The sequence below is a fragment of the Bacillus sp. 17RED48 genome, from assembly GCF_019837545.1.
GTDB lineage: Bacteria > Bacillota > Bacilli > Bacillales > Bacillaceae_G > Bacillus_A > Bacillus_A wiedmannii.
Genome location: NZ_JADAXG010000007.1, coordinates 173,014 through 230,684, shown reverse-complemented (window position 1 = coordinate 230,684; position 57,671 = coordinate 173,014). Strand labels below are relative to the sequence as shown.

Below are 57,671 nucleotides of genomic sequence, written 5' to 3'. Positions count from 1 at the left end.
CTAAAGATTTATTAAAAATCGGAATATTATGTTTGCAGAATGGATATTGGCAGGGTAATGAAATTGTATCCTCGAAATGGTTAGAAGAATCAAGTACACCTCTATTTGAAACGTATGAACATGTCGGGGCATATGGATATCACTGGTGGGTATTGAATAACGAAAGATTTCACATACCGTATTGTATGTATTTTGCTATGGGATACGGCGGACAATACATCGTTATCATTCCACAGTTAGAACTGGTAGCAGTTATTAGTAGCCATATGCCAAAACGCGGACTCGTTCCATTGAAATTATTTATTGAGCATGTACAAGAGAATGATAAGTTGATATAAGAAGAGGAGAGAATGTATGAGAGGTGTAAAAACATTAGCTTTATTTAGACTATGTTTAAGTCTTCTAGCATGTAGCGCCATTATTACGCAATTTATAATAAGGGCACAAGTGAAACCGTTCAATCCAGTTAACTTTTTTAGTTTCTTTACGATTGAAAGTAACATCTTAGTTGCATGTATTCTCCTTTTAAGTAGCATTGGAACAGCTACATTCGGTCGATCAGAGCAGTTTAGTATACTTCGTGGTGCCGCAACTGTATATATACTTACGACAGGACTCATTTATTTTTTGCTATTAAGAGGATTAGAAGAATCACTTCAAACCGCAATACCATGGGTGAATACGGTGCTACATTATATCATGCCAATTGCCATGCTTTTAGATTGGATTTTAAATCCACCTAGTAAGAAAATCACTTGGAAACAAGCTGCAAGTTGGCTCTTATTCCCGTTTTTTTACGTTGTGTACAGCTTAATTCGTGGTCCAATCGTAAATTGGTATCCATATCCGTTTTTAGATCCGAGAATAGGTGGATATGGTAGAGTACTTATATACAGTATAGGGATAGCAGTTGTAATTGGTGCTATTTGTATATTGGTAAGATTTTTAGGGAACCGAGATTTTAGGAAAGAATTTTAGAAATGAAAACCCCACTGTTAACATTTTAACAGTGGGGTTTTCATTTTATCTACTCGTCTTCTGAAACGACATTTTTATAAATTTATCTGTCTTCGTTTCAAATTCTACATCAACAAAAACACCATATTCTTTTCCATTTTCACGTAGCCACAATTTAAATTTTTCAACTGTTATTTGAACGGTTTTCGGTTTTCTACCTATATGAAGGTAATCAATAATTTCCGCTTTTGGGTATTGTTCTTTCGTCTTTTCTACAGCAAGTTTCCCCCATTTGGCATACGGTGGCTGCGCATGAACAATTGATGGGCCAGTATATACATTTGAACATGTTGTTATGAACAGAATGACGAGTACGATACGCTTTAACAATTTCTTCATGATGAACTCCTTTTATCTTTTTTCATATTGTTTACATATTTTTTCAACGATATGAGTTTGGATTTTTTTGTCTTCTTTACATAAAAGCGAGGCTTTTACAAAACATAACCAAGAAATCATTTCCGTAATTAAGGAGGGAAAATTATGCGTCAAAAAGCTATTTTTAAAATAGCAGTTTTACTTGTGTTCATAGGACTATCTTTGATGGTCAGTAGTATACAACTAAAGAATGTAGAAGCTTTTTCTAATCAAGTCATTCAAAGAGGAGCATCTGGTGAAGATGTCATTGAACTACAATCTCGTTTGAAATATAACGGATTTTATACGGGAAAAGTGGATGGTGTTTTCGGATGGGGTACATACTGGGCACTTCGAAATTTTCAAGAGAAATTCGGACTACCTGTTGATGGTTTAGCGGGAGCTAAAACGAAGCAAATGCTCGTAAAGGCAACGAAGTATGACAAGTCAACTGCTAATAAAGGAAATAGTGGTGGTACTGCACAAGGAAATAAACCATCTCAAAATAAAGGGACAAATGTTCCAAACGGTTATTCTCAAAATGACATTCAGCTTATGGCAAACGCAGTATATGGAGAATCTCGTGGTGAACCGTACTTAGGGCAAGTTGCAGTAGCTGCAGTTATTTTAAATCGGGTTACAAGTGCATCGTTCCCAAATACCGTTTCGGGTGTCATCTTTGAGCCAAGAGCATTTACAGCGGTAGCAGACGGACAAATATATTTAACGCCAAATGAAACAGCGAAAAAAGCTGTATTAGATGCAATTAATGGATGGGATCCAACAGGAAATGCATTGTATTATTTCAATCCAGATACTGCAACGAGTAAATGGATTTGGACTCGTCCACAAATTAAAAAGATTGGGAAACATATTTTCTGTAAATAGAGCGGAGGTGGAACTATGTTACGAGGTATTATAATCGTATTATTAACAGTCGGTGTAGTTGGAACTGGATACTGGGGCTATAAAGAGCACCAAGAGAAGAATGCTGTATTAATTCGAGCGGAAAATAGTTATCAACGTGCGTTTCATGATTTAGCATACGAAGTTGATTTATTGCACGATAAAATTGGAACAACGCTGGCGATGAATTCACGTGCATCTTTATCACCAGCATTAGCAGATGTATGGCGATTAACATCAGAAGCGCGATCGGATGTAGGGCAATTACCATTAACGTTGATGCCATTTAATAAAACGGAAGAATTCTTAGCAAATATCGGTGATTTTAGTTACCGTGCGGCCATTCGTGATTTAGAAAAAGAGCCGCTAAATGATCAAGAATATAAAACATTGCAAACGTTATATTCAAACGCAGGTAACATTCAAGATGAACTACGAAAAGTACAACATCTTGTTTTGAAAAATAATTTACGCTGGATGGATGTTGAGATGGCACTTGCATCAAATCGTGATCCTGCAGACAATACAATTATTGACGGATTAAAAACAGTGGAGAAAAACGTAACATCGTATTCGTCTACAAACTTCGGACCGACCTTTACAAGTGCGCAAAAAAATAAAAAAGGCGGATTTGAAGCAGAAGGAAAAGCAATTTCTAAAGATGAAGCGGCAAAAATTGCAAAATCATTTTTAAATTTAAAAGGAAATGAAAAAGTAGATGTTGAGAAAAGCGGAAAAGGTGCAAAAGAATCTTTCTATAGTGTGAAAATTAAAGATTCCGCAACGAATAATGAGTTTTATATGGATATTACCGGAAAAGGCGGATATCCAATTTGGGTTATGAATAATCGAGAAATCAAGGAACAGAAAATTAGTTTAAACGATGCAGGAAATAAAGGTTTGACATTCTTAAAGGACCATAAGTTTAATAATATGGAGCTTTATGATAGCTCACAATATGATAACGTTGGAATATTTACGTATGTAGTAAATGAGAACGGCGTACGAATTTACCCAGAGGCAATCCAAATGAAAATCGCTTTAGATGACGGTTCCATCGTTGGATTTTCCGCAAAAGAATATTTAGCATCACACCAAAAACGAACAGTTCCATCAGCAAAGCTAACTGCAGCAGAAGCAAGAAAGAAAATCAATCCAGATGTTAAAGTTATGGAAGAGCGCAAAGCTGTCGTAGTAAATGATTTGCATAATGAAGTACTTTGCTATGAATTTGTAGGTACTTTAGGGAAAGATACGTACCAAATTTTCATTAATGCAAATAGTGGAGCAGAGGAAAAAGTGAAGAAAATGCAAGCTGTTGAAAAAATTTATGATTAAACTTTAATAGTAAAGTGGTGAGAATAATGAAAATCCTAATATATATGTTAATGCTTTGCTTGTTTATAACTGGATGCAGTATTGGAAAAAAGGACAATCCAAACGAAAAACCAGAGCAAAAAAATGTTTCGACGAAAAATGTTAATTATACGAACAAATCAAATAAGCCAAATGAAAAAGCGGCGGACCATTTAGCATCTTTAGCCGCAAGTGTGCCAGGTGTGAATGATGCAACAGCCGTAGTAGTCGGCAAATATGCTATTGTAGGTATTGATGTAAAAGCGAAACTCGATCGAACTCGCGTGGAGTCCATTAAATACTCTGTAGCAGAAAGTTTAAAAAACGATCCGGATGGTGCAAATGCAGTCGTTGTAGCGGATGTTGATACGTATGAACGACTCAAACAAATTGGAAAGCAAATTAAAAAAGGAAAAACAGGTGAAGGTATACTTGATGAGTTAGCAGCAATTGTTGGCCGAGTAATGCCACAAGTTCCAAATGACATGATTGAAAATCGAGAAACGAATCCAATTAAAGATAATGATAAACAATTACCAAACGATGAAGAACAAGAACTAAGAAAAGAACAGAATGACCAATCAAATAATCATTTGAATAAATAAAACGAACCCCGTACTAAAATGTACGGGGATTTTCAATATAATATTTAATATTCAGTTTATTTTTAAGGGAATATATGGTTTAATTATGATGGGAGGGACAACTGTTATGATGAAAAAAAGCGCATTAATAGTATGTAGTTTATGCTTAGGTTTCAGTATGACAGCGTGTGAACAGAAGAAGGAAATGAAAAAACAAACAGCGACTTCTTCTACTGTGTTGGAAAGTGAGAAGAAAGATTCTATCAATTTAAATCATTTCTCGAACATAAATGAAGGAATGACTTATACAGAAGTGAAAGATGTAATTGGTTTTGATGGTAATTTACTTATAGAAGAAGGTGTAGAAGATTCTACACAAATTAAACAAATTTTTTCTTGGAAGGGAAGCGATCCAACTTCATTAGTTGAAATTACCTTTTTAGATGGAAAAGTGCATTCAAAAGCGCAGCAAGGTTTAAGTTAATATGTTGAAAAATGGGAGAGTTTCGCATGAACATACATACAGGGGAAATTCAATTAGTTCCGTATAAAGAGAAATATAAAGAAATTATACAAACATTTACTTTACCAAGTGAACAAGTTCAATTCACATCAGACCCAGGTGAATTACTGGAGAAAGCAAAAAGTGATCGAACAAAAAATGTCATTGTTATTTTAGATTACAATGGGGTACCTGTTGGTCTTTTCGCATTGCAAACGGGAGATAGAGTACAGGAATTCACAAATAATGAAAACGCTTTACTTTTAACTTCGTTTTCTATAAATCAAGATAGACAAAAAAAAGGATATGCTAAAAAGTCATTGGCTTTATTACAAGAGTTTGTAAAACGTTATTTTCCGATAAAAAATGAAGTTGTACTTGCAGTGAATGAAAAAAATATTCCGGCACAAAATTTATATGAAAAAGTCGGCTTCCAAAATAAAGGCTTTAGAAAAATGGGACCAATTGGTCAACAAATTATTATGCATTTACCTATCATGAAATAACGAGAAAAAAACTTACTCTTGCATAACAAAGTAGTAAGTTTTTTTATGTAGACAATCAAAGAATACATATTAATAGGCTAAATTTAAGAGTAAAAAAATTATAGATAGTTACATAAAAAATATAGATACTTGAAGTACATTTATTCTTTATAGTTATACAATCATTAATTCATACTTTTGGGAGGCGTAGCTTTATGGAAATCATTCAATTGCTAAAGAAGGATGACTTATTTAATAAGGCCATAGATGTTTTTTGGAAAGAATGGGGTGAGGAAGGTGGGCGCGCATTCTATGAAGATTGTATGATTAATGCTTTAACTGATCCAAATGGCATACCGAGTTTTTACATTGCAAAAGTAGATGATGAGATCATCGGAACGTATGCATTAATTCGCAATGATTTAAATAGTCGTCAAGATTTGAGCCCTTGGCTAGCATGTTTGTTTGTAAACGAAAAATTTAGGGGTAATTCTGTAGGAGCAAAATTGTTGAATCATGGATTGCTAGAAGCTGCAAAGAGAGGGTACCAATTTCTTTATCTTACTTCAGATCTTAAAGACTATTATGAAAAATATGGATGGGAAAAAATTGGAGTTGCTTATGGGCCTAGTGGAGGGTACATACCTTTGTTTAAAAAGTCAACGGCTCTATAACAAAAGCACTTTTTATTTAAATATCTTTACATCAACTTTGAAACACATTTAAACGAGGAGAAATGATATGACAATTTATATTGCATTACTAAGAGGAATCAATGTAGGCGGGCATAAGGTAATGAAAATGGCAGATTTAAAAGAAATGTTTGAATCCATAGGGTTAAAACAAGTAAAAACATATATTCAAAGCGGTAATATTGTGTTCCAATCTGAGGAAGATATAATATTTCTAAAGGAACGAATACAATTTGAAATTAAAAACGTTTTTGATTTTGATGTTTCTGTCATGTTAAGTACACATGATGAATTTATAAATATGATAAAAAGATGCCCCTATAAAGCTGATTCATTGCTAGAAGGTGAGAGTATACATGTTGCTTTCTTAGCAAATGAACTTTCTGAAAAAGAAAAAGATCAGCTGCTTATGCAAAAAAATGAGACTGAAGATTGCTATATTCATGAAAAATTTGTGTATTTATTTTTCAAAAATAGCATTCGAAATTCTAAATTAATGAACCAGTTTCAAAAGTTACAGACACCAGCTACAGTAAGAAATTGGCGGACTGTGAATAAATTAAAAGCGATAGTTGAGGGGATGTAAAGAAATACGGTAAAGTATATTGGAATACGATTGACAATAGATTAACATCTACAGAAAAGAAAACTCTTAGAGACGTATTACTTAGGGTAGATAAATGTTTAAGAGACAATGGTTATAGTATAAAATAAAACGAATTAAGAGGTATGTAAGATGGGGAAATTTGTGAAAGACCAAAAGGTAGTTGCATTTACATTAGAGGGGGTAGCACCATGTACAGTTATAAGAGTTGGTTGGATTTTTATCATGGTACAAGTAGAAGAAACGAAGCACCTATACTCAGTTACAAAAGGTAAGATAACGTCTATAGAAGAGGATAAACACTATTTTTTAGAAGAGAGTTTTGATGAAGAAGGGGTTTTTGATATTGGTAGAGTTTTTGGTGCGATTGAAACAACAGACATGGAACTTGCAAAGAAATCATTTGAAGAAAATGAAGACTTCAAGAAATACGAAGATTTTCACAATCCATCAGAAGGGAAACTGTATGGTGGAGAGTACTATACTACAATCAAAACAGGTAAAGAATTACTAGAACAATACTTTAATCGAGAAGGAATAGAGTGTAATGGTACAAATTAAATTAGATGTGAAAACAGTTAAAAGTCAAATCTTATTTATGTTAGGTATATAGATTAATAAAAAATTTTTATATTTTATTATTGGGAGGACGAAGTAATGGATTTGGTAAACAAATTTTTAAACGGCTTGAGAGCAGCATTATCAACAGATGATCTCGAAACACTAAATAAAGCGTGCGGTGCTACAAAAGAGGATATTGATACATTAAGGCTAGAATATCCAAATTGTCCAGAATCACTAATCTTTTTTCTTGAAAATATTGATGGTACATATTGGCGGAAATATGGAGAAAACAAAGTTGCGGTATGTATTTTAGGCTCAGATGTTGAAGAGTATCCATATTATTTGCTTTCTACACAGCAGATGCTCGAAAGTTCAAAAGAAGAAGACGTATCCTATCTTTTAGAATACCAAGATGACGAGGATGCTGTTGATTCTAAGATAAATCCAAAAGGACTTCTCCCTGGCACTTATATTCATTTTTCAGACTGTATGAACAATGGTGGAACATCAAGACTCTATATTGATTTTAACCCTTCTGATGAAGGTGTATGTGGTCAAATCATTCGTTTTTTGCACGACCCTGATGAATATGAAGTGATTGCAAACAGCTTTGATGAGTATTTACAGAATCTTATTAATGGTGATTTTAATTTTCTAGAAGAAGAATCCCAATAATTTGTCTACAAACTCATTTAAAAGGTTAGAAATTAAACAACTTTAAAGAGCCTTACTACAATATGATTTGTAGCGAGGCTCTTATATTTTTTAATCAAAATTAAATAACATTATTATCACTTTACAAAATCTCATCTTTTTATTTATATTGTTTTGCGACTATAAGTTCGACGATAGGATAAATAAAGAACGAAGAACAAAGTGCGATAAAAAGAGGAAGATTCTTTATTTCATCGAGTAATAGGAATGAAAATCCTTCTGATAATATTACAATAAAAAACATAAGGCATATAAGTGCAAAATAAGCAATTTTAAAGCTTTTATATTTAATTTGTTGTCCCATTTCATCTTTGCTTTCTTCCGATACTCCGTTTGGATCTCCCCAAGTAATTTGATTAATTAAATTACCAAGTATTAACGAAAAAGCGAATATTGTCCCTCCAAAAATCGAACCTTCCGTTACATATTTATATACGCCATGTATGAGGACTCCAATTAATGATAAAACGATAATTATGAAAATAAATTTTTTATGATTCAATTTAGAAATGACACCTCCAGTGATGTAAAAAACTCTTTACATCCATAGTATAAAATTGGAAAAGTTTAATGTCAAATACTTTTTACATAAATGGTGCAATAATATGGTATTTTGTTTTTACGATTTATAAAAAATTACATTACATTTGAATGTAAAAGAATGGGCTCGCATATATTTGGAAGGGATGTCAGATTAATTTAGGGGGTAGTTATGTCTATTCTATTAAAAGCTGGTGCTGATGCAGGAAATAACGGTTTGAAGTTAATGGTGAAAGGGCAAGACCCTATTTTTATTCCGAGTATATATTCTTTATATATAGGAGAGCCTACAGGATTGTTAGATGAGAGTGATGTTTCATTATCTGAATTAGAAAATCACATTGATGTGACCATTAGTTCTCCATCGCTAATGTTAAATAACGTGCGGTATATCGTTGGGGAAAAAGTCATTCAAGATCAATTAAAAGGTACTGAGGTTGAGAAGAAATCAAATAAGTCAACTGATGAGTTAATGGTTATTACAATTCTATCTGGTTTAGCGGTAAGTGCTATGCGTCAAAGCCCAACTTCTAGTCATATTAATATTCGTTATGATTTATCTGTGGCTCTTCCTATGCAACTTATTACACAAGAAATAGCTGCGGAAAATGCGAAACGTTATATGGGCAATCATAAAGTTGTGTTCCATTATCCAAACGGACGTGATGTGACAATTAATATTTCAATCGAATATTGTAAATGCCTACCTGAGGGCGCTTCTGGGACGTGGGGCATTGTATATGATGAAGAAGGAAATGTTGTGAAACATAAAATAGAATGTGAACAAAATCAAGTTTCAGAAATTGATTTTGTTGATAAAACTTTATTGTCTTTTGATATTGGTGCAGGGACGACAGAAGAAGTAGTTTCACTAGGTGTGAACTTTAGACCACAACTAAGTAAGGGCTTATCATACGGTGTGAAAGAAACGTTACTACAAATTATTACAAGATGGAACCGGAAGTATCCAACAAAGACGATTGATAGTATTACAGAATTTAACCAAATTTATTTAAATGAAAAGCACCCAAGAAATGCGTTACTAGTTGAAGAATCACAGCCAGCATTATTAGGTTTAGCAGCGCGTGTCGCAACGGATATCATAAACAAAATTGATGATATGAAAGACGATCCATACGTATTTATTTATGGTGGGGGCGCAGTAATTATTAAAAACAGTTTAAAAATGATTTTAAAACAAAAAGGACGACTAACAAATGTAATCTTTGTAGATAATCCGTTATTTACAAATGCACGTGGATTATTAGTCTACACTTGTTCGCCAAAATATAGAGAGCATAAGCAAAAAGAGTTAGGATTTACAAACTTAACGATAAGTTAGTTGGTGGAAGTATGCGATCTAGGCGATATAAACATGGTGATCGAGTAAAAATCAATATTCATAAATCAGTATCACCTGAAATGATTGCATGGCTGAATAAACAATCAAACCCAACCAATTTCTTTTTCTTTGCAGCGCAGCAACTCTTTAAACAAGTAGGAGATATTGATGTGTCAAAAGCTATACCTAGTAGCCATGTTTTCTCATTATACGTGGAGCCATCATCTTTATTAAAGGTCGAAGTAAATCCCTTTAAAAACGTGCCACTAGAAGCTAATAAATCCACCGATAATATAAAAAAAAAATCATGGGAATCTGTTGATCAATTAGATTGTCCGTTTTTTTAAACATAGAAAAAATAAGTATTGCCCATCACTATACATACTGATACAGTGATGGGCTTTTTTACATGTAACGAATAGAAGGGGCACAAATTGTGGTGTGCCCCTTCTATTCGTTATTTATCTATATTTTAGATGTATGTTCAGTAACTGCATGAATGATGTCTGCCCAGTCATCAGGATGATTTTCATGTCCTGCGCCATCAAGGGTTAGTAGGACTGAGTTAGGAATTTCATCAATAAGTGCGAGACCATGTTCAAAAGGGAGCGCTGTATCGTCTGTTCCGTGAATAACTAATGTAGGTGCTTGTATGGAGTGAAGCACACCTTCATAAGCATCATCACCTTGAAGTAAAGCGTGATTAAACATACTTAATAGATTGTTTGCGCGTTCTATTTCTTGTTTTACTTGAGTATAGACTCTTTTTTTATCAAATGTTCGTTTGGATCCACATAATAGGCGAGATCCGGAAACTAAATATTCTGCTACAACTTTATCATTTGTCCAATCTAAATGCGTGCCATTTGCGTGATGTGTTAAAATCCTTTCATCCATCGGGGGTAAATCGCGCGTGTTATCGTCAGAGCCTATTACACTTGTAGCTAGTAATGTTAACGACGATATTCTTTCAGGATATTTTACAGCAGCAATTTGAGCTATCATACCACCTAAAGACATACCAAATAGATGTGCTTTATCAATTTGATAAGCATCTAGTACCCCAATTGCATCTTCAGCCATATTTGTAACTGTATAATTGGAAGTTCCAGGTTCATATGTAACAGAGCGTCCCACATCCCGGTTATCAAAACGAATAACAAATTTCCCTGTGTTAGCCAACTGTTCACAAAACTCTTCATCCCAATACACCATTGAACACGTAGCACCCATAATTAATAAAATAGCTGGGTTTTTAGGGTTCCCAAAGCTTTCTGTACATATATCAATCCCGTTTATTTTAAATATCTTTTCAGTCATAGAGTTCTCCCCATTTCTTTTGAATTTCATTAAAAATACAATGTTGAGTGATTCTAAGGTGTATGTAAGTTTCGTTTTGGAATTAATAGTGCAATAACCCCTAAAAATAAGTATATAGCCATTCAAGGCAAAAAATTTTGAGAAATATTTGTATGTTATTAAAATAAATAGCAAGGAGGAATGGAAATGAAAGCAATTGTTATAGATCAATATGGTAATGTTGAAGAATTAAAAGAAAGACAAGTTTTAAAACCGGTTGTTAAAGATAACGAGGTATTAATACGCATTCTCGCAACATCTATTAATCCTGTTGATTGGAAAATAAGAAAAGGAGACTTACAAGAACAGTTACGATTTTCATTTCCAATTATTTTAGGGTTAGATGTAGCTGGTGTTATTGAAGAAGTTGGGGAAGAGGTAGAGTGCTTCAAAGTAGGAGATAAAGTATTTACGAAACCTGAAAATATAGGGAAGGGCTCTTATGCTGAATTCATTACAGTAAAATCGGATTTAGTATCCTATATGCCTACTAATCTAAGTTATGAAGAGGCAGCTTCTATTCCTCTGGCAGGACTTACAGCGTGGCAAAGTCTTGTAGATTACGCAAAAATAAAAGAACATGACCGAGTACTCATTCATGCTGGAGCTGGTGGAGTTGGAAGTTTGGCAATCCAAATCGCAAAATCATTTGGAGCTTTTGTTGCGACAACTGCAAGTAGTAAGAATGAAGAGTTTTTAAAGTCTTTAGGAGCAGATCTCGTTATTGATTATAAAAAAGATAAATTTGAAGAATTACTATCAGATTTCGATATTGTATTAGATACAATAGGTGGCGAAGTACAAGAAAAAAGCTTTCAAATTATAAAATCTGGTGGTGTTTTAGTTTCGATTGTTCATGAGCCAATTCAAAAAGTAAAAGGGATAAAATCAGGATTTCTATGGCTAAAACCAAACGGAAAACAACTAGAACAATTATCAGGTTTAATTGTACACGGAAAAATAAAACCAATTATAAGTAAAGTTGTGCCATTTAATGAAGAGGGGGCTAGAGAAGCTCATATTTTGAGTGAAGGTCAACATGTTAGAGGTAAGATTGTAATGAAAGTCGGATGATAATGAAGATAGTGGCTTGTAGAGAAAGTGAATTTGAACCAGAAAAAAACTTAGAAATAAATACTATCCCAAAATTCACATTTTCATTTTGGGATAGTATTTATTATTGGACATGTAATGTTATCTCTATAATATACAGTTTCGTATTGTATCATGTAATTTCTCTAAACCAATCAACATATCTTTTTCATTTAACATTGAATAGCTAATCCGTAATTTGTTATTATTTATATCGGTATTTAATAGACAAGCTGTTCCTGGTAAAAAAGAGACATCTACTTCATTTGCTTTTTGTAATAAGGTAAAGGGATCTATCGAATCCGGAAGTGTAATCCATAAATTAAAGCCACCATTTGGTATTTCAAATCGTAATTCTTTAAGTGGTGATAACAAGTCAATCGTTATATCACGTCTAATTTGTAAAGCAGTACGTAATTTTTCTAAATGGTTTTTCATACGTTCTGCACGTAAAAAAGGAAGGAGTGCTTTTTGCGTTAATAAAGGACTACCGATATCCATTGAACCTTTTACAGCATATAACCATTCAAAAATAGGCCCATCGGCAATAAGAGATGCGATACGCAATCCTGGTGCTAACGTTTTACTAAATCCTTTTATATATATTACGTGGCCGTTTATATCAAAATTTTTGATAGGAGGGGGAACAGTCGCACCCTCAAAATATATTTCTCCGAAAGAATCATCTTCAATTATAAAAAACTCATATAACTCTGCTAGTTCTATAAGTTCCATTCTCCGTTCTTTACTCATTACTGTACCTGTTGGATTCTGGAAAGTTGGATTCGTATACAATAAAACAGGATTTTTACTTTGACAAATATCATCGATTAAGTCGGAGCGAACTCCATGATTATCAAGAGAAATAGGTATAATTTGAGCACCTTTATTGATGAAAATATCAAGCGCAGCACTATAACAAGGACTTTCCACTAATACAATATCACCAGGCTTTAATAATGTTTGAGCAATTAAATCAATTCCTTGTTGTGCGCCGCTTGTAATTAATAATTGAGATGGATCGGTCACTAAATTCTGGTGTTCACTTAAGTAATTTGCTATTTCAACTCGCAGTTCATAATCACCCTGTACTGGCCCATAAGTTGCTAGGATCATCTGGTCTTTATTGAGTATTTTATGCATTTCGTCTGCTAAGAATGGATTTGGCAATAAACGTGGATACAAAATCGCTTGTGAAAAATCGTAATATTTTCGGTGCTGATTCATTGCATATTGAGATCGCATAACATTAATCGTTTTCGTTTGTTGCCATTTGTACGGAATTGGTTTGAAATCTTTCTTTACATGTTTATGTATATAAGCACCTTTTCCTTGCTCAATGCGTATATATTCTTTCTTTTCTAATTGCTTATATGCCTTACGAACAGTTAATAGGCTAATCTGCAAATCTTCGGCCATAGAGCGTAAAGATGGAAGTGAGTCACCATGTGAAAGCATGCCACTTTGTACTCTTTCAACGATTTGCATATATATTTGCTGGTAATACGGTATGTTGGATTCTTTACGAAGGACAATTTTCATGGTTTCACCTTTTTCGTTTTTATTTTATTAAAGCGAAAAATATAAAGGGAATCAACTACAATTTTAAGTAACTGTTATATACATAGATACACTGTTATACACCATACCTTCTATACTCATGTTAAGAGTAAAAAGGAGGAAGAAAAATGGTCATTTTCAATTATATTTTAGTATGTATTATTTTCGGAACAACATTTTTAACGATAAAAATCGGAATTGAAGCAGGAGCGCCCCCATTATTTTCAGCAGGAATTCGTTTCTTGTTAGCAGGCGTAATTCTGATGATTATATTTAAGTTAAAGCGAAAAGAAATTATGCCACATGTATTTTCAAAACGTATTATATATGCTGGTTTTTGCTTAACGTTTATGACATTCGCAACTTTGTACTGGGCGGAACAATATATTTCTTCAGGGTTAGCTGCTGTACTTTCTGCTACGGGGCCGATGATGATTTTATTATTACAGGCAAAGAGAAATAAGGCAAAATTACAAAAAGAGCAACTCGTAGCATTAATTATTGCACTAATAGGTGTTGTTTTTGTTTCTTTACCAGGAATGCAACAAGAAGTAAGTTTCATATGGAGTATCGCTTGTTTTGTTTTAATAATAGGAGAGTTATTTTACGGAATAGGCTCTATCCGCTCAAAAGAAATACTTTCGGATTTACAAAGTGTATCACCATTTCTCATTAATGGTATTCAAATGTTTTACGGAGGAGTTTTATTACTAATCGTATCCGTCATAGTAGAACAACCGAATGTAACTGTATTAGCTTCATGGAGTGTACAGTGGCCTATTTTATATCTCATCTTTATCGGATCAATTGGTGGGCACGGATTATATTACTGGCTCTTATCAAAAACGAATCCTGTATTCCCGTCAACGTGGTTATATGTATCACCGTTAATTGCTATTATTGTAGGATATATCATATTAGGAGAACCTTTAAACCCTACAATGGGAATAGGTGCTTGTTTTATTTTGGTTGGTGTATTTTTAGCTAATCGATCCACACTCCGGAGCTATTTCAAACAAGGGAAATTATTTGAGAAGGAAATGTAGTTGTATAAAGAAGCAGCCCTGTATATAACAGGGATGCTTGAATTTTATTCATGATACGGATTGACTTTATTTATTGGAAAGTCGTAATATTATTAAGCTATATGAAAGAGAACCACAAAAAGAGGGGGAGTTATTATGAAAATAAACTGGACTGAAGTAAAGGAAAAAATTCGACCGCAAATTTCAAAACCATCCTAGTAATGGCGAACCATCTAAGTGGAAAGATGTTCAAAAAGAAAAACGTAATAGCTGGGATGAAGTAAAGAAAGCGTTAAGGCCAAAATTAGCAGAGAACACATTTATGACATGGATTAGAAATACAAATGCTACTATAGAAGATAATAAATTAATAATTTTTTGTGAAAATGCGTTTCATCGTGATTTACTTGAAGGGGAGTATAAAAATATAATTTCAAGTACCGTACAGAAAATTACTAATGAAGAATATCAAATTTGGTTCGAAATAGGATCAAACGCCGCTTCAATAGCACAAATTCATCATATGCAAAATAAGCAACTCACTTACGGACAAGAGGAATCAAAAATAATTTGGAATCAAATAAAAGATAAAGTACAAGTAACAATTTCAAGACCTTCATATGAAACATGGATCAAAGAAACTACAGCCAGTTTAAATGAAAATTCATTGACTATTTATTTTAAAAACGAATTCCAACAAGAGTGGGTTGAAAAGTCTTATAAAGATTTAATTTTGCATATAGCAAAAGAGTTAACTGAAAATACATATGAGCTTCAATTTGAATTAAAATCAAATACAATTGCAAGCAATAATGGTGAAAAATCAAAATCAACTATTGATAATATTATTTCCAAATTAGAGAAGCACCTCAAAGTCACTACTGATAATTTAAAAAGTAATGATATAGAAGATAGCGATAAACGTATTCAAGCTTTAGAAGGAAAAATAGTGAAGTTGGAAAATGTAATAGATACATTAGTGGGAAAATTAGAGGTAGTAGAATTAAAAACACAGTTGGAAAAATAACCAACTGTGTTTTTTACTTAATTCGCTTTATTGATAAACCCTTTATAATGACGTTTTACAAGCTGGCTTTCTAAAGTCTTCATTGTTTCAAGCGCTACACCGACGATGATAAGTAAGCTTGTACCACCGATTTGTGCAGAAGGTGGTAATGTAGCAATTTTCGTGAATAAGAGCGGTAAAATTGAAATCGCCCCTAAGAAAATTGCCCCGATAAATGTTAAACGGTATAAAATTTTAGTTACATATTGTTCTGTTGATTTACCAGGACGAATACCAGGCACATAGCCATTTTGCTTTTTCAAATTCTCAGCCATTTGTTCAGGGTTTACTTGAATAAATGCGTAGAAGTATGTGAAAGTAACGATCAGACCGACATAAAGCGTCATTCCAATTGGATGTGCGAAATCAAGATTTGCAACTAACCATTGCGATACGCTTGAATCAGGGAAGAGCTGCGCGATTGTACGCGGCGTCATTAAAAATGCGGAAGCAAAGATAACTGGAATTACACCAGCACTATTTACTTTAAGAGGTAAATGAGTGTTTTTTGCTCCTTGGTATTGATTGTTTCCTGAAACAGCTTTTGCATATTGAATCGGTATTTTACGTACAGCTTGTTGAATGTAAATAACGCCAACAACTATCGCTAAAATTACGAGACCAATTAAGATCATCTTTATGATGTGCATGAATAATTGATCGCCTGCATTTTGAAATTGTTGCAAATAAATTTGGTTCGCAACATTTGGAATTGCCGCAACAAGTCCTGCGAAGATAATCATCGAAATACCATTACCAACGCCATTAGCGGTAATTTGTTCACCTAACCAAAGTAAAAATGCAGTACCTGCAGTTAAAACTGTCGCAATAAATAAGTATGTAGTCCAGCTTTGATCTGTAATTAATTGTCCACCTGCTATATTATTAAAACCATAAGACATCCCAATGGCTTGTATGAATGCGAGAATGATTGTAAAGTATCGAGTGAATTGAGCTGATTTCTTACGGCCCATTTCTCCTTGCTTTGCCCATTCCGAAAATTTAGGTATAACGTCCATTTGTAGTAATTGTACTATGATGGAAGCTGTAATATATGGTGTAATACCTACAGCAAAGATTGAGAAGTGTTGCAATGCTCCTCCGCCAAATACGTTTAGCATACCTAAAACGTTAGCTTGATCTTGTACTTTTAATACCTCTGCGTTAGTATGAGGAACTGGAATAAACGTGCCAATTCGAAAAACAATTAGCATCGCTAGTGTAAAAAGAATTTTGTTTCTTATCTCAGCTACTCTCATGAAATTTGAAATCGTACGAAACATTATGTCGCCTCCTATATTTTTATCAGTTCAAAACTGATTATTATATCCCGATGAAGTAACCACAAACCTCCTTCCGCATTAAATTCATTTGACAAATGGAATTTTATACATTTTGTAGTTTTCTCGGATATAAAAATATAAGGTGTTTTTTAGCGACCAATAAGCTTTTCGTAATCATTCAATACACATAATATATCGAATAAATTAACAAATGTACATACATACGCATGAAAAATGAATGAATAGGGGCATTTTTTACATTTATGTAATGCTAGATTGATAATTAGGAACGTTTTATGTAGTTGTATTGAAAGGATTCCGTGGAAAGTATTATGGTGTAGCTGTAGCACATGATAACCTCAAGGAAATCTTCAAGGATATTGAGAAAACTCATATATTTAGTCGTGAATTAGAGAAACTATTAAAGCAAGAAAAGATTTGAATGAAATAGTAGTGAAGGAAAATCTTTCTTCTATAGAGAATATTTCTAACGCAGGAATCTAAGTATATAGGTTCTAATGAAAGGAGAATTCACATGAATACATTTGTAAAGGACAAGTTTTATGAAACGAGAAATCAATTATTTGAGGAAATTACTTTGTTAAGTGATGCTCAATTTAATAGAAAATCAGATAAGGATAAATGGAGTATAGCACAAATTTGTCATCACTTAGTTTTATTAGATGAGAGAGTTATAACGGTTATTTCGTCAGGATTAAAAAAGATGGATAGTTTCCAAAATGAGCGTAAAGAAATTCATACTATTGTATTAGATAGATCGATAAAATTTATAGCACCAGAAATGATTGAACCAAGTATAGAACCATTTGAAGTGCTGCAAATGGTTGATTTGTTAAACGACTCTAGAAAAGAATTGATGCGTTTTCTGAGTACAATAGAAGATGAATCTAAATTGGTAAAAAAATCAGTGATGCATCCAGCTCTTGGAGAATTATTTCTTGATCAGTGGATAGAATTAATCTATTTGCATGAACAGCGTCATATAGAACAAATCAAAGAGGTCAAATTGCTTTGTGAAGTTGAAAAGTAAAAATTATTATCTATTTATTGAGCGATTTAGGATAGCATCAAGGGTTTGAGTGATAAAATACAAGTCTTGATTAAAATTATGATGAATTTAGTTGAAAGCAACCAATAAGCAGAAGAAAATACGAAACTAGCAGATCTTTCTCTTGAATAGGAAACGAACATTCAAAAAAACTGAATCCGAATTGCTGTATAAGTGTAACCCCGTCTTAAATGAAGAACGGGGTTATTATTTTTGGAAGTGATCTCAGCATTTTTATTTAGAAGGAAATAAATTAGCAATGAAATCCGAAAATGTAACCAGCATTACACACTATATCTTTAAGTTATAATGATTTCCGGAAATGAGTTATATGTCCATAATTTTGACAGTACATATACATCTACCGTTGGTTTAGCGCTCTTCACACGTTAGAGGAAGAAGAAAATACGATTCTGCTAGGGGGGATATGTATTTTATTCTCTATATTTTCACAGCAGAACCACCTCCAAAATTATCTTTTGCAGTTGAATTTTTCCGAATAATAAGTTACATTTTTAAAGTTCAAGCAACTTTATAGCAGTACAAAAAGGGGAGAAATATTGTTATTATGCAAAAAATGAAATGGAAGACCTATTTATGTTATTTTGTTATTTTTATACTTCTTGGAACAGCAGTAATAGTCAAGCCATCTATCTCAAAAGCTGAGGAATCTGATGTTAATATTACATTGTTAGGTACTGCAGATATTCATGGTAGATTTATGCCTTGGGATTATGCACTTGATGGAGCAAATACGAGCGGAAGTTTAACACAGCTTTATACGGTTATAAAGAAGGTACGTCAAGAAAATCCAAATACCATATTAGTAGATGCTGGGGATACAATTCAAGGAAACTCAGTAGAATTATTCAATGATAAGCCACAATCGCCAATGATGGTAGCGATGAATACAATGGGATATGACGCCTGGGCATTTGGAAATCATGAATTCAACTTTGGATTAGATACATTGAAAAAAGTTAGTGAGCAATATAAGGGAAAGACGTTAGCAGGAAATATTTATAAGGAAAATGGAGAGCGTTTTCTTCCTGCATATACGATTGTTGAAAAAGGTGGAATTAAAGTCGGGATAATTGGTATGAATACACCAATGATTAGTGATTTCGAAAAAGGGACAGATCATTTGGATGGATTGGTAGTGAAAAATCCAGTAGAAGAGACAAAAAAGGCAATTAAAGAATTAGAAGGTAAAGTAGATGTAATGGTAGGGGTTATGCATATGGGACTAGAAAATGAGAATGGAATCCCAGGTACTGGTGTTCAAGATATTGCGAATGCTTGTCCGGAACTAAGTGCTATTTTTGCAGCTCATATGCATAAACTTGTTAAAAAAGAAGTTGTAAATGGCGTTATTATTACAGAACCAGATAAATATGGAACACATATTTCACGTATTGATCTTACTTTTACAAAGCAAGATGGAAAGATGGTTCTAAAAAATAAAAATGCTACCGCTATACCTGTAAAAAATACTGATGGAACAACAATAGTATCTGATCCCACACTTGAAGACACACTGACACCTTTTCACGAGTATGCGAGAGGAGATGCAAATGTTGTTGTCGCTCAATTAAAGGGTAGAAACCTTGTTCCTGAAAATGAAATAAAGGGTATTCCAAGTGTGCAGATTCAAGAGACACCTTTATCAGATTTCTTTCATGAAGTCATGCTCTACTACAGCAAAGCAGATGTAGTAGCCCATCAAATTGATAACGATAATGCTCGTTTGGATGTAGGTCCTATTAAGAAAAAAGATATTGCGTATAATTATCAATATGCTTTGGGAGAAATTACGGTCTATAAGGTAACTGGGAAAGACTTAAAAGACTATATGGAATGGGCGGCAGGGTACTTTAACTCATCTCGTGCCGGAGATGTAACAGTTAGTTTTGATAAAACCCGTCGTGCTTCTAAATACAGTACGAATGATTTCTTTGGAGGCGTAAAATATGAAATTGACTTAACAAAACCATATGGAAGTAGAATTACAAATTTACGTTCTATTCGTACAAATAAACCAATCAAAATGAGTGATGTTATGACGCTAGGAATGAATGCGTATAGAATGGAGGCTCTTCAGGCAAAAGGGGGAGCTTTAGAGGGACGGAAATTTGAACAAACTTGGTCATCTAAACAAGAGAATGCATTCGGAGAAACTGGTGGAACCATTCGTAACCTTGCTATTACATATTTAAAAGAGGTAAAGAATGGTGTATACACACCAAAAGTTAAGCATAATTGGAAAATTACTGGCGTGAATACACATTCTTCAGAGCATAGGGCTGTAGTGGATCTTGTAAATAAAGGGATTTTAGAAATTCCAAAAACTGAAGATGGAAAATATACAAATATAGCATCTATAAATACTAAAGATTCAATTACAAAAGAAGAGATTGTAGCACTCTCACAAAAAGCTAATATTAATCCAAATCAGTTTAATCATGTAAAAAGAAAAGGAGAATTTTACAAAAAACTTAGTAGGATAATTAAATAAATATAAAATAGATAGCTTTCGTGCAAAAAACTATTAAACTTGGACATACCATTATCCTAAAAAAAGTTTGTGATTGGTATGGAAATATAAAGAATCAACGATAAAAAATCCTCTGGATTATTAAACAAATCCGGGGGATTTTTTATTTGAATAATTTTGGTTTTATTTCTTACTATGCATATTTATAATATGCTTTAAAAGAACATACCTTGAGCTAATAACATGCAATAGATGTGTCTTTTACTATATTTTAATGGGAGACAAATTAAAGATATTTTTGACAAAATAAAAAAGCCTGAAACTCATATGAGACTTCAGCTATCTCATAATGTTACAATCCATGCAGCTATAGACATACATAACAACATTATATTAAAAAATCTAAATTGTAGATGCGCTGCCTCACTAAAGTATTTATATACTATATATATCATAAAACAAAACACGCACTTTCTTCTTCTTGTTTATCAAGGTCATTAGTATTCATTTGATCCATCTTTATCCTAAATCAACTTCATGTCCGAAATATAAGTTTAAATAAGTAATATAAATTATAAGATGTCCTATAATAATTGTTATTTTAATAGCATTAAACCTACTCTTAAAATAGTAAAGAGTGGGTTTTTATGTTGTTATTTAGATGTAAGGGTACTTTGATTAGAATGAATATAGATAATTGACAACTAACCAATTGGATGAGCGCCTAAAAGAGCTCTTTTTTATTGAAATTAATATACATATATGTGTCTTTCTTTATTTATATCATCGACCACATATATGTAATTTTGCATAATGTTACATGAATTTTGTATTTTCTCTTTTTTCCGACAGGAATAGACAGTATACTTTGTACAAGCTTTCTATTTCAAAAATTATACGAGGTGAAAAAAATGAAAAACAAAAAGACATTAACTAAGGTAGCATTAACAACAGGCTTAGCTTTAACAGCTGTAGCACCATACGGAGTAGGTTATGCAGAGGAAACAGACCAACTACAAGTTCAAATTCAGGAAGAATCGTTCCGTTCGGGTGAACTTACACAACCGTCACAAAAGGCACCCGAAAATGTAGTAAAAGATGCTCTTAAGGAGAAAACAGAACAAGCTCTTTCTCCAAAGCAAGTAAATGGAGAAACTGGAGTAGATTATAAAGTTCTTCAAAAACGTGGTTCATATGATGGGACTACACTTGTACGTATTCAGCAAACATACGAAGGAAAAGAAGTATATGGCCATCAATTAACTGCACACGTAGATAATAACGGTGTTATTAAAAGTATTTCAGGCGATAGTGCGCAAAATTTAAAACAAGAAGAATTGAAAAAACCTATTAATCTATCAAAAGATGAAGCAAAACAATATATTTATACGAAGTACGGGAACGATATCAATTTTATTTCTGAGCCAGAAGTTAAAGAAGTTATTTTTGTTGATGAAAATAATGGACAAGCTAGCAATGCATACCAGGTTACATTTGAAGCTGCAACACCAAAATATGTTTCTGGAACTTATTTAGTAAATGCACAAAATGGTGATATGTTAAAAAATATGGTACAAGAATCTAACTTAAAAGCAAGTGAAAAACTAGTTGGAGCATTAAAGAAGAGTAAAAAAAGCAATCTTGCATCATTAACTGGAACAGGAAAAGATGATTTAGGTATATCACGTACATTTGGAATCTCTCAACAAGGTAATGGAAAATATGCTCTTGCTGATTATACAAGAGGGCAAGGAATTGAAACATATGATGTGAATTATAGAGACATTACTAAAGAAGAAAGCTATTATCCTGGTACATTAGCAACTAGTACTTCAACAACATTTAACGATCCAAAAGCAGTAAGTGCTCATTACTTAGCAACAAAAGTATTTGATTTTTATAAAGATAAATACAAGCGTAATAGCTTTGATAATAAGGGACAAAAGGTAGTTTCAGTTGTACATGCTTGGGATTCTGGAGATACGAATGATCCGAAAAATTGGCAGAATGCATTAAGTGCGAATAATGGAAGTATGCTTGTATACGGAGATCCTATCGTCAAGGCATACGACGTAGCTGGCCATGAATTTACACATGCAGTTACTTCTAGCGAATCTAATCTTGAATATTACGGTGAATCTGGTGCGATTAATGAGGCACTTTCTGATATTATGGGAACATCTATTGAGAAATACGTAAATAATGGAAGCTTTAACTGGACGATGGGAGAACAAACTGGATCTGTTTTCCGTGATATGGAAAACCCGGCTTCTGTTCCATCTTCACTTGGAGTACCTTATCCAGATGATTACAGTGAATTTAACGATTTTAATGGATGGGATCAAGGTGGCGTTCATTTTAATTCAAGTATTATTAATAAAGTGGCGTATCTCATTGCAAAAGGTGGAACTCATAACGGTGTAACTGTTAAAGGAATTGGTGAAGATAAAATGTTTGATATCTTCTATTATGCAAATACAGATGAGTTAAACATGACTTCTAATTTCAAAGAATTGAGATCAGCATGTATTCGAGTGGCAACTAATAAATATGGAGCAAATACTGCTGAAGTTCAAGCAGTTCAAAAGGCATTTGATGCAGCGAAAATTAAGTAAGTTAGAAATATAGTTTTCATTCATATATTATTACATTATGAAAAAACAGCTACTGTCATTTTAAAGATAGTAGCTGTTTTTTATACAGCAATGTATGAGTGAAAATAAACTTATAAAGCAATAATTACACTGTATATCTTCAATAGTTACGACAAATATAAAAGGTTTAAAATATATAAAAACTGAAAATTAATAATATATTGACCTCTTGATAGGAAGTACTATAGAATGAAAGCGATAACAAACGATTGCTTTAAAATGATTTCTCTGATCTTTTAGTATTTATACATATATGCAGACATAAATAAATCTATTTTTTTGAACATTAATGCAAACGTTTTCGTATTAAAAAGATCATGGAAATCCATATGTGAAAATTGCCAATATGGGGGGTGAAATAAAAGAGATTTCTAGATTAATTTAAGTAGTGTAATTTAGTACGAACATATTAAATCGTGTGTACTATTTAAAGAAAGGGTGTATGTGGTGCAAATGTTAAAAAAATTAATTAACAAATCAGTTTTATTACTTACTATAATCGTTATGTTATCCTCTGTTTTCTCTTTTCAAAGTGTAAAGGCAGTTTCAAATTCGAAAACAACTGAAGTTATCATTCATTACAAAGAACAGTCTGGAAATACAAAGGATTGGAACCTTTGGTTATGGGGAGAAAATGCGAATGGTAAATCATATGAATTTACTGGTGAAGATGAATTTGGAAAGTACGCTAAGATTAATATGGATGATGACTATGAACGTGTAGGATTTATCATTCGTACGAATGAGTGGGAAAAAGATGGTGGCGATCGTTGGATTGAAAATATAAAGGACGGTCGTGCTGAAGTATGGATTCTTTCTGGTGATGAAAAAGTATATAACTCTAAGCCTTCTTCGGATCTATCCATTCAAAAAGCAACTATTGATAGTTTCAATGAAATTACTGTAACGACTAATGTGCCGTTTCATATTAAGGAACGGAATATTGAAATTGAAGGCATCAAAATTAAGGATATTAGTCCTTATGATATAAACAGTGGAAATGTTACTAATAAGGTTAAAATAATTACGGAGCAGAAAATTGATTTAAAACAATCATACAAAGTTAAAATCGAAAACGTAGCTGATACGAATACTGAAATCGGTAAAGTCATTCGTAGTGAGGAATTTGATCATTCATTTTATTATGCTGGTAACGATTTAGGTAATATATATACACCGCAACACACTAAGTTCCGTGTATGGGCTCCTACTGCGAGTGAAGCGAAGTTAGTTACATATAAAAAATGGAACGATAAAATAGGTACTGAAATAAACATGCAACAAGGTGAAAAAGGAACTTGGAAAGCAGAACTTAAAGGGAACCAAAAAGGGCTCTATTATACGTATAAGGTGAAAATTGGTAATAAGTGGACTGAAGCAGTTGATCCGTATGCACGTGCTGCTGCAGTAAATGGAGATAAAGGTGCAGTTGTTGATTTAGAAGAAACAAATCCGAAAAAATGGAAAGCAAACAAAAAACCAAAATTTAAAAATCCGGAAGATGCTATTATTTATGAATTGCATGTACGTGATCTTTCTATTCAGCCCGAAAGTGGTATTAAACAGAAAGGAAAATATTTAGGGGTAACAGAAAAAGGAACAAGAGGTCCTGAAGGTGTGAAAACAGGCCTTGATCATATGAAAGATCTTGGTGTTACGCACGTGCAGCTTTTACCGATATTTGATTATGCATCAGTAAATGAAGAGAGTTTAAATGAACCACAATATAACTGGGGATATGATCCGAAAAATTTCAATGTTCCAGAAGGATCCTATTCTACAAATCCATATGAGCCAACTGTTCGAATAACTGAATTAAAGCAAATGATTCAAACACTGCATGATAATAATCTTCGTGTTGTAATGGATGTAGTATATAACCACATGTATAATGCTGCTGAATCTAATTTTCATAAGTTAGTTCCAGGTTATTATTACCGTTACAATGAAGATGGAACATTTGCAAATGGAACCGGAGTAGGAAATGATACAGCTTCAGAACGAAAAATGATGAGAAAATTTATGGTGGATTCGGTGACATACTGGGCAAAAGAATACAATTTAGACGGATTCCGTTTTGATTTAATGGGTATTCATGATTATGAAACGATGAATGAAATACGTAAAGCTGTTAATCAAATTGATCCTTCTATTATACTGCATGGAGAAGGGTGGGATTTAAATACACCTCTTGCAGCTGAGTTGAAAGCAAATCAAAAAAATGCGGAGAAAATGAAAGGGATTGCTCATTTTAACGATAATATACGAGATGGATTGAAAGGTAGTGTATTTGAGGAGAAGGAAAATGGATTTGTAAATGGAAAGGACAACATGGAAGACCGCATTAAAAAAGGGATTACGGCAGGCATTGACTACGATATAAATTCGTCTACTTATCAAGATCCTGAGCAAGTGCTAACTTATGTGGAAGCACATGATAATCATACATTATGGGACAAACTTGAGTTGACTAATCCAGGTGACAGTGAAGAAGTGCGAAAACAAATGCACAAATTGTCTTCTTCGATTTTATTAACATCACAAGGTATTCCATTCTTACATGCAGGACAAGAGTTTATGCGCACGAAGTATGGTGATCATAACAGTTACAAATCTCCTGATCCAATTAACCAAATGGATTGGTTGCGCCGTGCAGCATTTAATAATGAGGTAGAATATATGAAGGGCTTAATAGATTTACGCCAAAAGTATTCAGCTTTTCGAATGACATCTCCTGAGCAAATTAAAAAGCATATATCATTTATAGATACTCCAAAAAATGTGGTAGCTTATTCAATAAATGGAAAGGGCAATGGGAATAAAAATGAATACTTTATAGTGGCTCACAATGCAAATAGAGAATCCGTTGACATAACTTTGCCATCGAAAGGGCCTTGGAAAGTACTAGTAGACGGTAAACAGGCAGGTAGTAAAACACTTTACGTTGTCCATGATAATAAAATTAAAGTTCCCGCATTAAGTTCATTAGTTTTAAAAACAGAGAAACCGATTAAATAAATGCAAAAAGCGAAGTGAAGGTTGTTTTTACTTCGCTTTTAAAGTTAAAGTAATATAATTTCACGTACTGTAATTTTATTACAATTTAATAAACAAAAAGAGAAGAACTCCACCAAAGTTCTTCTCTTTTTTATGTGTAATTAGGGTTTACATAATTGTAGATATAAGAGTTTTTGAAAATAGCTAAAGGCAAGACGATGAACCTATTTACAAAGTGACAAGAAAATGACAAAACTGTAAGAATGCATGAATGTTTGTAAGAAAGTTCGATGTTTTCTTTTTTCTTTTTTTATTAAAGTGAAAAATAAGAAAGCGGTGTCATAAGAGGTTGATATTTTTAGGTGCGTACAATAACCAAAACTATTCATGTAATGAAGGTATATGGCAATCAGTAAAACACCTTACTAAAAAGGAGGGTTTGAAAATGACATTTTCTCAATTCAATATTGATATTTTTCGAGCAATTAATGATTTAGGTAAACAATATTCATTTCTAAACTCAACCATGGTATTTTTGGCAGAATATATGGTATATATTTTAGCTCTAATTATTTTAGCTTATTGGTTTACTGGGCCCAGAAAAAGTAGGATGATGGTTATTCAAGCGATGTTTGCTTTTGTGCTTGCTGAGGTGATTGGAAAAATAACGGGGAAATTTCATCTAAATTATCAACCGTTTGCAGTATTGCCTGATGTGAATAAACTTGTCGACCATGCTGTAGATAATTCATTTCCTAGTGACCATACGATTCTCTTTTTTTCAATTTGTTTTTCGTTTTGGCTTATTCGTAAAAAAGTTGGTTGGTTATGGCTTATACTTGCATTTTGTGTAGCGATCTCTCGTATTTGGGTAGGGGTTCATTATCCTTTTGATGTTGCAATAGGGGCTTTAATAGGATGTGTTTCAGCATTGTTTTCTTATTGGTTAGTACCGAATTTTTCTTTTATCAATCAATTGCTTACTCTATATGAAAGAGTAGAAAAACATGTTTTACCATCCAAAAAGAAATCAAAGGGATTTTGAATATACAAGTATAAAAAGACGTTATCCTTTCCTATAATTCTACAGAAAGGATAACGTCTTTTTCGTTTTATCGAAAGTGCAAAATATTAGATTGATAATGATGTATCGGAACCCCGTAGTTAAATATAAGTCTCTTCAACTCTATCTAACCATTCAAAATAGCTTATTTTTGTATTAAAAGGTGTACCTTTTAAAATGACGTGATTTCTATGAGTAACATTTAACAATCCCCATTTAGATATTTAATAGGTTCTCTATATTTATTGTATATAAATTATACAATAAATATTTTTATGTTACATACATTAAATTTAAGCTTAACCTCGCTCTTTTTCTATAATTCTCTTAAATGGACAAAATTCTTACCAATATTCAGAACCGATTACGCTTTTGCATTGATTTTTCGGTTTTTCTTGACCAGATCATTGAATAACTACACATAAACTCCTTATATCTCTAGATAAACTACCGATTAGCTCCATATAGACTCTAGATAACCTATATAGAATACAAGTTATCAAGGAGGTAAGAAAAAATGAATTTTATGAAACGTGCAATTCTCAGTATGAAAAAAAGGATAGGAACATCATTAATTTTGATGGCAGTTTTTCTGATTGTTACAAATTTGGTTCTTTCAGGGTTCACAATCCAAAATGCATCAAAAAAAGCTGCGGATGCAGCAAGAAAAAAACTAGGTGCAGATGTTACTTTAAGTCTTGATTTTGACAAATTAGGTCAACAAGCTCGAGAAACTGGAGAGATGCCTAATCCACCGAAGCTTAAAACAAAAGAAACAGATCAATTAGCGAAATCCAAGTATGTAAAAGACTATAATTACATAGCTAACACTTTCGGTATTTCTGATGGACTTAAACTAGTAGGAGCTTCAGAAGGAGAAGAAGAAGGAAAAGGTAAAGTGGGAATGGCGGCTGTGCGAGGCGGTTCAAGCTCTGGTACAGAAATAGATATGAATGCTTCTTTTATGATTGAGGGGGTCCGCAAGACTGCATTACAAGAAAGCTTTAAAAACGGAAAAAGTAAAATCATTGATGGAAAACCAATTACAGAGCAAATGAAGGATCAGAATGTAGCTTTAATGGAAAAACGATTAGCGGAATTAAACAATTTGAAAGTAGGAGACAAAGTTAAAGTGCAATCAGGGGATAAGAAGGAAACCCTCGAGATTGAAATTATCGGTATTTACGAAACGAATGAGCAAGCAATGGGTCAACAGGCTCCTCCTATTATGGATCCAGCTAATAAACTATATATGCCGCATTCAACTATGAAAAAATTAGAAGTAGACCAAGGTATAAGTAGTGTTCAAGTCGTGTATTTCTTGAATGATCCAAAATATATTGATGCATTTAAAAAAGAAGCAAAAAAATCTAATATTGATTTTAATTATTATAAATTAGATGCACATGATTCATTGTACAAACAAATGATTGGTCCTATCGAAAATATTTCTTCTACTTCTCAAATGATTATTTATATTGTATCAATTGCAGGTGCGATTATATTAGGGTTAATCATTATGCTATCAATTAAAGGACGTCGTAAGGAAATGGGAATACTGTTATCTATTGGAGAGAAAAAATGGAAACTGATGGCGCAGTTCGTAGTAGAAGTAGTATGTGTCGCTATTTTAGCATTTGGATTATCCATAACAACAGGAGCTAAGGTTTCTCAATATATCGGGGATAATTTACTTTCGAGTGAAATCGCTACAACAAGCGAAGAAACGGACACCATGCGAAATAATAGTACTGTAATGATGTCTGGACCTGGTGGTACGCTACAAAATCAAAAAGAAGATCCAATTGATAAAATTGATGTAAGTGTAACAGGAGAAGATGTAGGGAAAATGGGGGGGGTTGGACTAGCTATTGCTATAATAGCAACGCTTCTTCCAGCATTATCAATTCTACGTTTAAATCCAAAACAAATTCTTTTAAAAGATGAATAAGGAGGCATAATATGGAAACGATTTTACAATTTAAAAATTTGGATTATTATTATGAAAGTAATGGAAAAAATGTAGCGATACTAGAGAATGTTAACTTTTCTTTTCAAAAAGGGCATTTCTACACGATTTTAGGACCATCTGGATCTGGTAAAACCACAACGCTAAGTTTAGGTTGTGGACTAGATGTCCCTAAAAATGGTTATGTACTGTATAATGGCAAAGATATTAGAAAAATTGGTTTGGATCGATACCGTAATCAAAATGTATCTGTAATTTTCCAATCTTATAACTTAATTACCTATATGACAGCTCTTCAAAACGTCTTAACAGCAATGGAAATTACAGGTGTTAAAGTGAAAAATAAGACGGTAAGGGCATTAGAGTTATTAGAGAAAGTAGGACTCACAGAAGCTGAAGCGAAACGAAATGTCCTGCAACTAAGTGGTGGGCAACAACAGCGTGTAGCAATTGCTCGAGCACTATCTTGTAATGTTGATTTACTGATTGCAGATGAGCCGACAGGAAACCTCGACGAGGAAACCACAATGGATATAATAGAACTGTTTCAAGAACTTGCACATAAAGAGAATAAATGCATTATTGTTGTGACGCACTCACAGGAAGTTGCTAAAAAATCAGATCGTGCAGTGTATTTAAGTAAGAAGAAGTTGGTCGTAAATGAAATCTAATATAAACATCGTAGTTGTTCAATTCACATAATTTTCAAAATTTAGCCCGTTCAAAAGCTTATATTTGATTTATAATAAAATCAAGCCATAATCAAAATGGTCTCCCTGTACTGAATGTTAAAATAGTTTGTTGTTCCCTTTTTCTTATAATTGGTTACCTATATCATGGGATAATCACACATAAAAAACGGGACATTACCTAGATATATAATCTAAATGCTGTCCCGTTTAACTGTGTATCTGTATAGTTATTGCAGAATTAAACCTACAATCATAATTAAACTAAATACTATTATCCAACCAAACGCACAATAGCCAAAAATTCTAATCCATTTAGGTAATTGATTCATGTTAATTTTATTTGAGGGAACTCCCTGCATAGAAAACATCATTTTTTGATCTCTATCTCTATTATTTTGTTGTTCATACATAACATCATAACCTTTCCAGAACTATTGTGTTTATAGTATATCAGCCTGAAGAAAATTATGTACAGAATACAAGGGGATAACTTAATATTATGTGGTGAATTTTATAAATACTGAAAAAGAGCCCTACATAAATAAGATTATGTTTCTTCAAGTATTAACTTGCTGGATATGCATTAGAACCAAGATAGCGTTCTTTTATAATTTGAAGATGATGAAGCTCATGACCAGCAATGATGTATGCTAATGCACGAACTGTAACTTCAGAATTATTCGCATTTCCTCTTTGTGACCAAGCTTCTTTATCTAAGCTTCTAAGTAAATACACGGTAGATTGGCGAACAACTATTAAATTCTCAAGAAGATCTTGCATAGATTGCTTATCAAAAGCAGCTCTAAGAACATACATATCATCGTTATAGCCTGGAAGTTCTGCTGTCTCGCCTCGAGCAATAGATAGCAATCGATACGCCATAATACGTTCTGTGTCCGCTATATGACCGATTACTTCTTTTATACTCCATTTAGTAGGAGCATACCGGAAAAGTCCCTCACTATTAGAAATTCTCTTTAATAAAAGATTCGTTTCCTTCATTTGTTGTTCTAGAATATGTATGATATTTCCGTCTGATACCAAGTTGGTATACGTTGCATAATAGGAGTTATATTCACTTACCTTTGGTCTTATTTGCATACGAATCATCCTTTATGTTTTATATTTAATCTTTACATATAGCTTATCATAAAAGAATTCCAAATTAATCTGAAAAATGGAGGCAAATATGCATTTTTCATCTTCCTTTTCAGTTGCATAGATGAAATGCATCTCAAATAAGAGAATCTAATTTGCTGCTAAGCGGAATTTTGTTTTTTTGCTGTTATAGTAGAAGGTGAATATTTAAGTTGGATACAGTTTGTCACTACTTATGACAATCGCAATTTAAGAAGTAGCATATATCATTAAATGAAAAGCCTGTTAATAAGTTTATACTTACTACAAAAACAAACAAACTCTCCTTTAAATAGGACGAGTTTGTTTGTTTTTGTGTTTAGATAATGGAATACGCATGCTAAATTGCACACTATGTTCCATATTTTTTATAGAATACTTTATATCTAGTCTTTCAAGAATTTGTTTAACAATATATAGACCTAAACCACTTCCTCCGGTATTTCGATTCCGAGATTTTTCAATTCGATAAAATGGTTTGAAAATTTGTTGTATATCTTCATCTTTAATATTGATACCTGTATTTATAATTTGCATTTTAATTTGACCTTGTTTAGAATCCTTACTTAACTTTATATAGACTTTTTCATTATGTGGTGAATACATAACTGCATTATGGATAATATTTTTACATGCTTTTTCAAAAAGAACACGATCTGTATAAACAGAAAGGTCAGAGTCAATTTCTTTTATTATTTGGATGCTTTTTTGAGAAGCGAAAAATTCGAGATCTTTTGTGATTGTACCTATTAACTTTGAAAGATTAATTTCTTCTATTTTTAGTTTAAAAGTGTGTTGTTCTAACTTTGACATACTTAAAATTTCACGAACTAGTTGTTCCATACTTTCAATAATTTGATGATTTTTCTTTAAATATTGATCACGATTTTGATAAGGGCCAATATTGTATATCATCCCTTCTAAGTATCCTTTCATTACAGTAAGAGGGGACTTTAATTCATGTGCTACAATTGCAAAAAACTCTCTGCGTTTTGTTTCTATTTCTCTTTCTTTTTCAATATCATTTTTTAATTGTTCATTTGCTTTTTTTAAATCAAACATAGCTTGTTGTAAGTTAATAGACATGTCATTCAAACTATTAGATAATTCTCCTAACTCATCTGTAGAACGAACCTCAATTTTTTCGGAGAAATCTAAATTTGCCATCTTTTGTGCACCCTCATTAATATAAATAAGTGGCTTTGTAATAAACCTGGAATAGAAATAAGCACTCCCTATACCAATTACGATCACAATGATACTAATATAGGGGAGAAAACGCACTAATACTTGCGAAGCTTCATCAATCGGTTGAAATGTTGCGAACACTACAAGCGTTAAACTACCATCTTGGAATTGAATTGGTTCCGTAACATTATATGAATTGCTAATGGTACCTGCATTCTCAAATCGTGCTGCTTTAGTAACTACTGTTGTTTGTGTACCACTTTGAATAAAAGAAAATGAAGGCGAGTAAATAATTATTCCTTCTTTATTTTGAAGCGAAAGCATCGCGTTATTTTTTTTTGCGTATTCATCAAAAAGTGGTATCGCATCTTGAAACGTAAGATCTTTGGACTTATCAATTATTTCTTTTATCCCTGTTTGAAGTTGATCTGTTTTGTATTGCTCATAAAACGTAGGGAGAAAGAAATATAAAGTTAAATAAATCAACACTGCAAAGGATAACAAAATGAGAGATGTAGTCATAAAGAGTTTATAAGTAATTTGCTTCATCTTCATGATTTTTACAATGCTATTCATCAATTTTATACCCAATACCCTTTATTGTTTTAATATAGGGGATGGCTAGTTTTTTACGTAGATTTTTAATATGCGTATCTATTATTCGTGTTTCTCCAAAATAATCGTATCCCCAAACTTTTTCTACAATATTTTCTCTTGTAAGTACTTTTCTTTCATTTTGAAATAGTAGTTGTAGAATTTCGAACTCTTTTGTCGTTAACAAAATTTCAACATCAGTTACATATACTCTATATGCATCAACATCAATGCGCACTTCTTTAAATACCAAATGATTATTTACATTTTTATCATAACTTCTTCTAAGTACAGCTTCGACTCGTCTAATCAAAACATGAAACGAAAAGGGTTTTGTTATATAATCATCAATCCCAAGATCGAACCCTTTCATTTGATCTTCCTCTTCTTCTAACGCAGTTAGCATAATAATTGGTATGTTTGACTGACTTCGAATCATTTTAGCAACTTCAAATCCATTAAGATTGGGCATCATTACATCTAGAAGAACTAAATCAAAGGATTGCTTATTAAATTGTGTCATACCCTCTAGTCCATCTGAAGCAACTACCACTGTATACTGTTGTGTCATTAAAAATTGTTTAATTAATTCCTGAATTTCTTGATCGTCCTCAACCACGAGGATATGATAGTTTTTCATAATATCACCTCTGGTAGTCATTATAGCCGTACTATCTGTAGTTTATGTGGAGATACAGTAGGAAACTTCATAGGACGTTTAACGTATTAACTCCATTTTCAAGATTCTGTATTCTCCATAAAAAAGTATTATTACCCATATTCCTTTTTTATGGAGAAATATTTGCGTGCTTGAAAAAACTTATCATATAAAAAGCTGAACGATAATATTTACAAAAAAACTAATGTATAATAATGTAAATTGTATGTAGTTTTTTAACTGTTTGAAAATATACTTTCGATACTTTACTAGAAGGAGAAAGGGAGATGAATTTAAATATAAAAGAAGCCAGCGAAATTCTAGAGCGTACGCCACAAACTTTGTAGTTTTTTTGCTAATTTAGTAAAGACCCAAGGTGCGAACAAGGGATTATTTAAATCATGTGAGAAAGGTTGTGAAATTATTTGAGGAGTTATAAAGCGATGCTGTTTGATTTAGATGATACGTTACTTGATAGGGATAAGGCAGTAGATAACTTGTTTTTATTAGTTTTAGAAAAGTGTTATGAGAATGTTAGCGATACAGTCAAAAACAATATGTTACAGAAATTCAAAGAATACGATAAAAGGGAATACGGCATTAGTAATAAAACGATAGTTTTAGAATCATTATTTGATGAATTCGCGCCGATATATAGATTGCCACACAATTATATCCAAGATTTTTGGAATGAAAATTTCCCTACATGTTTTTCAATAGACCAAAATACTATTCATTTCTTAAATCATATAAAGAGTCACTTTAAAATTGGAATTATAACAAACGGCTCAACGCATAGACAAAAAGCTAAAATAATTAACACGAATTTAAACAATTACTTTGATACGATTATTATTTCTGAAGAAGTAGGATTGAGTAAACCTGATAAACGTATATTTGAACTAGCATTAAATAAGCTAAATGTACAGCCGAAAAATACTTTATTTGTTGGGGATGACTTAGAAAAGGATATTGCTGGTTGTCAAAATGCAAATATAAATGGAATATGGTTTAATCCTCATAGAATCACAAATAGGACTGAAATAAAACCGTATTCTGAGATTGATACTTTTGATAGTTTATTAAGTTACATTACTCCACAATATTTTTATAATAAGTGAAAATGCTATGGAGTGATCATTAAAAGGATTTCATTCACCGTAATATAAAAAATAAAAATAAACAGACACAGACACTTAAATCTCTTTCCGCTACCAATATTAGTATTTTCAAATGAACTAACAAAGCATGATATGAAAATTATGGAGGAGTGATACTATGGAAATAAAGAAAGTAGTAATTGACGGAATAAACATTGCGGTCATAAGAAATGAAAAAGTACTAATATCCGATGTTCAAACGGCATTGGATTTTATGGCAACAGTTCAATATGAGGTCGATGCGAAACATATTATTATCGACAAATCATTAATAAGCGAAAGCTTCTTTGACTTAAAAACACGGCTTGCGGGTGATATTCTTCAAAAGTTTATAAACTACAAGGTAAAGATTGCTATCATTGGAGATTTCTCTATGTATACTAGTAAAAGCTTAAAGGATTTTATTTATGAATGTAATAAAGGTAAAGATATTTTTTACTTAGCAACTGAACAACAAGCAATTGAAAAACTAAGTACATTAAAGCAATAATACCTCAGTAAAATATCCCTCTTTTTCACGTCACATATTATCTACAGCATATAAGAACTGATGTTTGTGATAAACTAAGAGGTGAATAAAGGGGGAATTTTCTTGAACAATTTTAATGACACAATCCGAAATTTAAACAATTTAGTTTACAAACCTAACAATTTAATGATTACGGATCTAATAGAAGAAAAGCAAAACGCAGAATATGTAGGATGTTTATTTCACTTAAATAAGAAAACTATCCGTTTTAGAGTATCAAAAATTACGCCTAATAAAATTGGTCAATTTGTTTCTTTTTGGGAAAAAGATGCAAATATGCAAAATCAAGCGTTCTCTTATGACGCTGCTCCTGACTTATTAGTTATCACTTGTATTAATGATAATAAACTAGGGCAATTTATTTTCCCTAAAGAAATTCTACTTAAAGAAAAAATATTGAAAACGCAAAGTCAAAAAGGAAAGATGGCTATGAGGATTTATCCGCTTTGGGATACTCCTGTTAGCAATCAAGCGAAAAAGAGCCAAATGTGGCAACTTCAATATTTTGTTGATTTAAGCAATCCTAATAATTTACCTATAGACAAACTATTAACTTTGTATTCGTAGCTTTTAGTTTTGTATGTGAATTTGTTGCCGTATCCCAAAGTATGATGTCTTTTATTTGAATTCTCATATTCAGTTATCTTATGATTTTTTTTGTACCGGTACAGTTAAACGAAATGTACATTGTTTCAGTACCCCATCAAAATTACAATCAGCATATACTATTTTAACTTATAACTTATTTAGGGGTGCTGAATATGACAAGATTACAAGATCAGCTTTTTACAAGATTGAACCTTGAAAAACGTGCGGAAGTAAAGTTTGAAGAATTAAATAAAATTCTCTTTGCATTTGCACACACTATACCATTTGAGAATTTAGATGTTATAGCACGTAATGCGAATACAATTACTATGGAAAATTTACAGAATAAAATTTTAACTACATCCCGCGGCGGGCTTTGTTATGAATTAAATACTCTGTTTTACTACTTTTTAAAAGATTGTGGTTATGATGTACAACTTGCACTTGGAACCGTATATAAAAAATTAAATCAACGCATGGGCACTTGAGGATGGACATATAACGATTATTCTAAAGTATGCTAACGAACGATACTTAATTGATGTAGGTATTGCTTCTTTAGTACCTCTGGTCCCTGTACCTTTTACCGGTGAGTCTATTTCCTCTAAAAATGGTACGTATCGAGTGAGACAAAAAGATACGAGTAAAGGAAATTACATTCTAGAAAGAAAAGATACGAACAGAGAGTGGAAAGTTTGTCATGCTTTTTATAATTGTATCATTGATGAGGCAGTAGTAAATGAGGTTCAAAGAAGAGTAATAGAAGATGAGAAATCTATTTTCAATAAAGGACCAATTGCAGTTAAATTGACGGACTTTGGCCATGTTTCTTTAACGAATACTAGTTTAACTGAAATGATTCATGGGGAAAAAACGAAACGTGAAATTACAGAAGAACAATATAGAGGGCTATTAAATACTTTATTTGCTATTCAGTTGTCATGAAACGAATAGCTAGCCGGTTCTTACACAGAATCGGCTATTTTATTAACTTTATTTTAAAACTACTATTAAAGTTTGATTTTCTAATTAGATATAATACACTAGAACAGTATGGAAAATTATAAATAATGATTTTGAATGTAAAGGAAGATTTTTATGTCAATTATTGATAAATTGAAACTTAATAAGTATACAAACATGGTCGTGATTAATGAACCAAGTGATTATGACATTTTTGCAGGGAAAGAAACCGTATTTTCCAAAGATCATGATGCCATTTTTATTTTTGTAGAAACACTTGATGAAATGGTGAAACAAACGAATTTTATTATTAGTAATGAAGAATTATTAATTGAAAAAGGCTATATATTCTTCGCGTATCCGAAAAAAGGTAATTGTCGATATAGTACGTTTATTCACCGTGATGAAATGTTTCCAGCATTAAACGTTGGCGAAGATGGGTATGTAGAGCAAAGCGCTATTAAATTTGCTCGTATGGTAAGTATGGACGATGTCTTTACTGTTGTAGGTTTAAAGCGTGAAAAGAAAAAAGAGAAGAAAACGCCTGCTATGAGTCAATGTGTTGCCGATTATGCAGATCGTATTCAAGATGTTGAAGCATTATTGGCTAATCATCCGAATGAACTTAAGTTTTATCAAAGTTTAACACCTGGATATCAAAAAGACTGGGCACGTAATTTATTTTCTGTAAAACAAGAAAAAACACGCGATAAACGTCTTGAGAAAATGATTGAAATCCTATCACAAGGCTATAAAACAATTGAATTATTCCGTAAGAAGAAAAAATAATGGTTAGGAAAGTCACAATGATGCAACAATTAATTATGCTTAGCACATTGAAAAAAGGATTACTTTCAGTATACTAAAGTATGTTCTTATATTTAAATAATTAGCAAAAGAGAAAAGGTGTTTGAAATGAAATCGTATATTGTAGTTGGAGCTGGTATTTTAGGAGCGTCTACTGCTTATCATCTCGCTAAAGCAGGTGCGAATGTTACTATCGTGGATCGTCAACAACTAGGTCAAGCAACTGATGCAGCGGCTGGTATTGTATGTCCATGGCTTTCACAGCGTCGTAATAAAGCATGGTATAAAATTGCTAAAGGCGGTGCACGTTACTATTCTTCTTTAATTCAGCAATTAGAAGCAGACGGTGAAACGGATACAGGATACAAACGTGTAGGTGCAATTAGTTTACATACTGATGAGAAAAAGTTAGATAAAATGGAAGAGCGCGCTTATAAACGACGTGAAGATGCACCAGAGATTGGTGAAATCACTCGCTTATCAGCTGAAGAAACAAAAAAATTATTCCCAGCATTATCAGAAGAATATAGTTCTGTTCATATTAGTGGCGCTGCACGAGTAAATGGAAGATCATTACGTAACGCATTAATAAGTGCTGCAAAAAAACATGGTGCAACTTTTATAAAAGGAGATGCAGTATTAGTCCGTGAAGGTAATCATATTACTGGAGTTAAAGTACATGATGAAACAATGGTAGCAGAAAAGGTGATTGTAACCGCAGGCGCATGGGCGAATGAAATATTGAATCCATTAGGTATCAATTTCTTAGTTACATTCCAAAAAGGACAAATTGTTCACCTGCAAACGGAAAATACAGCAACAGAAAATATGCCAGTTGTTATGCCGCCAAACGATCAATACATTTTAACGTTTGACAATGGTCATGTCGTAATTGGTGCTACCCATGAAAACGAAACGGGCTTCGATCATCGTGTAACGGCAGGTGGTTTACATGAAGTATTCCATAAAGCATTAGCAGTTGCACCTAGTTTAGAAGATAGTACTATGCTTGAAACGAGAGTTGGGTTTAGACCATTTACACCAGGATTCTTACCTGTTATTGGGCCACTACCTAACTTCGAAGGTATTCTCGTTGCGAACGGATTAGGCGCTTCAGGTTTAACTGCCGGCCCATATTTAGGATCAGAATTAGCTAAACTAGCACTTGGCCAAACAATAGAATTAGATTTAAACGATTATGACGTTGCGGGCGCAATTGAATAATAAAAAAGATTAGGATTCGCTCCTAATCTTTTTTATTTGGGGTAGCACGACATACCCATCAAGCTAATATTTTTAATTACTCCCATAAAAATATGCATCGTTGACTACAGATAAGATGGTTATGTTAATTGAAAACAATTGATTTAAATGGCGAAATTTATATAAAAAAGATAAAAAGGAAGAGTGTTTGAAATATTTAGTTGACAAAGTGGGCGAGATATGATGAGTATAATTGGGGTACAGCCGAGATACGTGTGAAAATAGGTCATAGACTTTTATTTATTTCCATGTATAAAATCAGCTTTTTCTTAATTATTAGGGGTCACCATACATCGCAATCAAGTTAAGGAGACGAATTTCCATCAAAATGAAAAAACGTTTGCAATAAGACTTATGATGAAATTAAGTTCTTGATATATCCCGTCAAGGATATATTATGAAACAGTGCTTAAATAAAGGAGTTGTATAAAATGAATGAAAAAAAAGATACAGAAATAAAACGCTCTTCAAAAGCAGAAAACATTCTATCTCAGATCAATAGTAAAACTAAGCTAGGCGACTTACGAAAAATCGCGAAGGACATTAAAAAAGATCACGTAATAGCTATGGAACTTTGGTCAACCGAAGAGTTTTTGCCCAGGCTATTAGCAATCTTAATTATGGACAAAAAACTTCTTTCACAAGATGTGCTAAATAAGCTTGATAAGGATATGCAGACTCACACTTTTGATGAGCGAAATAACTTAATGGATTGGTTAATGGCTAATCAGCTCACCAAAGACAAGAAGAAAATTGCATTGATGGAGTCATGGGAAAGTAGTCCTTCTGCTCTTCAAAGGCGAGCTTTTTGGTATTATCAAGGGCGATTGAGATGGACTGGACAAACACCGCCTGATAACACCGCAGACTTGCTATCTGCATTAGAAGCTAATATTACGCAGGAAGAACCGGAAGTTCAATGGGCTATGAACTTCACCGCAGGCTGGATAGGCGTTTATGATGAAAAGAATCGTGCACGTTGTATTAAACTTGGTGAGAAAACAGGTCTTTACAAAGATGTAATAGTAGCAAAAGGATGTACTCCCAGCTATTTGCCGGAGTTCATTACGATTGAAGTTAACAAACGACGAAATGATTATAATCATTAAGAAAGGGACGATCACAATGACGAAAGTATCTTATAGTGGTTTAAAATATGGAAAAAGTGATGTGGAAATAAAATTATTGGTGGATATACAAAATGATTGGTTTGAGGTAACACATACCAAGGAAGTGTCTCAAGTAATGAATAAATCAACAGGTAAATATATTATAGTAAATCGAAATACCTTGAAATGTGAGTTTGTTTCATAATACAAAGAAACTGTGAAACAACTAAATTTTATACAACTGACTATATCAGTCTCTATATATCTGATCAGATAACAATAATCTATATGAAAATAGATAAATTAAAAGAATATAAATGAAACCCTTGATTTATCTACGTTGAGTAGAAAATCAAGGGTTTTTGGTTTGAAAAATGTCTTAGAATATAGTTTTCACAAAATAGTGGTAAGGTGATTTTTATGCATAAACAATGTCCGCTAATGCTTATTGCGTGATTTGGTTCCATTGCTACACAAACCCCTACATTTTTATTGCTTTTATCTTTCGTTGCGATAAATTAACTACTTTCAGAAATTCTAATTGGGGTTCCGCCACATGCCTATTAACCTAAGAATTCGGAAATACCCCCAATGCAGCAAGGTTTTTGAAGTTGTTTAATTCTTGTTGCACTAACGGCTTTGTTAGCTAATACTTTAATTCTTTTAATAACCTTTTGTTTAATTCCCATAATGCTGTTTTGTTACTATCCCATTTCAACAGCATTACTGCTTCCTCAAAGCATAACCATTTATAATTGAAGTGTTCTTTGGATAATGCAATGTTTTTTGTAGGAACTTTAACTCCAAAAGTAAATTCTTTTATTACATAAACATCTTCTCCCCAAAGAAATCCTCCAACTACATCCTCTACTGGTAGTGAAGAAACAGAATCTAATTTTATATAGGGATATTCTCTTAAAATACCAGCCTCTTCAAAAGATTCTCGTTTTGCTGATTCAATAGGAGTCTCACCATCTTCTCCACCACCAGCTATTCCTTGCCAATAACCGTAATCACTTCGGTTAAAAATAGCGTATTGAATAGAATCATCAGTTATTATATAAGGAAATATTAATACTTGATATGGCGCTCTCATTGCATAACCTCTTCCCGAAAATAAGCTTTAAATAAACATGAATAATTTTTAATTATTATATGGAGTGGGTGTTCTTTTGAATAAAAATACAACTGATAAAATAAAGATTACGACCTTCAAACTCCCCCAATATGGATAAACAGCATGATCTGTTAAACTAGCATATTGAAAAATATTTTCTATACCGAAAATGCCTATTATGACTGCTAAGAGAAATGCAGCTGATCCATATGTTCTATTATGATAGAGGGTAAAAAAGTATATTGCACATATAAGTGGTACGATGATTTGTAGTAAGATTGCCATGGATTGTCCCCCTGATTTATATTTTATAGTTATATCATATCAAAAAATGTAATAAAAAGGAATGTAAGTTAATTGATGCTAATCAGAAAACAGACTTGTACAAACAGGGATATCACGCTTTCACGTCTATAGTTTTGATACTAATTGAACTACTCTAATCATATTCTTCTATTAAAAAGAATAAAAAGGGGTGTACAGTTAATTGACAAAAGTCAAAGTTGGTTTACGGCCCATCGTTCATAACATAAATTTACCAACTGTAATAAAAACAACTATACTTCCAGGTGATTCGACCGAAAGACTATTTATCGCAACCCAATTAGGAGAGGTTTTTTACATAGGAGACGGAGATATAAAGACATTTTTAAATATTCGTCACCGAATTATTAAACTAGGCACATTTGAAGAAGGTGTTTCTAGTAGCGGTTATGATGAACGCGGCTTGCTCGGACTAGCGTTCCATCCACAATTTAATGATAACGGCTTATTTTATCTTCATTATTCAGTAGCCGGGACCCAAGGACCTGGTGCACTTTCAGAACAATTTAAACCGAATCCGTGTGACCAAAAAACTCTAAACTTAAAGTGGACAAATAGAGATACTCAATATGATCATATTGATACAGTTGAAGAATGGATATTACAATCAAACGGTCAACCTCAAAAGCGACGAACTTTACTTAATATAAAAAGGCCATTTTTTAATCATAACGGCGTAAATAGCTTAAACTTTTCACCTGAGACTGGAAAACTTGTTTTTACTAATGGAGATGGTGGTTCTGGCTATGATCCGTTTAGATTAAGCCAGGATGATTTAGAAATAGCAGGTAAAATAATTGAAATCGATGTAAGTAAAAATACGTCCATAAATAATCCTCCAGTAGTTACACGTTTTAATGAACTTCCTCTATCTATTCGAGAAACTCTTACATTAATTGCAAAAGGCGTACGTAATATAACAGGTATTTCATTTCAAAGGTTTTATAATCAATATATCAAATATGCCGGAAACGTCGGGCAAGATATAGTAGAGTCTATTTTTTCATTTGTTCAATACAAACCAATACCAGTTACCGAACTTGTTCAAACCAATTTAATGAGAGATACTCCTGATCAATATGGATTTATTAATTTCGGTTGGAGAGGATGGGAAGGAGAATTACCTACTTCTTTTATAAGGCACTGTTCTGAGAATCCTACTTTAGAAGAGAGAACAATGGCTTATTATAATGAAACAATAGAAACAACCGCGAAGCGTATCCAGCCTCTAATCAGTTATTTTCATAAAGATTCCAGACCAGATAAATTTGGAGGAACTTCACTTACAGGAGTCCAGCCATATATGGGAACTGCAATACCTAGTTTAACGGGTAGTATCGTGTTTACTGATCTTGCTAAGAAAGAAGAATCTCAGTCTCCAGTAAAGGGTGCGTTAGCTTATTCTAGAGCTGGTACGCATGGTAAAAATACTGACTTTCATGTTATTGAAACCCATTATGATTTCGGTGAGCAGGCAGCTTATTATATGAGTTTAGGAACAAATTTAGATCAGACTAGATTATATTTAGGAGTTTACGGTTCTATGAAAGTAACAGACTTTAACAAAGGTACTATTTTTGAAATCGTTCCTTAATATGATACATACTCTCAGAATCATTCATTATATAATCGTCCATTGCATAATTAGATATCTTTAGGGGGATTTTGATGAATCACTTTAGCAACTATTGGTATCAACTGATGATCGCGCATGATGCGAATTTTGTTCATAAAAGAAAGGTGACGCCAGCAAAGAGGTTAGTCATTACAGCGTTACTTGGTTCACTTGCTGCTATTTTTCAATCTGCCGGGAACTTAATCCCTGGTATCGGCTTATTTATTAGTCCTTTTGCGACGTTGCCTATATTTTTCGCTATTTGTTATTCTACTCGCACGGGAATACTTTCTTACATTCTTACTATTCTCCTATTATTTATTATTGAGCCAAGCGAACTAATTGTCTTTCCTTTTACTACAGGTTTATTAGGTATAGCGTTAGGAGTATCCTTTATACAATTCAAGAGAAGGATTTGGATTGTTTCCTTTTCCGCGTTATGTCTTGTTATTGGAATTATGATTGTTCTTAATGTGTTTCGATTTCCTGTATTAGGTCCTACTGTTCATACAACTTTTGATATGAAAATTATTCTATCAATATGTATTCTGAGCTTTCTATACTGTTGGATCTATGCAGGCATTTGTAGAATAATGTTGAATAGAGTATATAAAGTATGGTCTTAACAATTTCTTATATATTTTTAAAGATTGGAGATTCACGTCGTGTATAACGTTAAAATTAGAAGACCAAATTCGGATGATGTAGATGAACTGAATATGTTTTTTCGTCTTGTTATTACTGATACATTTAAATATGAAGGGTTATCACAGTTATTAGATGACATAGAAAATGAAATTAACACGAAAAAACAGTATTTGAAAAATGATTTGGAGAGTAATGGAGAAAGTCGTTACTTTTTATTAGCAATTGATACAAGTAACGATAAAATCATTGGAACAATTGAAATCGGTCCAGCAAGTACATTGATTCATAGTTGTACAGGTGGTGTGTTTAAAGATTTATATGAAATAGGAACTGTATTTGTACGACATGAATATCAACGAAAGGGCATAGGTAATTTATTACTAAATGCTATGTATATTACGTTACTTAGCAGAGGAATAACTGAATACTGTTTAGATAGTGGATACAAAAAAGCACAAAGTATATGGACGAAGAAGTTTGGAGAACCTAGTTATGTACTGAAGGATTATTGGGGAGAATCAAGTGATCATATGATTTGGAAGAAGAGTTTACATGATACACCTTTAATATTTGAATTATAAAATGAAATATGCCTCTGAACGTAGCTTTTCTTACATATGTATGCTATTATTTATCTTTATAATAAAAGAGGACGTGAATGAACTTGATTAAAATTAATATTCCTGAAGCTGATGTTTCAATTACTGAACGTAAACAAGTTATTAAAGGAGACGAGCCAATAATCACTCCAATTAATGGTTTTATCGATTTCCACTTGTTCCCTAGAGATAAAGGCGGTATTTTTATGTTTTACAATATTAATGACGAACTTCTTTTCGTAGGTAAAGCTCGTAAAATTAGACAACGTATTAAGAAGCATTTTGAAGACAATGTTTCACCAATTAAAAATCACCGTGATGAAGTATACCGCATCGATGCATGTATCGTAGAAGATCCAACAGAAAGAGAAATTTACGAAACATATATCATTAATGAATACAAAGCAAAATATAACGTTGATAAAGTGTTCTATAAATAAGTAACAAAAAAACAATCCTAGCGCATATACTGGGATTGTTTTTTTATTTAAATTTATTCCTCATATTTTTTTCCTTTTTTTAAATGATTAGCAACAATAAAACAGCATACACCTATACATATAAGTACAATTCCAATTGATTTATGTTTTCCCTCAAAGAATGGAATATCAGAAATAACATTTGTCATACATAACCCTATAAACACAAGGATAGGTCCTGCCCACAGTAATACATTACCGAATTTCGTATGTTGCCACATAGTAACCCTCCTCCCTCCTTTTTACATATATATCCATAAAATAAAAGTAAATTCATAGAGAAATATAGTTTTTTTCATATCGAAAATTTAACCTTCATATATTGGTACAAGCAAACGAGAAAGGGGACCATCATGAATTGGTTAGAAGCTTTTATATTAGGGATCATACAAGGTTTAACAGAGTTTTTACCGATAAGTAGTACAGGTCATCTTTATTTAGGAAGGCATTTGTTTCAATTAGATGAAGCAGGATTGTTTTTAGATACGATGCTGCATATTGGGACTTTACTTGCAGTGTTTATTTATTACAAAAAAGAATTTATATATTTAATTAAAAATCCATTTTCAAAACTAATGTTACTACTTATTGTTGGGACGATACCCGCAGTTGTAATCGGATTGTTATTTAAAGACTTCTTTGAGGATATTTCAAAAACAGGTATTACGATTGGTTGGGAGTTTTTAGTGACAGGGTTCTTTCTCTACATGGCAGATAGACAAAAAAATGGTCGTAAAAAAATGGATGACATTACATATAAAGATGCATTAATTATCGGTTCCTTTCAAGCTGCTGCTATTTTCCCAGCGATTTCTCGTTCTGGTATGACAATCGTCGCTGCATTATGGAGGCAGTTAGACCGCGAAACAGCTGCTTACTTTTCTTTTTTATTATCAACGCCAGCCATTGTCGGAGCCATTATTTTGCAATTAGCAGATGTTTATCAAGGGAAAGCAGAATCTATTTCTAGTACATCTTTAATTGTCGGAACGTTATCAGCGGCGTTTTTCGGTTACATAGCCGTTTCATGGATGATTCAATATTTAAAACGTCACTCATTAAAAGTATTCGCGTATTACGTATGGGGGTTAGGCATTTTAATTTTAACGTTGCAATATACTCATGTGTTTTAATTTAGTAACAGATCCTGTTTCATTCATACAAGGCAGGGTCTTTTTTCATTAAGGGGGCAAATATGTTTAATAAGGCTATCGTTATCGGAGGAAGTATAGCAGGAAAACTCGCAGCAAAAGCATTATCATCTACTTTTAAAGAAGTAATCATTATAGAAGTTGGTGAAAGCTGGGATGGAAAGTCTTCAAGAAAAAGAATTCCACAAAGTAATCATCCTCATGTGTTATTGAAAGGTGGAGAAAAAGCGATTGAGGAATTGTTTCCTACTATCACTAATGAATTAATTGAAGCGGGTAGTATCATAAATAACTTTACTCGTGACTTAAAATGGCATCAATTTGGTTTATGGAAACAACCATTCACAGGAGAAGTACATATGATTCAACAAAGTAGGCATTTGCTTGAATGGCATATTCAAAAACGAATACATCAAATTTCAAATATTACTATTAAATTTGGAACATTAGTTGAAGGGTTATTAGTAGATAGGAAGCTTAACAAAGTATGTGCAGTAAAAACTAAATGTTTAGAGACTGGCACACAAGAAAACATTCAAGCAGATATTGTTGTTGATGCGAGTGGATTCGGTTCAAAAAGTATAGCTTGGTTACGTGAATACAATATTGAAGTGCAAGAAGAGAAAGTGCGTATTGATTTATTTTACGCAACTAGAATGTTTAAACTTAAAGAAAATGAGAAATTAGACTGCTGTAATATGCTAATGTCTCCAAGCTTCCCTGACAATCCGTATGGCGTACTTATTCAAACGATTGAGGATAATCGTTATTTTGTTACTTTCAGCGGATATGCAAATGAGAAAGCACCACAAACAGATGATGGATTTTATGATTTTGCTGAAAACTTATCAATTTCTAATGTGACAGATTTTCTAAATAAAGCTGAGGCAATTTCAAATATCAAAACGTACAAAATTCCATATCAAGTACGTAGGCGATTTGATTTAGTGAATCATCTACCCGAAAGATTGTTAGTAGTTGGGGATGCACATTGTCGTTTCGATCCTGTTTTTGGGCAAGGTGTTTCAGTTGCAGCTATAGAAGCTCACCAATTGCAGTTACTTTTACAAAGGAAACAAAAGCTTGATAAAGCATTTACAAAGCAGTTTTATAAAGAGACTGCTCATATCATACAAACCCCTTGGGAAATGACTACAACGGAAATATCACGTCATCCTCAGCTAAAAAGAGAATTAACGATAAAGCAAAAATTTCAGCTATGGTATACGAAACAAATATATCAACTATCTGCAACTGACTCTGACGTTTATATTCGATTAGTAAGAGTGATGAATTTAATTCGTAGTCCATTGCATCTATTTCATCCGAAAGTACTACTTGCTGTGTTACTGAAGCGTAAAAATAGCAGGAAAATAATCGATTAAAAAAGAATATATAACAGTTAGTATATATAGAAGGAGTAAGCGAGATGAAAATATACATAGAACAATTAAAGAAACACGATGCGAAGGATTTATTTACGTTTGAACTTACGAATAAATCTTTTTTTGAAACAATGGTACCAAATCGTGGCTCGCAATATTTTGATTTTGAATATTTTCAAAAGCTATTAGACGATTTATTAATAGAACAAGCGGATGGAGATTCTTATTTTTATTTAATTCGTAATGAAGAAAAAGAAATTGTAGGACGAATAAATTTAGTAGATATAGATATGGAATTCCGGAGCAGTTCGTTAGGTTATCGAGTCGGAGAAAAGTTTACTAAAAAAGGAGTTGCAACAGCAGCTGTAAAATTAGTTTTAGACGTAGCGAAAAATAATGAAATTAATGAGATTCATGCTAAAACAACTATTAATAATCTCGCATCACAAATTGTACTAGAAAAAAGCGGATTTTCTTCTTATCATAACGAAGCAGATACAACATCTGTAGAATTAAACGGGGAACATGTGAAGTTTGTACATTATATATGGAGAAATACTTCACGCTTATAATAAGGGGGGACTTATACATGAATGATTTACGTTATCCAATTGGGCAATTTACATACAAACGTCCTATAACTGAAGAAATGATTGATACATGGATTCAAGAAATTGAAGATTTACCTAATGAACTAGCAAAAGCAATTAAAGATTTAGATCAGAAGCAGTTAGACACACCGTATCGAGTTGGTGGATGGACAGTTCGTCAAGTAGTCCATCACGTTGTTGATAGCCATATGAATAGCTACATACGCTTTAAATTAGCACTAACAGAAAAGAATCCAACTATTAAACCATATAAAGAAGAGAAGTGGGCCGAACTACCTGATTCTAAATTACCAGTAGACGTTTCACTAGTAATGTTAGATTCGTTACATAAAAGATGGGTTAACCTATTATATTCTCTAGAACTACAACATCTAGAAAAGACATTTAATCATCCGGAAACTGGTGAAACAAAACTTGCTGCTGCAATTGGACTCTATGCATGGCACGGACGTCATCATACAGCGCATATAACTTCATTAAGAAAGCGACTAAATTGGTAACATGGAGATTACATTAGAGAAAGCGACAGAAAATGATGCAGCAGTTTTATTTCAAATGCAAATAGACTCATTTAGTCCTTTATTAAATAAATATAAAGACTATGAAACAAATCCAGCAAATGAATCTATTGAAAAAACTATTTTAAGAATAAATAATCCCAGCAGTAATTTTTATAAGATGATAATAGATTCGAAACTTGTTGGAGCGATTTGTATATCCCAAAAAGAAATACCTTATAAATTTTGGATCAGTCCAATGTTTATTCATCCAAACTATCAAGGGAAAGGAATCGCTCAGAAGGTACTTATTTTAATTGAAGAGATGTTTCCAGAAACACGGAGCTTTGAACTTGCTACGATTTTAGAAGAAGAAAGAAATTGTTTTCTATACGAAAAGATGGGGTATAAAAGAACGGAAGAAATAAAGAAATTAAATGATAAAACTACACTTATTTATTACAAAAAAGAAAGGTAAAGCATTTAAAATAAGCTTTACCTTTTTATGTAGTTTGAGATTAAATATACAAAACTAATGCATATTCTTCCAAAATACTCGGGTTAGTAATTTAAAAAATGAATAAACATACTAAAAGGCGTTATTTCGTCGTATATGTTACTAACGCTTTTTGAATGCTTAAAACACTATCGTCACCTTTAAATTCTTTCGTAATTGGCGTACTTAAACTAGATACCCAAATTTTAAGCTCAGCATCTAAATCAAAATGCCCGGCTGTTTCAATGCTGAATTGTGTAATGCTTTTATAAGGAATAGAATGATACCTAAAATCTTGTGCTAACATATAATTAAGAAAACAGAAGTAGAGGGATATAGCATGAAAAATATCGGTTTAGTATTAGAAGGCGGCGGAATGAAAGGATTATATACTGCAGGAGTACTCGAATATTTTATGGAAAGGGACTTATTCTTTCCGTATGTAGTCGGTGTATCCGCCGGAGCGTGTATGGGAGCAACATATTTGTCACGTCAAAAAGGAAGAAATAAAAAAGTGAATACAGAGCTAGTAGCAGATCACAGGTATATATCTTATCGAAACTTAATTCAAAAACGTGAATTATTTGGAATGGATTTTTTATTTGATGAAGTACCAAACAAAATTGTACCGTTTGATTTTCAAACATTCCTAAATTCAAATGAACAGTTTGTAATCGGAACGACTGATTGTGAATCAGGACAGGCAGTTTATTATAATAAAACAGAACATGGAAATGATATTTTAAAAATTATTCGTGCATCAAGCTCTGTGCCGTTTATAGCACCTGTTGTAGAATATGATAATCGAAAATTGTTAGATGGAGGGATTATAGATCCTATTCCAGTTTTTAAAGCGCAAAATGATGGTTATTTAAAAAACGTTGTTATAATGACAAAGCCAGAAGGATACGAGAAGCAGCGTAATAAATTTTCTGGACTAGCTAAAATTTTATATAGAAGATATCCAAAAATCGCAGAGCATTTAGTAGAACATTATCGTTTTTATAATGAAACTGTATCTTATATGAATCACAACGAACAAAAAGATAATTTTTATGTAATTCAGCCAAGCGCACAGCTTCCTATAAGCGGAATAGAAAGAAATAAAGAGAAACTTGTTAACCTATATAATCTCGGCTATACAGATGCTCAATATCATTATGAAAAATTATTAAATTGGATTGAGAAATAAAGGGGTGGAAAGTTGCTATTAGGTAAAAAGGTTATTTTTAATGAATTGCAGAAAATGCATAGTCCGCTGCTTAAACCGTTTCCGAATTGTGACCTTCGAAAAATACGAAAAGATTTTAATAATATGTTTACAGAAGATGATTGCATAAGCGCTGATTTAAATTATTATTGGATGCATACAGCAGGTACTTTAAGTTACATACTTAATAACAACGAAAAGGAGATTGTGTTTGATCAAATAAAGTGGCTAAAGAAATCGTTTTTTGAATGGTTTCCGCAATATCGTTTTATAGAAACAGAAATTGTGAAGTATCCCATTTTGTATAGAGATTTCATGAATTATGAGAAGGCCCGGAAACTATTACTGTATTATCTTACTGAATAAAAATAAAAACGTACAAGTTATGCTGCTTGTGCGTTTTTTTGTTCATAAAAAATACAATATTTATCCATTGTTTATATAGGGATTCTAATACGAAGAAAGAAGTACATATAGAAAGATATAAGGGAGGGAGAGGCGTTTAACGACTGTTTTCCTTTAATGCATTGTCCAACTCGAATAAAGTTTGTTATTTATGTTAAAATATTTCGAGTGAAATTAAAACAGGAGGGACAACATTAACATGGAAAACGTATCAAATATAGATAAATTGGAATCAATAAAATCTTTACAATCGACTATTCGTAAACTTGAAAATGCGCTATCACAAATGAATCAAAAAGGTGCAAATACTACATTAGTAAAAAAACGACTTAAAGCAGTTTGCGTAGGGTTAGCAGTACTAGAAAACGTTTGGAATCAAGAAAGTCACCAGTATAGTCAAGAAGAGTTAGCAGAAGCTCGTAATGTCCTTGCTGGTTTGCTTCCATCCATTGAGAGGGCCTATGATAAGTTTAAAGCTGGAAGTCCTCAAAAAACGCTTTTAACAAGACGGATAAAAGCATTGGAACTTTCTATTCAGGCAATTGATAAACTTTCTAATAAATAACTCATCTAAATACATAACATCCTAATCCTAATTTTTATAAAAACAATCTAGTGAAAAGAAATACAAAGGAGGAAGATGGGTGACTTCAATAATTAGTCCTAAGTTAGAGGAGCTTAATAATCAATTAAAGAATGGAAATGAGACAGCTTTTTATACTTTTTTACATGAAATAAAGTCGAATAATACACCACTAATAGAACAATGTCCTGTAGATAATAAGTATAAGCTTATAACGTATATATGGAGACCAAAAAACTGAAAATGTTTATGTATTCGGTAGTTTTCCTGGTTGGGATCTGTCTGTAAATCAATTAAAACGATTGTTACAGACAGCAGATATATGGTATAAAACGTTTAGGACAGATAAGAGTTTTATTTCAACTTATTATTTTTCAGTAAACGATTTTTTTGAAAATGATTGGATAAAGCGTAGTGAACAGTACGAACTAGACAAATTTAATGGAAATACATTTGAAGACGGTGCCAATAAAGCGTCTGTGTTAAACATAGGGATGGAAATACAGTATAGCAGTCGTTTTCCTTCAAACCATTATCCATCCGGAAAAATTGAAACATATTCTTTTCATAGTACGATTTTAAATAACACACGTAAAATTCATATTTATACGCCTCATGACTATTCTCACACTTCACATCTTCAAGAACTTCTCATTGTGTTTGATGGGAATTCATTCATTCATAACCTTTCAATCGCAAGAACACTCAATTATTTAATATACGAAAAAGAAATCCCATCTTGTATTGCTGTTGCAATAGATTCTGTTGATCGACTAGAAGAGCTAACTTATAACGATAAAATGAATACATTTTTAACGGAGGAACTACTTCTGTGGATTAAAGCTAGGTATCACGTATATCAAGAAAAGAATCATACAACAATTGCTGGTTTCAGTCTTGGTGGCATAGCAGCGTTTTATGCAGCGCTTCAAAATCCACATGTTTTCGGAAACGTGTTGTCAATGTCTGGATCCGTGCATTGGAAAAAGGATGGTTATGAAAATCAAATTCCTTGGATTGAAAATCAAATTTCATCTATAGATTTAAATGCGATTCAACCTCATTTTTATATTGCAGCAGGAGAACTTGAAAACAAACCTCTTTTAACAGCTAATAGACGCCTGTATAAAGCTTTAAAAGGAAAAGGATACCAAATTACTTATGAAGAGTTTCAAGGCGGACATGACGGTGTTTGGTGGCGAGAAAAGTTGTTTGATGGATTGAAAGCATTAAAACTTACAAAAACGACACTCTAAATTAAAAAGGAGAGAGAGTCTATGAATCAAGAAGAACTAGATAAAAAACTAAAAAAGCAAGAGATATTAGTAAAAGATGAGAAGGTTTGGTCCTTTACGTATGAGGATCATATTAGTTCTATCGTTAAAGAAGCAGAAAAGAAAGGGTCTTTTGATAATTTACCCGGTAAAGGGAAGCCTCTTAATCTTGATAATGATCTTTCTTACAATCCTGAAAAGCAACTGTATAGAACGCTAAAGAATAATCATGTTTTACCTAGGTGGATTGAGCTTTCAAAAGAAATTGATGATTTAAAAGAGAGACTAAAAGAAAATACAAATACTGCAGAAGCAGCTAATTTAATTCGAACTATTAATAAAAAAGTTTTAGAACATAATTTACATTGTCCACCAAGTGCGCAAAAAACGAGGATGAAAACTGATATTTAACGATTTTCAATGCAGCTATCTCTTGCTATATAATTAAGTAAGGCATTTTCAATTCATTATTAAAGGGAGGCAAATGTAATGAAGAATACGTATCAACTTCAAATTCCGAAAGAACTAGAGCAGTATCGTAGTATTTTAGAAGAAAGTGTGAAGCCGTATATTAAATTGTCTGGAGCGAAAGCAGAGACAACGCTTTTTGAGAGTAAGTTTGGTGGTTATCCGTATTTACCTATAGATCAAGAGCATCCTAAAGATTCAAATGGACAACCTATGATGTTACTTGCGCAGTTAAACTTTGAAGAAATGCCGCATGTTTTATATATGCCTCAAAAGGGAATGTTACAGTTTTTCGTAAGTGCTGAAGATGAACTTTACGGAGCAGATTTTGACCATCCAACAACCCAAAAAGACTTTCGAATTATTTATCATTCTACAATTATAGAAGATTTGAATAAGGTTATTACTGATTTTAGTTATTTAAATACTTTTGAATTAGAGGACTTTATCATACCTGAAGCAGCAAAATTAAAGTTTGAATTAGGTTATCAACCCGTAACACCAAGGGATTATCGATTTGAAAAGATGTTTAGCGAGGAAATTGATTGGGAAGAAATTGTTGATGAAGAAAATAATACAGAATTAGGCGAACTGTATGATGATTTATGTGAAGATCAAGGGCATAAAGTTGGTGGTTATCCATTTTTCACACAGACAGATCCAAGGGAATGGGAAGAAAAATACCAGCAACATAATATATTATTATTGCAAATCGATACAGACGATTCATTAAATATTATGTGGGGAGATTCTGGTGTTGCTAATTTCTTTATTAAGAAAGATGATTTATTAAATCTAGATTTTTCCAATATTGTTTACAATTGGGATTGTTATTAAAAATATATAAATGAAATACTAGCAAGCTAAAAAATCTTCCTAAAGGTGAGGGAGATTTTTTTATGTTAAAAATAAACGTTATGTTAACTAGAATAAAGAACAATGAGTGTAAGGAAAGTCAAGCGTAAATAACAGAAATAACAACAAATAAAGTAAAGTTATAAAACGTGTGTAAATAGCAATATAAATTCATTAAGTAAAACATAAAATAAAATTACTAATTTATATTTTGTATAGAAATAATTTTTTACATGAGAATTTCTTGCCGATCAAAAATGATTTTAATTCGTTAAATCTTAATGGATTATTGATTTGAATTTGATGTGATGGATTTATAACAAAAAGATTGATAAAAACTGTAGAAATTCGTTTAGATACGATTTTATTTAAATTTCACTAAAAATCTCCGTTTCGTCTCATTAAGTATAGTTTACTTGGTTTTTGATACCTGAGATTGCTTTATTTCTATAACTGCCTATAATATATATTATGTTAACTAGTAAAAAGTAATAAACTTATTATAAGTTAGTTTTAGTGGTTAGCCTCCCCTTTTTCTTTTAAATCATTCTGTGTGATGGATTGTTTAGTTATTTGTTTTATAAGTTCTTGATGATAATGTCTTCAGGTATAAATTAGATTTAAGACAATAAAAAATGCAATTCGTTTTAAATGAACGCATTAAACGAATTGCATGGATAAATTATTAATAATAAGTTTTTAAAATTAGTTTGCTACAGCAATTGCTTCAATTTCAATTAATAAGTTATCGGTAATTAACTTTCTAACTTCTACAGCTGAACTTGCTGGTGGATTTTTAGTATCTATGTATTGATCTCGTATATCTCTAACAATGGCCATTTGAGAAATATCTGTTAAGAAAAATGTTAATTTTACTACATCATTAAATTGTAATTCCGAAGTTTCTAATGCACTTTTAATATTTTCGAATACTTGTTGCGTTTGTGTAGCTAAATCACCAACACCAACTATTTGACCATCAGTATTTATTGCTACTTGCCCAGATATGTAAATTGTTCGTTTTGCGTTACTAATTTCGACTACATGCGAGTATCCAAAAGTTGGTGGCATCGTTTCTGGATTGATAAATTTCTTTTGCATGGTGTCTCTCTCCTTTTTTAGTAAATTAATTGTAAAATCCATGTATTTATTATGTTCCATAAATAAAACTAAGAATCCTTTAATGATTTCAAATTAAAAACCTTAGTATAGCTATCTTCATACCTATACTAAGGTTTTCTAGAGTTTTATATTTAGTTATCGCTAGTGGAACTTGTCAAATTAATCTCTTCATACTCTCTTTTAAATTGATTATCATTTTTTAACCAACGTTTAAAAGTCGATTCGCTTATTTCTAAATTTGAACAAGTTGTAGCATTGCATTTATTTTTCACATATTCTTTAAGGAAATTTTGTTTTCTTTGTTTAACGGCAGTTTGAGTTTGTTTTAGTTTTCGATCTTGTACTTGGTCTAAACTTAGACTTTCTTTCTGAAACACTTCATATTTTCTATGCAAATAAATATCTTTGTCTTTATAAATCCAATTTGAAAATAGTTGTATTGATTTTCTTTCTGTATGATACCATCTGCTGCTATAAACCCTAAAATATAAGCTGTGTTATTTGACCACGTTTTAAAATAATCTTCTGTTATGTCATACTTTCTCTTCCAACTCCCTATAGTGCGACTTGGAACGTTATTCTCTGTTAACACCATACGAATATACCTAGCAGAAACATTAGCAAGTGTAGCGATTTCTGAGGTGCTCTTCCCTTCTGCATATAGCTGCGTTATTTCAGATTTTGATAGTTTACATTTTGAGTACTTTTTTCTATTTACTTGCATTTATTAATTCTCCTTCCTTTTATTATTTAAAGGCGTATTTACTTCTATAACATACAATGAAACGTATGTTCTTCGTTGCGTATAAGAAGGTATTTACTAAATTAAAACAATTTACATTTACTTTATATTGGTTTTATCTGCTGCTATATGATTTGTATTTTATATATAAGAATAATGAATTTTACAAATTTATGAAATGTACTGCATTAAAGATGAAAGGTAAAATGATTTCGTTTAAACTACAATTAGCTACAATAACAACATACGTATATTGTTAAACGTAAAAAGGAGAACGAATGAAAAAGAAATATATAAATCAAATTCATACTGATGTAAGTTTTAAACCGAAAGATATTATAGGTTTAATGACGGATTACTTTAAAATGAAAACAAAGCTGCGTCCTGTAAAGAATTTACCTACTGTTTTATCGAATAAAAATAATGAATCTTTAGAGAGTCTGACATGGTTTGGGCACTCTGCTTCTCTTTTAAAAATAGAAGGTAAAACATTGTTATTAGACCCGATGTTTGGAGATGCCTCTTCCCCATTTCCTCTGTTTAATAGTAAACGTTATAGTGGTGTTTTTTCTTTAGAACGTGAAGAGCTTCAAGAAATTGATGCGATTATCATTTCACATAATCACTATGACCATTTGAATTACAAGAGTATTATGCAGTTAAAAGATCGTGCAAAACATTTTTATGTTCCAACTGGAGTTGCGCAATATTTAATGAAATGGGGCGTTTCACCTAGTAAAATTAGTGAGCATAATTGGTGGGACGAAATTGCGTTTGATAATATAAAATTAGTTTGTGCACCTGCAAGGCATTTCTCAGGACGAAGTATGACAGATAGAGATTGTTCGTTATGGTGTTCATGGCTTATTCTTGGTCAAGAGACTAAGGTTTTCTTTAGTGGTGATAGCGGCTATGCTCCTCACTTTAAGGAAATTGGTGATAAATACGGTCCATTTGATCTTACATTGATGGAATGCGGGCAATATGATCCGAGATGGCCTGCGATTCATATGTTGCCTGAAGAAACGGTACAAGCTCATATTGATGTAAAAGGAGAATTACTTCTTCCGATTCATTGGGGTGCTTTTACATTAGCATTACATGAATGGAGTGATCCGATTGAACGAGTTACGAATGAAGCACAACGTTTAGGAGTTAAAATCGCAACGCCGCAAATTGGTGAATCGACTACGTTAAAATCTACAGACTATCCGTCATCAGCCTGGTGGAGAGAAATTTAATTATAAATAAAAAAGAGTGAACCCTTTTATAAGGAATTCGCTCTTTTTCTGTATGTAAACTTATTTCACTATGTTTGCTTTCCCGCTATCTAAAACTCTATTTGTTTGTACAGAGGTAATATTAATAACCGTATTCATACTTTTATCAGTTAGTTCAATGAGTTCGTTTTCGTGATTGATTTTCTGTAAATCCCACACCATTCCATTGAACTCGTTATGCTGTCCACTTACTCTTACTATATTTTTCGTTTTACTTGATGGTTGTATTTGTAGATTTGTAAATTGGTTCCCACTAATTTCATTTGGTGTAGTTACATTACTATCCATATAAATCATATTTACACAATCTTCAAGTGAGAAGTTCATAAAACGGTTGGCATTTATCCAAGCATAACCAGATTGCGGTTTCTTTGCTACTAATTTCAGCCCAGTTTCCATTCCTACAACTTTTATATTTTCAAAGTTAATAAATGAAATTTCATTTTCTTTCCCACCAGCATACAATGAAATTCCGGTACCTTTATTCGTTTCTGTCCAATTAATAATATTTATATCTTTTATTTGTGTTTTGTGCCAAGTGTTATAATACTTATTTTTTCCGTCTAAATATATAACTTCAGAATTAAATGTAGGATCGTCTATCGCTATATAAGCTCCTTCGATAGAAGCGTTTTTTTCTAATTCTAGAACTCTAAAATTACCTTCAACAACAAACTGTGTTCCATAACCGAATAATAATTTTACACCTTTTTTCACTACGATTGGTGACGTAATTTTATATTTCTTATCCTCAAGCAATACTGTTTTAATTGTACTAGCCTCTGCTTTATTAATAGCAGATTGTATTTTGTTTGAATCATTTTTACC

General features: G+C 32.5%; 57 protein-coding genes and 6 pseudogenes (2 of these 63 only partly in view). 47 read left to right on the top strand and 16 right to left on the bottom strand.

Annotated elements, in window-relative coordinates; all coding sequences use genetic code 11:
• Together ILT06_RS24290 and ILT06_RS24285 are read left to right on the top strand one after the other, a co-directional pair.
• On the top strand, nucleotides 1-338 hold the 3' portion of the coding sequence (locus tag ILT06_RS24290; RefSeq protein WP_149173567.1) for a serine hydrolase domain-containing protein. Its footprint begins 580 nt before the window's first position; only the last 338 of its 918 coding nucleotides appear in the window; its start codon lies beyond the left edge, outside the window; the stop codon is at nucleotides 336-338.
• A 16-nt stretch (nucleotides 339-354) separates the two neighbouring features.
• Nucleotides 355-978 (top strand): Pr6Pr family membrane protein, encoded by a 624-nt coding sequence (locus ILT06_RS24285; RefSeq protein WP_064475460.1) that lies wholly within the window; start codon nucleotides 355-357, stop codon nucleotides 976-978.
• A gap of 45 nt (nucleotides 979-1,023) precedes the next feature.
• Here the strand turns inward: ILT06_RS24285 and ILT06_RS24280 are convergent, their stop codons facing one another.
• Nucleotides 1,024-1,356 (bottom strand): DUF3889 domain-containing protein, encoded by a 333-nt coding sequence (locus tag ILT06_RS24280; protein ID WP_064475459.1) that lies wholly within the window; start codon nucleotides 1,354-1,356, stop codon nucleotides 1,024-1,026.
• A gap of 144 nt (nucleotides 1,357-1,500) precedes the next feature.
• Between ILT06_RS24280 and sleB the strand changes: the two genes are divergently transcribed.
• The 9 genes from sleB (at nucleotide 1,501) to ILT06_RS24235 (ending at nucleotide 7,742) form a co-directional block, all read left to right on the top strand.
• Nucleotides 1,501-2,262, top strand: coding sequence for a spore cortex-lytic enzyme (sleB, locus tag ILT06_RS24275; RefSeq protein WP_064475458.1), 762 nt, complete (start codon nucleotides 1,501-1,503; stop codon nucleotides 2,260-2,262).
• Between the two features lie 15 nt (nucleotides 2,263-2,277).
• Entirely contained in the window at nucleotides 2,278-3,618 is a 1,341-nt protein-coding gene (gene ypeB / locus ILT06_RS24270; protein WP_064475457.1) for a germination protein YpeB, read from the top strand.
• A gap of 26 nt (nucleotides 3,619-3,644) precedes the next feature.
• Nucleotides 3,645-4,241 (top strand): YhcN/YlaJ family sporulation lipoprotein, encoded by a 597-nt coding sequence (locus ILT06_RS24265; RefSeq protein WP_064475456.1) that lies wholly within the window; start codon nucleotides 3,645-3,647, stop codon nucleotides 4,239-4,241.
• Nucleotides 4,242-4,347: 106 nt separating this feature from the next.
• The gene (locus tag ILT06_RS24260; protein ID WP_064475455.1) at nucleotides 4,348-4,704 is read left to right on the top strand and encodes a hypothetical protein; all 357 of its coding nucleotides are present in this window, start codon (nucleotides 4,348-4,350) and stop codon (nucleotides 4,702-4,704) included.
• A 26-nt stretch (nucleotides 4,705-4,730) separates the two neighbouring features.
• Nucleotides 4,731-5,228 carry a GNAT family N-acetyltransferase gene (locus ILT06_RS24255; protein ID WP_064475454.1) on the top strand — a complete coding sequence of 166 codons (498 nt, stop codon included), beginning with the start codon at nucleotides 4,731-4,733 and terminating at the stop codon, nucleotides 5,226-5,228.
• A 194-nt stretch (nucleotides 5,229-5,422) separates the two neighbouring features.
• Nucleotides 5,423-5,881, top strand: a complete 459-nt coding sequence (locus ILT06_RS24250) for a GNAT family N-acetyltransferase (protein ID WP_064475453.1) — start codon at nucleotides 5,423-5,425, stop codon at nucleotides 5,879-5,881.
• Nucleotides 5,882-5,948: 67 nt separating this feature from the next.
• A complete protein-coding gene (locus ILT06_RS24245; protein ID WP_064475452.1) occupies nucleotides 5,949-6,485 on the top strand; it encodes a DUF1697 domain-containing protein in 537 nt (178 codons plus the stop codon).
• A gap of 150 nt (nucleotides 6,486-6,635) precedes the next feature.
• Nucleotides 6,636-7,064, top strand: coding sequence for a hypothetical protein (locus ILT06_RS24240; protein ID WP_064475451.1), 429 nt, complete (start codon nucleotides 6,636-6,638; stop codon nucleotides 7,062-7,064).
• A gap of 96 nt (nucleotides 7,065-7,160) precedes the next feature.
• Nucleotides 7,161-7,742 (top strand): SMI1/KNR4 family protein, encoded by a 582-nt coding sequence (locus tag ILT06_RS24235; protein WP_222655615.1) that lies wholly within the window; start codon nucleotides 7,161-7,163, stop codon nucleotides 7,740-7,742.
• A 139-nt stretch (nucleotides 7,743-7,881) separates the two neighbouring features.
• Here the strand turns inward: ILT06_RS24235 and ILT06_RS24230 are convergent, their stop codons facing one another.
• Nucleotides 7,882-8,283, bottom strand: a complete 402-nt coding sequence (locus ILT06_RS24230) for a hypothetical protein (RefSeq protein WP_222655614.1) — start codon at nucleotides 8,281-8,283, stop codon at nucleotides 7,882-7,884.
• Nucleotides 8,284-8,493: 210 nt separating this feature from the next.
• On the opposite strand from ILT06_RS24230, the gene ILT06_RS24225 reads away from it, so the two are divergent.
• Both ILT06_RS24225 and ILT06_RS24220 read left to right on the top strand, forming a co-directional pair.
• Nucleotides 8,494-9,663: a ParM/StbA family protein gene (locus tag ILT06_RS24225; protein ID WP_000025617.1), complete on the top strand. Its 1,170-nt coding sequence runs from the start codon at nucleotides 8,494-8,496 to the stop codon at nucleotides 9,661-9,663.
• Between the two features lie 11 nt (nucleotides 9,664-9,674).
• Nucleotides 9,675-10,010: a hypothetical protein gene (locus ILT06_RS24220; protein ID WP_064475448.1), complete on the top strand. Its 336-nt coding sequence runs from the start codon at nucleotides 9,675-9,677 to the stop codon at nucleotides 10,008-10,010.
• Nucleotides 10,011-10,128: 118 nt separating this feature from the next.
• Here ILT06_RS24220 and mleBCA read toward each other — a convergent pair whose 3' ends face one another.
• Nucleotides 10,129-10,983, bottom strand: coding sequence for a BCA family alpha/beta fold macrolide esterase (gene mleBCA / locus ILT06_RS24215; protein ID WP_064475447.1), 855 nt, complete (start codon nucleotides 10,981-10,983; stop codon nucleotides 10,129-10,131).
• 186 nt (nucleotides 10,984-11,169) lie between these two features.
• Between mleBCA and ILT06_RS24210 the strand changes: the two genes are divergently transcribed.
• Nucleotides 11,170-12,096, top strand: coding sequence for an NADP-dependent oxidoreductase (locus tag ILT06_RS24210; RefSeq protein ID WP_064475446.1), 927 nt, complete (start codon nucleotides 11,170-11,172; stop codon nucleotides 12,094-12,096).
• A gap of 126 nt (nucleotides 12,097-12,222) precedes the next feature.
• Here the strand turns inward: ILT06_RS24210 and pdxR are convergent, their stop codons facing one another.
• Complete coding sequence (gene pdxR, locus ILT06_RS24205) at nucleotides 12,223-13,656, bottom strand: MocR-like pyridoxine biosynthesis transcription factor PdxR (protein ID WP_064475445.1); 1,434 nt, start codon at nucleotides 13,654-13,656, stop codon at nucleotides 12,223-12,225.
• A 146-nt stretch (nucleotides 13,657-13,802) separates the two neighbouring features.
• On the opposite strand from pdxR, the gene ILT06_RS24200 reads away from it, so the two are divergent.
• Nucleotides 13,803-14,720: a DMT family transporter gene (locus ILT06_RS24200; RefSeq protein ID WP_064475444.1), complete on the top strand. Its 918-nt coding sequence runs from the start codon at nucleotides 13,803-13,805 to the stop codon at nucleotides 14,718-14,720.
• 135 nt (nucleotides 14,721-14,855) lie between these two features.
• A pseudogene (locus tag ILT06_RS24195) lies at nucleotides 14,856-15,726 on the top strand (DnaA N-terminal domain-containing protein).
• Nucleotides 15,727-15,743: 17 nt separating this feature from the next.
• Here ILT06_RS24195 and secY read toward each other — a convergent pair.
• On the bottom strand, nucleotides 15,744-17,048 hold the full coding sequence (gene secY, locus ILT06_RS24190; protein ID WP_064475443.1) for a preprotein translocase subunit SecY: 1,305 nt from the start codon (nucleotides 17,046-17,048) through the stop codon (nucleotides 15,744-15,746).
• A 535-nt stretch (nucleotides 17,049-17,583) separates the two neighbouring features.
• Between secY and ILT06_RS24185 the strand changes: the two genes are divergently transcribed.
• The 7 genes from ILT06_RS24185 to ILT06_RS24155 all read left to right on the top strand — a co-directional run bounded on the left by ILT06_RS24185 (nucleotide 17,584) and on the right by ILT06_RS24155 (nucleotide 29,965).
• The gene (locus tag ILT06_RS24185; protein ID WP_064475442.1) at nucleotides 17,584-18,099 is read left to right on the top strand and encodes a DinB family protein; all 516 of its coding nucleotides are present in this window, start codon (nucleotides 17,584-17,586) and stop codon (nucleotides 18,097-18,099) included.
• 586 nt (nucleotides 18,100-18,685) lie between these two features.
• On the top strand, nucleotides 18,686-20,632 hold the full coding sequence (locus tag ILT06_RS24180; RefSeq protein WP_222655613.1) for a bifunctional metallophosphatase/5'-nucleotidase: 1,947 nt from the start codon (nucleotides 18,686-18,688) through the stop codon (nucleotides 20,630-20,632).
• 890 nt (nucleotides 20,633-21,522) lie between these two features.
• Nucleotides 21,523-23,226: a M4 family metallopeptidase gene (locus ILT06_RS24175; protein WP_222655612.1), complete on the top strand. Its 1,704-nt coding sequence runs from the start codon at nucleotides 21,523-21,525 to the stop codon at nucleotides 23,224-23,226.
• Nucleotides 23,227-23,712: 486 nt separating this feature from the next.
• Nucleotides 23,713-26,283: a type I pullulanase gene (pulA, locus tag ILT06_RS24170; protein WP_308010610.1), complete on the top strand. Its 2,571-nt coding sequence runs from the start codon at nucleotides 23,713-23,715 to the stop codon at nucleotides 26,281-26,283.
• Nucleotides 26,284-26,707: 424 nt separating this feature from the next.
• The gene (locus tag ILT06_RS24165) at nucleotides 26,708-27,307 is read left to right on the top strand and encodes an undecaprenyl-diphosphatase (RefSeq protein ID WP_222655610.1); all 600 of its coding nucleotides are present in this window, start codon (nucleotides 26,708-26,710) and stop codon (nucleotides 27,305-27,307) included.
• Nucleotides 27,308-27,842: 535 nt separating this feature from the next.
• On the top strand, nucleotides 27,843-29,276 hold the full coding sequence (locus ILT06_RS24160; RefSeq protein ID WP_064475434.1) for an ABC transporter permease: 1,434 nt from the start codon (nucleotides 27,843-27,845) through the stop codon (nucleotides 29,274-29,276).
• A gap of 11 nt (nucleotides 29,277-29,287) precedes the next feature.
• Nucleotides 29,288-29,965 (top strand): ABC transporter ATP-binding protein, encoded by a 678-nt coding sequence (locus ILT06_RS24155; protein ID WP_064475433.1) that lies wholly within the window; start codon nucleotides 29,288-29,290, stop codon nucleotides 29,963-29,965.
• Nucleotides 29,966-30,213: 248 nt separating this feature from the next.
• Here ILT06_RS24155 and ILT06_RS24150 read toward each other — a convergent pair whose 3' ends face one another.
• The 4 genes from ILT06_RS24150 to ILT06_RS24135 form a co-directional block, all read right to left on the bottom strand.
• The gene (locus ILT06_RS24150) at nucleotides 30,214-30,396 is read right to left on the bottom strand and encodes a hypothetical protein (protein WP_000273229.1); all 183 of its coding nucleotides are present in this window, start codon (nucleotides 30,394-30,396) and stop codon (nucleotides 30,214-30,216) included.
• 154 nt (nucleotides 30,397-30,550) lie between these two features.
• Nucleotides 30,551-31,087 carry a DinB family protein gene (locus tag ILT06_RS24145; RefSeq protein ID WP_064475432.1) on the bottom strand — a complete coding sequence of 179 codons (537 nt, stop codon included), beginning with the start codon at nucleotides 31,085-31,087 and terminating at the stop codon, nucleotides 30,551-30,553.
• Nucleotides 31,088-31,411: 324 nt separating this feature from the next.
• Nucleotides 31,412-32,887, bottom strand: a complete 1,476-nt coding sequence (locus ILT06_RS24140) for a sensor histidine kinase (RefSeq protein WP_064475431.1) — start codon at nucleotides 32,885-32,887, stop codon at nucleotides 31,412-31,414.
• The gene (locus ILT06_RS24135) at nucleotides 32,880-33,545 is read right to left on the bottom strand and encodes a response regulator transcription factor (protein ID WP_046959592.1); all 666 of its coding nucleotides are present in this window, start codon (nucleotides 33,543-33,545) and stop codon (nucleotides 32,880-32,882) included. Before ILT06_RS24135 ends, ILT06_RS24140 begins: the two co-directional genes overlap by 8 nt.
• 461 nt (nucleotides 33,546-34,006) lie before the next feature.
• Between ILT06_RS24135 and ILT06_RS24130 the strand changes: the two genes are divergently transcribed.
• The 8 genes and pseudogenes from ILT06_RS24130 to ILT06_RS24095 all read left to right on the top strand — a co-directional run bounded on the left by ILT06_RS24130 (nucleotide 34,007) and on the right by ILT06_RS24095 (nucleotide 40,187).
• On the top strand, nucleotides 34,007-34,684 hold the full coding sequence (locus ILT06_RS24130; protein WP_064475429.1) for an HAD family hydrolase: 678 nt from the start codon (nucleotides 34,007-34,009) through the stop codon (nucleotides 34,682-34,684).
• A 157-nt stretch (nucleotides 34,685-34,841) separates the two neighbouring features.
• A complete protein-coding gene (locus tag ILT06_RS24125) occupies nucleotides 34,842-35,213 on the top strand; it encodes a DUF4180 domain-containing protein (RefSeq protein WP_064475428.1) in 372 nt (123 codons plus the stop codon).
• 102 nt (nucleotides 35,214-35,315) lie between these two features.
• Nucleotides 35,316-35,819, top strand: coding sequence for a MepB family protein (locus ILT06_RS24120; protein WP_064475427.1), 504 nt, complete (start codon nucleotides 35,316-35,318; stop codon nucleotides 35,817-35,819).
• A gap of 194 nt (nucleotides 35,820-36,013) precedes the next feature.
• Nucleotides 36,014-36,785: pseudogene (locus ILT06_RS24115) on the top strand (arylamine N-acetyltransferase family protein).
• A 153-nt stretch (nucleotides 36,786-36,938) separates the two neighbouring features.
• The gene (locus ILT06_RS24110) at nucleotides 36,939-37,592 is read left to right on the top strand and encodes a YdeI/OmpD-associated family protein (protein WP_064475425.1); all 654 of its coding nucleotides are present in this window, start codon (nucleotides 36,939-36,941) and stop codon (nucleotides 37,590-37,592) included.
• Nucleotides 37,593-37,718: 126 nt separating this feature from the next.
• A complete protein-coding gene (locus ILT06_RS24105) occupies nucleotides 37,719-38,834 on the top strand; it encodes an NAD(P)/FAD-dependent oxidoreductase (RefSeq protein ID WP_064475424.1) in 1,116 nt (371 codons plus the stop codon).
• 470 nt (nucleotides 38,835-39,304) lie between these two features.
• Complete coding sequence (locus tag ILT06_RS24100; RefSeq protein WP_064475423.1) at nucleotides 39,305-39,982, top strand: DNA alkylation repair protein; 678 nt, start codon at nucleotides 39,305-39,307, stop codon at nucleotides 39,980-39,982.
• A gap of 16 nt (nucleotides 39,983-39,998) precedes the next feature.
• On the top strand, nucleotides 39,999-40,187 hold the full coding sequence (locus ILT06_RS24095; RefSeq protein WP_048560902.1) for a hypothetical protein: 189 nt from the start codon (nucleotides 39,999-40,001) through the stop codon (nucleotides 40,185-40,187).
• Between the two features lie 441 nt (nucleotides 40,188-40,628).
• Here ILT06_RS24095 and ILT06_RS24090 read toward each other — a convergent pair whose 3' ends face one another.
• Nucleotides 40,629-41,078: an NUDIX hydrolase gene (locus ILT06_RS24090; RefSeq protein WP_064475422.1), complete on the bottom strand. Its 450-nt coding sequence runs from the start codon at nucleotides 41,076-41,078 to the stop codon at nucleotides 40,629-40,631.
• A gap of 48 nt (nucleotides 41,079-41,126) precedes the next feature.
• Nucleotides 41,127-41,384 (bottom strand): hypothetical protein, encoded by a 258-nt coding sequence (locus ILT06_RS24085; protein WP_064475421.1) that lies wholly within the window; start codon nucleotides 41,382-41,384, stop codon nucleotides 41,127-41,129.
• Nucleotides 41,385-41,586: 202 nt separating this feature from the next.
• Between ILT06_RS24085 and ILT06_RS24080 the strand changes: the two genes are divergently transcribed.
• The 4 genes from ILT06_RS24080 to ILT06_RS24065 all read left to right on the top strand — a co-directional run bounded on the left by ILT06_RS24080 (nucleotide 41,587) and on the right by ILT06_RS24065 (nucleotide 44,725).
• Nucleotides 41,587-43,017 carry a PQQ-dependent sugar dehydrogenase gene (locus tag ILT06_RS24080; protein WP_222655609.1) on the top strand — a complete coding sequence of 477 codons (1,431 nt, stop codon included), beginning with the start codon at nucleotides 41,587-41,589 and terminating at the stop codon, nucleotides 43,015-43,017.
• 74 nt (nucleotides 43,018-43,091) lie between these two features.
• Nucleotides 43,092-43,664, top strand: coding sequence for a hypothetical protein (locus tag ILT06_RS24075; RefSeq protein ID WP_064475419.1), 573 nt, complete (start codon nucleotides 43,092-43,094; stop codon nucleotides 43,662-43,664).
• Nucleotides 43,665-43,703: 39 nt separating this feature from the next.
• Entirely contained in the window at nucleotides 43,704-44,267 is a 564-nt protein-coding gene (locus tag ILT06_RS24070) for a GNAT family N-acetyltransferase (protein WP_064475418.1), read from the top strand.
• A gap of 77 nt (nucleotides 44,268-44,344) precedes the next feature.
• The gene (locus ILT06_RS24065; RefSeq protein ID WP_001048941.1) at nucleotides 44,345-44,725 is read left to right on the top strand and encodes a nucleotide excision repair endonuclease; all 381 of its coding nucleotides are present in this window, start codon (nucleotides 44,345-44,347) and stop codon (nucleotides 44,723-44,725) included.
• A 53-nt stretch (nucleotides 44,726-44,778) separates the two neighbouring features.
• Here ILT06_RS24065 and ILT06_RS24060 read toward each other — a convergent pair whose 3' ends face one another.
• Nucleotides 44,779-44,985 carry a hypothetical protein gene (locus ILT06_RS24060; protein ID WP_064475417.1) on the bottom strand — a complete coding sequence of 69 codons (207 nt, stop codon included), beginning with the start codon at nucleotides 44,983-44,985 and terminating at the stop codon, nucleotides 44,779-44,781.
• A gap of 132 nt (nucleotides 44,986-45,117) precedes the next feature.
• On the opposite strand from ILT06_RS24060, the gene ILT06_RS24055 reads away from it, so the two are divergent.
• The 5 genes and pseudogenes from ILT06_RS24055 to ILT06_RS24035 form a co-directional block, all read left to right on the top strand.
• A complete protein-coding gene (locus ILT06_RS24055) occupies nucleotides 45,118-45,897 on the top strand; it encodes an undecaprenyl-diphosphate phosphatase (protein ID WP_064475416.1) in 780 nt (259 codons plus the stop codon).
• Between the two features lie 62 nt (nucleotides 45,898-45,959).
• Nucleotides 45,960-47,300, top strand: coding sequence for an FAD-dependent oxidoreductase (locus ILT06_RS24050; protein ID WP_222655608.1), 1,341 nt, complete (start codon nucleotides 45,960-45,962; stop codon nucleotides 47,298-47,300).
• 44 nt (nucleotides 47,301-47,344) lie between these two features.
• The gene (locus tag ILT06_RS24045; protein WP_064475414.1) at nucleotides 47,345-47,872 is read left to right on the top strand and encodes a GNAT family N-acetyltransferase; all 528 of its coding nucleotides are present in this window, start codon (nucleotides 47,345-47,347) and stop codon (nucleotides 47,870-47,872) included.
• 17 nt (nucleotides 47,873-47,889) lie between these two features.
• Nucleotides 47,890-48,411: a YfiT family bacillithiol transferase gene (locus ILT06_RS24040; RefSeq protein ID WP_064475413.1), complete on the top strand. Its 522-nt coding sequence runs from the start codon at nucleotides 47,890-47,892 to the stop codon at nucleotides 48,409-48,411.
• Nucleotide 48,412: 1 nt separating this feature from the next.
• Nucleotides 48,413-48,886 (top strand): annotated as a pseudogene (locus tag ILT06_RS24035) (GNAT family N-acetyltransferase); the annotation flags it as partial.
• A 121-nt stretch (nucleotides 48,887-49,007) separates the two neighbouring features.
• Here the strand turns inward: ILT06_RS24035 and ILT06_RS24030 are convergent.
• A pseudogene (locus ILT06_RS24030) lies at nucleotides 49,008-49,190 on the bottom strand (PH domain-containing protein); the annotation flags it as partial.
• Between the two features lie 54 nt (nucleotides 49,191-49,244).
• Between ILT06_RS24030 and ILT06_RS24025 the strand changes: the two are divergent.
• From ILT06_RS24025 to ILT06_RS24000, 6 genes and pseudogenes are all read left to right on the top strand, one after another.
• Entirely contained in the window at nucleotides 49,245-50,096 is an 852-nt protein-coding gene (locus tag ILT06_RS24025) for a patatin-like phospholipase family protein (RefSeq protein WP_149173573.1), read from the top strand.
• A 12-nt stretch (nucleotides 50,097-50,108) separates the two neighbouring features.
• Entirely contained in the window at nucleotides 50,109-50,480 is a 372-nt protein-coding gene (locus ILT06_RS24020) for a YxiJ-like family protein (protein ID WP_002127599.1), read from the top strand.
• A gap of 238 nt (nucleotides 50,481-50,718) precedes the next feature.
• Nucleotides 50,719-51,084 (top strand): hypothetical protein, encoded by a 366-nt coding sequence (locus ILT06_RS24015; RefSeq protein WP_088046690.1) that lies wholly within the window; start codon nucleotides 50,719-50,721, stop codon nucleotides 51,082-51,084.
• A gap of 79 nt (nucleotides 51,085-51,163) precedes the next feature.
• A pseudogene (locus ILT06_RS24010) lies at nucleotides 51,164-52,358 on the top strand (alpha/beta hydrolase).
• A 21-nt stretch (nucleotides 52,359-52,379) separates the two neighbouring features.
• Nucleotides 52,380-52,787, top strand: a complete 408-nt coding sequence (locus ILT06_RS24005) for a DnaJ family domain-containing protein (RefSeq protein ID WP_222655607.1) — start codon at nucleotides 52,380-52,382, stop codon at nucleotides 52,785-52,787.
• 78 nt (nucleotides 52,788-52,865) lie between these two features.
• Entirely contained in the window at nucleotides 52,866-53,681 is an 816-nt protein-coding gene (locus ILT06_RS24000) for a YwqG family protein (RefSeq protein ID WP_222655606.1), read from the top strand.
• Nucleotides 53,682-54,404: 723 nt separating this feature from the next.
• Here ILT06_RS24000 and ILT06_RS23995 read toward each other — a convergent pair.
• On the bottom strand, nucleotides 54,405-54,800 hold the full coding sequence (locus ILT06_RS23995) for a RidA family protein (protein ID WP_064475408.1): 396 nt from the start codon (nucleotides 54,798-54,800) through the stop codon (nucleotides 54,405-54,407).
• A 152-nt stretch (nucleotides 54,801-54,952) separates the two neighbouring features.
• A pseudogene (locus ILT06_RS23990) lies at nucleotides 54,953-55,545 on the bottom strand (hypothetical protein).
• Nucleotides 55,546-55,841: 296 nt separating this feature from the next.
• Here ILT06_RS23990 and ILT06_RS23985 point away from each other — a divergent pair.
• The gene (locus ILT06_RS23985; RefSeq protein WP_098101559.1) at nucleotides 55,842-56,804 is read left to right on the top strand and encodes an MBL fold metallo-hydrolase; all 963 of its coding nucleotides are present in this window, start codon (nucleotides 55,842-55,844) and stop codon (nucleotides 56,802-56,804) included.
• Between the two features lie 60 nt (nucleotides 56,805-56,864).
• Here the strand turns inward: ILT06_RS23985 and ILT06_RS23980 are convergent, their stop codons facing one another.
• A protein-coding gene (locus tag ILT06_RS23980) for a hypothetical protein (protein ID WP_098101558.1) crosses the window boundary here: on the bottom strand, nucleotides 56,865-57,671 show its 3' portion. The gene runs 132 nt beyond the window's last position; only the last 807 of its 939 coding nucleotides appear in the window; its start codon lies beyond the right edge, outside the window; it ends in the stop codon at nucleotides 56,865-56,867.

What these genes read in the sequence shown, in the direction of transcription:
- ILT06_RS24130 (WP_064475429.1), top strand. Translation starts at nt 34,007, where the DNA reads ATGCTGTTTGATTTAGATGATACGTTACTTGATAGGGATAAGGCAGTA.
- ILT06_RS23985 (WP_098101559.1), top strand. Translation starts at nt 55,842, where the DNA reads ATGAAAAAGAAATATATAAATCAAATTCATACTGATGTAAGTTTTAAA.
- ypeB (WP_064475457.1), top strand. Translation starts at nt 2,278, where the DNA reads ATGTTACGAGGTATTATAATCGTATTATTAACAGTCGGTGTAGTTGGA.
- ILT06_RS24000 (WP_222655606.1), top strand. Translation starts at nt 52,866, where the DNA reads ATGAAGAATACGTATCAACTTCAAATTCCGAAAGAACTAGAGCAGTAT.
- ILT06_RS24250 (WP_064475453.1), top strand. Translation starts at nt 5,423, where the DNA reads ATGGAAATCATTCAATTGCTAAAGAAGGATGACTTATTTAATAAGGCC.
- ILT06_RS24150 (WP_000273229.1), bottom strand. Translation starts at nt 30,396, where the DNA reads ATGTATGAACAACAAAATAATAGAGATAGAGATCAAAAAATGATGTTT.
- ILT06_RS24185 (WP_064475442.1), top strand. Translation starts at nt 17,584, where the DNA reads ATGAATACATTTGTAAAGGACAAGTTTTATGAAACGAGAAATCAATTA.
- ILT06_RS24095 (WP_048560902.1), top strand. Translation starts at nt 39,999, where the DNA reads ATGACGAAAGTATCTTATAGTGGTTTAAAATATGGAAAAAGTGATGTG.
- ILT06_RS24210 (WP_064475446.1), top strand. Translation starts at nt 11,170, where the DNA reads ATGAAAGCAATTGTTATAGATCAATATGGTAATGTTGAAGAATTAAAA.
- ILT06_RS24200 (WP_064475444.1), top strand. Translation starts at nt 13,803, where the DNA reads ATGGTCATTTTCAATTATATTTTAGTATGTATTATTTTCGGAACAACA.
- ILT06_RS24285 (WP_064475460.1), top strand. Translation starts at nt 355, where the DNA reads ATGAGAGGTGTAAAAACATTAGCTTTATTTAGACTATGTTTAAGTCTT.
- ILT06_RS24085 (WP_064475421.1), bottom strand. Translation starts at nt 41,384, where the DNA reads ATGGCAATCTTACTACAAATCATCGTACCACTTATATGTGCAATATAC.
- ILT06_RS24025 (WP_149173573.1), top strand. Translation starts at nt 49,245, where the DNA reads ATGAAAAATATCGGTTTAGTATTAGAAGGCGGCGGAATGAAAGGATTA.
- ILT06_RS24145 (WP_064475432.1), bottom strand. Translation starts at nt 31,087, where the DNA reads ATGCAAATAAGACCAAAGGTAAGTGAATATAACTCCTATTATGCAACG.
- ILT06_RS24110 (WP_064475425.1), top strand. Translation starts at nt 36,939, where the DNA reads ATGTCAATTATTGATAAATTGAAACTTAATAAGTATACAAACATGGTC.
- ILT06_RS24075 (WP_064475419.1), top strand. Translation starts at nt 43,092, where the DNA reads ATGAATCACTTTAGCAACTATTGGTATCAACTGATGATCGCGCATGAT.
- ILT06_RS24265 (WP_064475456.1), top strand. Translation starts at nt 3,645, where the DNA reads ATGAAAATCCTAATATATATGTTAATGCTTTGCTTGTTTATAACTGGA.
- sleB (WP_064475458.1), top strand. Translation starts at nt 1,501, where the DNA reads ATGCGTCAAAAAGCTATTTTTAAAATAGCAGTTTTACTTGTGTTCATA.
- ILT06_RS24140 (WP_064475431.1), bottom strand. Translation starts at nt 32,887, where the DNA reads ATGAATAGCATTGTAAAAATCATGAAGATGAAGCAAATTACTTATAAA.
- ILT06_RS24005 (WP_222655607.1), top strand. Translation starts at nt 52,380, where the DNA reads ATGAATCAAGAAGAACTAGATAAAAAACTAAAAAAGCAAGAGATATTA.
- ILT06_RS23995 (WP_064475408.1), bottom strand. Translation starts at nt 54,800, where the DNA reads ATGCAAAAGAAATTTATCAATCCAGAAACGATGCCACCAACTTTTGGA.
- ILT06_RS24055 (WP_064475416.1), top strand. Translation starts at nt 45,118, where the DNA reads ATGAATTGGTTAGAAGCTTTTATATTAGGGATCATACAAGGTTTAACA.
- ILT06_RS24255 (WP_064475454.1), top strand. Translation starts at nt 4,731, where the DNA reads ATGAACATACATACAGGGGAAATTCAATTAGTTCCGTATAAAGAGAAA.
- ILT06_RS24160 (WP_064475434.1), top strand. Translation starts at nt 27,843, where the DNA reads ATGAATTTTATGAAACGTGCAATTCTCAGTATGAAAAAAAGGATAGGA.
- ILT06_RS24155 (WP_064475433.1), top strand. Translation starts at nt 29,288, where the DNA reads ATGGAAACGATTTTACAATTTAAAAATTTGGATTATTATTATGAAAGT.
- pdxR (WP_064475445.1), bottom strand. Translation starts at nt 13,656, where the DNA reads ATGAAAATTGTCCTTCGTAAAGAATCCAACATACCGTATTACCAGCAA.
- ILT06_RS24045 (WP_064475414.1), top strand. Translation starts at nt 47,345, where the DNA reads ATGAAAATATACATAGAACAATTAAAGAAACACGATGCGAAGGATTTA.
- ILT06_RS24235 (WP_222655615.1), top strand. Translation starts at nt 7,161, where the DNA reads ATGGATTTGGTAAACAAATTTTTAAACGGCTTGAGAGCAGCATTATCA.
- ILT06_RS24240 (WP_064475451.1), top strand. Translation starts at nt 6,636, where the DNA reads ATGGGGAAATTTGTGAAAGACCAAAAGGTAGTTGCATTTACATTAGAG.
- ILT06_RS24245 (WP_064475452.1), top strand. Translation starts at nt 5,949, where the DNA reads ATGACAATTTATATTGCATTACTAAGAGGAATCAATGTAGGCGGGCAT.
- ILT06_RS24100 (WP_064475423.1), top strand. Translation starts at nt 39,305, where the DNA reads ATGAATGAAAAAAAAGATACAGAAATAAAACGCTCTTCAAAAGCAGAA.
- ILT06_RS24280 (WP_064475459.1), bottom strand. Translation starts at nt 1,356, where the DNA reads ATGAAGAAATTGTTAAAGCGTATCGTACTCGTCATTCTGTTCATAACA.
- mleBCA (WP_064475447.1), bottom strand. Translation starts at nt 10,983, where the DNA reads ATGACTGAAAAGATATTTAAAATAAACGGGATTGATATATGTACAGAA.
- ILT06_RS24040 (WP_064475413.1), top strand. Translation starts at nt 47,890, where the DNA reads ATGAATGATTTACGTTATCCAATTGGGCAATTTACATACAAACGTCCT.
- ILT06_RS24260 (WP_064475455.1), top strand. Translation starts at nt 4,348, where the DNA reads ATGATGAAAAAAAGCGCATTAATAGTATGTAGTTTATGCTTAGGTTTC.
- ILT06_RS24125 (WP_064475428.1), top strand. Translation starts at nt 34,842, where the DNA reads ATGGAAATAAAGAAAGTAGTAATTGACGGAATAAACATTGCGGTCATA.
- ILT06_RS24180 (WP_222655613.1), top strand. Translation starts at nt 18,686, where the DNA reads ATGCAAAAAATGAAATGGAAGACCTATTTATGTTATTTTGTTATTTTT.
- ILT06_RS24175 (WP_222655612.1), top strand. Translation starts at nt 21,523, where the DNA reads ATGAAAAACAAAAAGACATTAACTAAGGTAGCATTAACAACAGGCTTA.
- ILT06_RS24105 (WP_064475424.1), top strand. Translation starts at nt 37,719, where the DNA reads ATGAAATCGTATATTGTAGTTGGAGCTGGTATTTTAGGAGCGTCTACT.
- ILT06_RS24165 (WP_222655610.1), top strand. Translation starts at nt 26,708, where the DNA reads ATGACATTTTCTCAATTCAATATTGATATTTTTCGAGCAATTAATGAT.
- ILT06_RS24060 (WP_064475417.1), bottom strand. Translation starts at nt 44,985, where the DNA reads ATGTGGCAACATACGAAATTCGGTAATGTATTACTGTGGGCAGGACCT.
- ILT06_RS24065 (WP_001048941.1), top strand. Translation starts at nt 44,345, where the DNA reads ATGAACTTGATTAAAATTAATATTCCTGAAGCTGATGTTTCAATTACT.
- secY (WP_064475443.1), bottom strand. Translation starts at nt 17,048, where the DNA reads ATGTTTCGTACGATTTCAAATTTCATGAGAGTAGCTGAGATAAGAAAC.
- ILT06_RS24015 (WP_088046690.1), top strand. Translation starts at nt 50,719, where the DNA reads ATGGAAAACGTATCAAATATAGATAAATTGGAATCAATAAAATCTTTA.
- ILT06_RS24135 (WP_046959592.1), bottom strand. Translation starts at nt 33,545, where the DNA reads ATGAAAAACTATCATATCCTCGTGGTTGAGGACGATCAAGAAATTCAG.
- ILT06_RS24090 (WP_064475422.1), bottom strand. Translation starts at nt 41,078, where the DNA reads ATGAGAGCGCCATATCAAGTATTAATATTTCCTTATATAATAACTGAT.
- ILT06_RS24225 (WP_000025617.1), top strand. Translation starts at nt 8,494, where the DNA reads ATGTCTATTCTATTAAAAGCTGGTGCTGATGCAGGAAATAACGGTTTG.
- ILT06_RS24050 (WP_222655608.1), top strand. Translation starts at nt 45,960, where the DNA reads ATGTTTAATAAGGCTATCGTTATCGGAGGAAGTATAGCAGGAAAACTC.
- ILT06_RS24220 (WP_064475448.1), top strand. Translation starts at nt 9,675, where the DNA reads ATGCGATCTAGGCGATATAAACATGGTGATCGAGTAAAAATCAATATT.